The organism is Candidatus Pelagibacter sp. PS_41 (genome assembly GCF_059417725.1).
Genome location: NZ_CM182062.1, coordinates 860,020 through 917,690, shown reverse-complemented (window position 1 = coordinate 917,690; position 57,671 = coordinate 860,020). Strand labels below are relative to the sequence as shown.

Below are 57,671 nucleotides of genomic sequence, written 5' to 3'. Positions count from 1 at the left end.
CATTTTTTCATCCATATAATCCATTACTACTCTTTTAAATCTTTTATCGCTAAACAGAAAACCACAAGGTTCTATTATCTCTAAATCTGCACCCAGACACGCACATGTTCTTATAATAGCGGCTGTATTTTGGGGAATATCAGGTTCATATAAGGCTATTTTAGGTCTCAAATTCATTGGTTCTGTGTCATTGTTTCAGTAGAAAAAAAACTTTTTTCTTATATGAAATCATATATTAGATAACAATATACAAAAAATTACAGATGTCTGACAAAAAACCTGAAAGAAGAGAATTTTTATTTACAGCCTCGTATGCAGTAGGTGCGGTAGGTGTAGGAGCAGTTGTTTGGCCTTTAATTGATCAAATGAATCCTGATGCATCAGTTAAAGCATTAGCAAGCACTGAAGTAGATGTAAGTACAATGGAGCCCGGTAAAACAATCACAGTACTTTGGAGAGGAAAACCAGTTTTTATAAAAAGAAGAACTTCAGAAGAAATCGCTGAAGCAAGAGCTGTTAAGATGGAAGACTTGAAGGATCCTCAAAAAGATGAGGATAGAGCTAAAAATCCAGAGTGGCTAGTTATGGTGGGAGTTTGTACACATTTAGGATGCGTGCCTTTAAATGATAAAGGTGACTACAATGGATGGTTTTGTCCTTGTCATGGATCGCACTACGATACATCTGGTAGAATTAGAAAAGGACCAGCGCCAACGAACATGGAAATACCTAAATATGAATTTGTTAATAGCAATACAATAAAAATCGGATAAGAATTATTATGAGTGATCACGAATACACACCTAAATCAAAGTTTGGAAAATGGTTTAATGATAGACTGCCACTTTTATCTCTTGCCAGTCATTTAACAGATTATCCAACTCCTAAAAATTTAAATTACTGGTGGACATTTGGTGGAATTTTAACTTTTTGTTTAATAACGCAAATCGTAACAGGTTTGACTTTAGCTATGCACTATATTGCTCATGCTGACATGGCTTTTGAAAGTGTTGAACATATCATGAGGGACGTTAACTATGGTTGGTTAATAAGGTATATCCATGCCAATGGTGCTTCAATGTTTTTTCTAGCAGTTTATATTCATATATTTAGATCTTTATTTTATGGATCATATAAATCCCCAAGAGAAATTATTTGGATTTTGGGAATTATAATTTATCTCTTAATGATGGCAGCAGCTTTCATGGGCTATGTTCTTCCATGGGGACAAATGAGTTTCTGGGGTGCAACTGTAATTACAAATCTTTTTAGCGCAATACCTTTAGTGGGCGAGGGTATAGTGAACTGGCTATGGGGTGGTTATTCAGTTGATAATCCAACCTTAACAAGATTTTTTACGTTACATTATTTAATTCCATTTTTAATTTTAGGCTTAGTAGTTCTTCATATCTGGGCACTACACGTACCTGGAAATAATAATCCGGTAGGTATTGATATTAAAAAACCATCAAAGGATACAGTTCCATTCCATCCTTATATTGTCATTAAAGATGGTTTTGCTTTACTAATGTTTATGATCGTTTTTGCTTTTTTTGTGTTCTATACACCAAATATTTTAGGTCATGCTGACAATTATATTGAAGCAAATCCATTAGTAACGCCAGCTCACATTGTACCTGAATGGTACCTATTACCTTTTTATGCAATTTTAAGATCTGTACCTGATAAATTATTAGGTGTGATTGCAATGCTATCAGCAATTTTAATTTTAGCTGCTCTACCTTGGCTTGATACATCTAAAATAAGATCAGCTGTATTTAGACCTTTGTATAAACAGTTTTATTGGATCTTAGTAGCTGACGTACTAATACTTGGTTACGTAGGGGCAATGCCAGCTGAGGGGCTGTACTTATTAATTGCTAGAGTAGCAACTGGTTATTACTTTATTCACTTTTTAGTAGTTCTTCCAATATTAGGTTTTAAAGAAAAAACTATGCCTTTACCACTCAGTATTACAGAGCCAGTTTTAGGAGGATCTCCAATGGCCTCAGCAGTTAAAAAAAAAGAAAGTTTAAATTAATTTAGTGAACAATATTTTTAAAATCATTTATCTAATAATATTCATTATAACCGGAACAATTCAGGTTAATTCGGCAGAAAAAATAGATTATTTAAAAACAGATTGGAGCTTTAAAGGTCTTTTTGGTAAGTTTGATAGAGCTTCATTGCAAAGAGGTTATCAAGTCTACAAAGAAGTATGCGCTTCGTGCCATTCGATGAAATATGTAAGTTTTAGAAACTTATCAGAACCAGGCGGACCAGAATTTACCGAGGAACAGGTGAAAGCAATAGCCGCAAGTTATGAGGTGAATGATGGACCTAACAGTGAAGGCGAAATGTTTCTAAGACCAGCAAAATTATCAGATAAGTTTGTTATGCCCTACGAAAATGTTAAAGCTGCACAAGCTGCAAACGGTGGTGCCTATCCACCAGATATGTCTGTATTGGCCAAAGCTAGAAGTGGAGGAGTTGACTACATTTACTCATTGCTCCTTGGTTATGAAGATGCGCCAAGTGATGTAAAACTTGATGATGGCGTTTACTATAATAAATTTATGTATGGTAATAAAATTAAAATGGCTGAGCCAATTACTGATGATTTAATAGAATATGGAGATGGGACTCCTGCAACAAAAGAACAGATGGCTAAAGATGTTACGACATTTTTAATGTGGGCAGCTGAACCGCACTTAGAAAGCAGACACAAGATGGGATTTAAAGCCATCTTATATTTAATAATTTTGACAGTTTTAGTTTATTTCAGTATGAAGAAAATTTGGTCACGTATTGAATCTGAAGTTTAATATATCACCATCTTTGACAATATAATCTTTTCCTTCAAGTCTCATTTTTCCATTTGTTTTAGAATTTACCCAACCTTGATTAGCTATGAAATCTTCATAAGCAATTGTTTCAGCTCTAATAAAACCTTTTTCAAAATCAGAATGTATTTCACCAGCTGCTTTTGGTGCTGTACAATTTTTCTGAATAGTCCAAGCTCTGGTTTCCTCAGGCCCGGATGTGAAATAGGTATCTAACTCTAGGATATTATAACCCTTTTGAATTAACATATTTAGACCAGTTTTTTTTAAACCGATCATCTCCATATAGTTTTCTTTTTCTTCATTTTCTAACTGATTTATTTGATTTTCAATATCAGCTGAAACTATTAAGGTATTTTTTTCTCCAAATTTACTAATAAAAGCCTCAGTATATTTGTTTCCATTTTGAACACTTGGTTCATCAACATTACATACAAAAATTTTAGGCTTTAAAGATAATAAACCACTTTGATTTAATAGTTTTTTTTCAAATTGGTCACGTAGAATTTGAATATCTTTAGAATTATTTATGCAATCTAATGCAATTTCTAATATTTTTATTTGCTCTTCATCTACATTTTTTTTATTACTCTTTTCTAATCTTTTTTGAATAGACTCAAGATCAGCAAGCATCATTTCAGTTTCAATAATCTCCAAATCTCTTACAGGATCAACCGTGGGATTTACATTTTGGATATCATCAGAATCAAAACATCTGATCATATGAATTACAGCATCAACCTCTCTAATGTGTGATAAAAATTTGTTTCCCAGGCCTTCACCTTTAGATGCACCCTCTACTAATCCTGCAATATCCACAAATTCTATAGTGGTATTAATCTTTTTTTTTGATTTTGAAATTTCAACTAATTTATCTAGTCTCTCATCAGGAACTGGAACAATTCCTACATTTGGCTCAATTGTACAAAAAGGAAAGTTGGCTGCTTGTGCTTTGCTAGAATTCGTTAGTGCATTGAATAAAGTAGATTTTCCAACATTGGGCAATCCAACAATTCCACACTTAAAGCTCATTATTTATTATTTACTGTGCTTGAAAATAAATCTAATTTCTTATCAAGTAGTATAGATATTGAGTCAATGATGTTTTCTGTAATTTTTTCTAATTGTAACATTTCATCTTCATCAAAATCTTTCAAAACATGATCTGAAACATCTGCCTTAGTTTTTGGTCTTCCAATTCCAATTCTCACTCTCGAATAATCTTTTCCAATGAATTTATCTATAGATTCAATTCCATTATGTCCTGCACTTGAACCAGCAAACTTCGCTTTTACTTTGCCAAATTCAATGTCCAGATCATCATGAAATACAATTACATCCTCAGCATCGATTTTAAAATATTCAATTAATTCTCTGATACAAATTCCAGAGTTATTCATAAAGGTAAGAGGTTTTATTGCGTAAACTTTTTTATCCTCAATATTACCCGTCGTTAGCAAACCTTTGAATTTTGGTTTTTGTTTAGAAAGCCCAAATTTTTGATTAAGGGCATCAATTAACTTAAAACCAATATTATGCCTATTGTTTTCACTATCAGGTGTTGGATTTCCTAAACCTACAAATAAAAGCATATTTTTTTTAAATCGTATCTAGGAAACTTCACTATGATTAGTTAATTATTTTTTCTCTTCAGAGGCTTTTTTGTCATCGCCATCTTTTTTATCACCATCAGCTGCTGCTGGAGCTGCTTCTTTACCTTCTTCTGCTGCACCTTCTTCTGCCGCAGCCTCTTCAGCTGGTTTCTCAGGCTCTTTCATTACTGTAGGAGCCGCTAAAGTTGCAATCACAAAATCTCTACCTGTAATTGTTGGTGTTACACCCTCTTCTAGTTTAACTGCAGAGATTTTAAAGCTTTCTCCAATATCTACACCCTCCAAATCCAATGTAATTACAGATGGAATTTTTTCACTTGGACACTTTAATTCAATTTTTCTTCTAACTATGTTTAATACTCCACCTCTTTTTAAACCTGGAGATGTTTCATGGTTAATAAATTCAACAGGCACCTCAATTCTAATTTTTACACCAGGTACAATTCTTAAAAAATCAATATGAGTTGGCTCATCAGATAATACATTATAACTAATTTCTCTTGGTAAAACATTTTGAGGTTTACCGTCTAAATTAAGAGTTATTATGTTTGATAAAAAACTTCCTTTATCAAGTAAAGATTTTACTGTCTTTTTTAATACAGTAATTTTTTGGTTTTGCTCAGGACCACCATAGACTATACCTGGAATGTTACCAGCTAACCTAAGAGATCTAACATCCCCTTTAGATTTTGAGTCTCTAGTATTTGCATCAAGTGAATTCATAAAAAAGAGGTTTCTAGCCCAAGTTTGTTAATAACTCAAGATAATTATTTAAATAAATCTGAAACAGAGGTCGAATTGGAAATTCTTTTAATTGCTTCTCCCATAAGGGTTGAAATAGGCAAAACTTCTATATTTTTAACATTTTTAATTTTATTCCCATTATCAATTGTGTCAGTTATTACTAATTTTTTAATAACTGATTTTTTAATTTTTTCTACAGCTTCTCCACTAAGAACGCCGTGAGTAATATAAACAAAAACTTCTTTTGCACCTCGATCTTTAAGAGCTTTAGCTGCATTTACAATAGTTCCACCCGAGTCAATTATATCGTCAACTATGATACACGTTTTATCTTTAACATTTCCAATGACATTCATAACCTTTGACTGTCCTGGTTTAGGTCTTCTTTTATCTACAATAGCAAGATCAGCATCCAACATTTTACCAAGAGCTCTTGCTCTTTCGGTTCCTCCAACATCTGGAGCAACACAAATAATATTTTTACTTTTAATATTTTTTTTGGCATGTCTTGCAAAAATGGGTGTAGCAAATAAATTGTCTACAGGAATATCAAAGAAGCCCTGTATTTGGCCAGCATGAAGGTCTACTGTCACTACTCTATCGGCACCAGCTTTAGTAATTAAATTTGAAACTAGTTTTGCTGAAATAGAAGTTCTAGGGACAACTTTACGATCTTGTCGAGCATATCCAAAATATGGAATAACAGCAGTAATATTTTTTGCTGAAGATCTTTTTAATGCATCAATACAAAGTAATAATTCCATTAAATTATCATTCGCTGGTGATGAAATAGACTGAAGGATAAAGATGCTATTACCTCTAATATTTTCATTTATTTCAACATAAATTTCACCGTCAGAAAATTTTTTGATACTTGAGTTAACAAGTTTTGTTTTTAAATATTTTGAAATATTCTTACTGAGAGGTTTATTGCTATTTCCAGTTAATAATTTCATGAGATAAACTTAATTAATCATAATTACTGAAATATTTCTACCATAATCATTCTCATTAAGCCTGATAGATCGTCTTGCACTAAAAAAATTGTTTTTTAAGACAAATGTATCTTTTTTGATAACATCAATATTCTTAATATCTAGAGCTTTTAGTTGATGATGAATATATTTACCTAAACTAAAGTAGTTTTTATCTTTTGTTTTTTTAAAAAAAAGGACATTCTTTTTATCTTTTTTTATAAATTTCTTGATAAAATCTTCTTTAACCTCGTAATTATTTACAGATATGCAGGGCCCTATAACAGCAGTTATGTTGTTAGAAGAGCAACCTTTTTTAATCATAAAATTAATAACATTTTGAATGATACCCTTGTAAGCACCTTTCCAGCCAGCATGTATTGCGGCTATCATTTTTGTTTTTTTATCATGTATAAGAATAGGCGCACAATCTGCAGTTAGAACTGCAATTGGAAGATTTGTTCTATTTGTAATTAAAGCGTCACCTTCAAGTTTTTTTTTTGGAACTTGTGTATTTTTACTTATAAAATGAAATTTATTACTATGCACCTGTTTTAGTAAAACAATTTTTTTGGCAGTAGTATTAATTTTTTTTTTAACAATATTAAGATTTTTTAAGATATTTCGTTTATTGTCATTCGATCCAGGACCACAATTTAAACTTTTAAAAATACCAGTAGATTTGCCCCCAGCTCTATTGAAAAAAGCATGATTTAAATTTTGTAACTTACTAAGCTTTTTTGATTTAATCATTACCAAACCCTAGTTTGAATCTATTTTTATGATTTGTTATAAACAATACTTTAAATAATTTTCCCATTTGTTTTTCATCAATTAATCTTTGAATTCTAAAATAAATATCAGCCTTTTCACTAAATTGCATATTCTTAGAAATAATTTCAGCTCGCTCCATTATTCCAAGCTTTGTTAGAAAATGTTTTTGTGTAGTCATTAAAGAATTAAAAGTGCCAAATCTTTTCAGCATTTTAATGATCAAATCAAAGTTTGGGTTATAAGTAATATCTGAATTTCCAAATTCATCGAGAACACCACAGTACTTATGTTTTGATACTGCTTGAAGTGTATTTTTTATTTTTTTATCAACATAAGCATAGTCAATTATTAATACCCCACCATTATTTTTTTTAATTTTATTGGTTATATTTTTTAAATAATCATCAGCTTGAGGTGAATATTCAATAAAAGTTTGTTTATCTGAAATCTTAAATTTAATTTTTTTTTCAAACTTCTCTATATCAAGTGGTATATCCAAATATTCTTTGTGTGTATTATCTATAAATTTTACATATCTTTCGTGCCATTTTTTCTCTTTTTTAATAAATTGCTTAATTGGCAATGCATCAAAAAATTCATTTGCTAGAAAAATACAAGGCAGATTATTCAATTGATCTAAATTATTTAGCCATCTAATTTTATTATTATTGATAATATTTTTTTGAATTTTTCTAAGTAATTTACTTCTTTCCAATATATTAATTTTACAAGCACTAAAAAATTTTGGAAATTTTGAAAATGTTTTATTTAATACCCTCATCATTTCACCGTTACCAGCACCTAGCTCTATTAAATTAAATTTTTTTGGACAACCTAGATTTTCCCAAAACGAAATTACCCAAATTGCCAGCATTTCAGAAAATAATACAGATATATTGGGTGCAGTAATAAAGTCACCACTTTTTCCAAATGGAACTTTTTTAACATAATATCCAAATTTTTTATTATAGAGAGACTCCTCTATATATTCATCTAGAGTAATCTTATCACCATTTTTAATTTTCATTTTTTTTTAAATAAAATAGAAGCACTCCAATTACAAAAAACAGAAGGCTTATGATTTGACCTAAAGTTGAGTTTAAAAATAGAAATCCAATTTGTGGGTCTGGCACTCTGAAAAACTCTAAAGAATATCTAAACAAAGAATAAAAAATTAAGAATAAAGCAGAAAGTTTTCCAGGTGTTACAATATATTTTCGTTTAAAAAGATAATTTAGTATAAAGAAAAGAATAATACCTTCAAAAAAAGCTTCATAAATTTGAGAAGGATGTCTTTTGATATTATCTATTAATACAAATTGAACACCCCAAGGCAAATCTGTAGCTCTTCCATAAAGTTCAGAATTTATAAAGTTTGCAATTCTACCAAAAAAAATACCAATAGGAGCTGATAGCGCAACTAAATCTAAAAAGATAAATGAATTAATTTTATGTTTTTTTCCAAATATTACACAGGATAGAATAACTCCAATTAAACCACCATGAAATGACATCCCACCATTCCATACCATTAGAATTTCTAATGGATTGTTTATATAATATGAGAAGTTGTAGAATAGGGCATAACCAATTCTTCCACCTAAAATTATACCAATGATTAAATAGGTAATAAAGTCATCAAATAGATCAAGTACAATGGGATCTTTAATTAATTTTTTTTTACAATAAATCCAACCAAGCACTATTCCAAAAATATAGGCCAAAGAATACCACCTAATTTCTAGTGAAAAAACTTCAAAGGCGACTGGGTCAAAATTATTAATAAACATTTTTTAAAAACTACTTATAAAGTATATTAATTTTATAAATGAATATATGACAAAATCTAAATTTGTAATTGATAAATTAGCTAAGCTATTTGAGCAAGGTCTTATTTCTTATAAAGATTTAAGTTCTGAAATTATAAATGTTTTAAAATCAAAGAGAGATGAAATAGTTTTTAAAATGAAGCTAGTTAGTAAAGAGGAAACTGATATTTTAATTAAAAGAGTAGAAAATCTTGAAAAAAAATTAGAAAAACTAGAAAAAAATAATTTAAAAAAGAAAGCTACAAAGGTAAAAAAACCTTAACTCTCAAGCCATTCAAGTGAGATTTTTCTAGTATAATATTTCCACCATGAGACTTAATGATATCTGATGTTATGGCTAACCCAAGACCTACGCTTGATTTAGAGTCAGCTCTTCCCTTGTCTATTTTGTAGAAGGGTTTAAATACATTTTGATATTCATTTTTAGGAATACCAATCCCATCATCATCTAAAGTAATTGTAATATTATTATTTTTTTTATTTAATTGTATTTCAATTTTTTTGGCATATTTAATTGAATTATCAATAAGATTATTAATAGATCTCTTAATTAAATTCTTTCGACCACTCATGTAGATTCTTGGTATGATTTTATTTGATATGTCTTTATTATTATATTTTTTAATTATATCTTCTATTAATTCTGAAATATCAAAAGTCTCATCTTTTTCTACAAAAGTTGAACTTGTAAATTGTAAATATTCGTTTAACATTTTTTCCATCTCATCAATATCTGCAGACATTTTTTTTGATAGATCTTTATCTTCAATAAAGGAGAGTTGTAATTTTAATCTTGTTAATGGTGTTCTCAAGTCATGACTTATTCCAGATAACATTTCAGATCTTTGATTAAGGTGTCTCATGATTCTTTTTCGCATTTTATCAAACTCTAGACCTGCCTGTCTGATTTCCATTGCACCAGAAGGTCTATACTCATCAACTTTTTCACCTCTTCCAAATTTCTCAGCAGCTTTTGCAAGATTTACAATAGGGCGAGTTTGATTTTTTAGAAATATTATAGCTATACTTATCATCAGCAATGCTGGAAGGGTTATCCATAATCCAAACAATCTGGCGGATGTGCTGGTTACCCTGTCCTTTGGAATAAAAAATTCAAAATAACCATCATTATGTTTAATATTTATATGAATGAGCTCTTTATATGTCGTTGTATCAAACCAATAATTATTAGTTCCAATATTTGATTTTAATTCTCTTCTTAATGTTCGATCTATAGGACTAAACCACCTTTGTTTTTGAGGTAATTCAAATGAATCATCTGTTTTAAACTCAACGTTAAGATCTAGGTAAATTGAAAAAAGACCTGACAAATCATTATTATTATATTTACCATTGTCATAGGCTACGATGAAAGTTTTCATTTCACCTACAAGTGCTCGTGTCATTCCTTTATTTGTTTTAATCCACAGACTATCAAAGAAAACAATGGTGATAACCAATTGCAAAACTATTATTGGTACTGCAACAATTAGTAATGCACGGTAAAATAGTCTACGAGGTAATAAATTTTTAATAAAGCTACTCAATCCATAAGACATAGCCAGCACCTCTTAAAGTTTGCAAATATTTTGGATTTTTTGGATCAAGTTCAATTTTCTTTCTTAGTCTTGTAATTATAACATCAATTGATCTCTCTTTGTCTAAATCAATTAATTTACCAATACTTTCTCTTGAAAAAGTTTTTCCAGGGTTATTAATCATTTTTTCTAAAATAATTTTTTCAGTATTGTTAATTTTAAATTCACTATCATTTTTAATGATTAGCAATTTATTTAAATCTATTTTTATATTATCAAAAGTTATAATTCTCTTTAAATCATTTTTCTTTGTTTTATTTAGTATATTCTTTATTCTTAATACTAGTTCTTTAGGCTCAAAAGGTTTTGGCAAATAATCATCTGCACCTATTTCTAATCCACTAACTCTATCCTCGGTTTCTCCTTTGGCAGTTAAAAGAATGATTGGTGTATCAATATTTGATTTATTTTCCATTATAAAATCTAAACCACTTTTTCCAGGCATCATCACATCAAGAATGATCAAATCAAATTTTACTATTAATATTTTTTCTTTAGCATTTTCAGCACTATTAGCAGTCGTAACTAAAAAATTATTTTCATTTAAAAATTTTTTTATTAATGATCTTATTCCATCATCATCATCAACTACTAAGATATGGGCTATAAAATCATTCATTAATTATTTTTTTTAGTACATTATCAAAATTAATAACTTGCTCTGAACTTGAGTTTAGAAGAGCATTATAAATTCGCTTTTTTTGAGTGGAGAATATGTCATTAAAAATTTTTTCTCCTTTATCATTTAAAAAAATATGTTTTACCCTTGTATCCTGCTGATCTTTTTCAAAAAAAACAACTTCTAGTTTGATCAAATCTTTTAAAACACGATTTAAACTTTGTTTAGTAATGTTAAGTTTTTTTAGTAGTTCTGAAATTGTAATACCTCGATACATAGAAAGAATGTGTAAAACCTTATGATGTGCTATCCCAATTGAGTACTTATCCAAGGTTTTTTTGGAGTCTGCAAAGATTTCTCTATAGCTTGTAAACAACTTCTCTATTAACTCTTTAAGTTGATCATCTTTTAAATATAAAAGTTCTTTCATTATTGGTAAGTTATATTGACATATTATAGATACAAAGATAATTTTGAAAAATAATTAAAAAAAATTTCACACATGATACCCTACGACAAAAGATCTGGTAAAATTTGGTATAATAATGAGCTTGTTGATTGGGCTGATGCTAAAATTCATATACTAAATCATGGTCTTCATTATGCCAGCTGCGTTTTTGAAGGTGAAAGAGTATATGATAGTAAGATTTTTAAATTAGAGGAACACACTTCAAGACTTTTTTATTCAGCAAAACGAATGGGAATTACAATTCCATACTCTGAAAAAGATATAAACCAAGCATCTAATGAAATCATTTCAGTACAAAAAATTGAAAATGGGTATGTAAGACCAATGATTTGGAGAGGTAGTGAGATGATGGCAATTTCTGCTCAACAAACAAAAATACATGTTGCAATAGCTACTTGGGAATGGGGCTCTTATTTTGATCCTAAATTAAAAATAAATGGAATTAGGTTAAATATTTCAAACTGGAGAAGACCAGCTCCAAATACAATACCTTGGGATACTAAAGCCTCAGGATTGTATATGATTTGTACTTTATCCAAGCATGAGGCGGAGCAACAAGGATACACTGATTCTCTAATGTTAGATCATGCAGGCAATGTAGCAGAAGCTACTGGAGCAAATATATTTTTTAAAGATAAGAACAATGAATTGCATACTCCAATCCCAGATTCCTTTTTAGATGGAATTACAAGAAGAACAGTTATTGATATTGCAAAATCAAAAGGGATTAAGATCCATGAGAGAAAGATTAAACCTGAAGAGCTCAAAGATTTTGTTGGTTGTTTTTTAACTGGAACAGCAGCAGAGGTTACGCCTGTATCTTGTATAGCTGATAATGAATTTAAAGTCTGTGAAACTATAATTGATTTAAATGAAAGCTATCAAGCTTTAGTAAGAAGCAATTAAATTAATTTTTACTGTCTTCAGACATTGCATGATCAATACCTTTTCTTAAATACTCATAACCAGTATATAAAGTCAAAAAAGCAGAAAGCCAAAGCAAGATTATTCCAATAGTTTGTGCATTATAGTCTTGGAAGTTCAAAATTTTATTTCCAGTTTCACCAGTTAATAAAAGTGCTATAGCAACCATCTGTAAAAAAGTTTTTAATTTTGCTAAATTAGATACAGGTAGTCTGATTTTCCCTTTTGCTAAAAATTCTCTTAAACCCGAAATCAGAATTTCTCTTGTTAATATGATAATTGCAGCAATAACTTCGTAATGTTTAATTGTCCCACTCATCACAAGCAATATTAATGCTGTGGCAACAATAATTTTATCAGCAATAGGGTCTAACAATTCACCTAATTTAGATTCTTCACCCAACATTCTTGCAAGCATCCCATCTAAAAAATCTGTAAATGAAGCAATTAAAAATAAAGCGAAAGCAGTTAAGTCACCATAAAAACCTGGTAAGTAAAATGCTAGAACAAAAAAAGGAACAATTATTATTCTGCCGATAGTTAAAATGTTTGGAATTTTTTTAAGCATAATTATTCGTGAAAAAAGTTATATATCTTTTTTGCCACTTTTTCCTCAACACCTTCTACTGATTTTATTTCATCAAAACTAGCTGATTCAACTGCTCGAGCTGAACCAAAATGGTTTAATAATGCTCTTTTTCTAATAGATCCAATACCATCAATTTGGTCTAAAAGTGATTTTGTAATGCCTTTTGCTCTTTTAGCCCGATGAGAAGTAATAGCAAATCTATGAGCCTCATCACGAAGCCTTTGTAAAAAGAATAGGGTAGGATCATTTTTATCAAATTTAAATGTTTTTCCATTATAGAAAAAAGTTTCATCACCACTATTTCTTAATTTACCTTTAGCAATAGCAATCATTGGAAGGTCATGTAAACCAAACTCGTCTAGCACTTCTTTGGCAGTTGAGTATTGACCTTTACCACCGTCAATTAATATCAAATCTGGTAGAGTTAAATAGTTCCCCTTTTCTAACATTGCTCTTTTAAATCTCCTTGAAAGAACCTCTTTCAACATAGCAAAGTCATCTTGTTCAGAACCTTTTGTTTTAATGTCGAACTTTCTATACCTTTTTTTCACAAACCCTTCATTTCCAAAAGTAATCATTGCCCCAACACTATTTGCACCTGAAATATGACTGTTATCATAAACCTCAACAAGGTTTAGATTGTTTTTAAGTTCAAATTTTTTAACAACACCATCAAACAAATCTTTATTGTTATTTGTTTCATAAATTTTTCTACTAAGTGACTCTTTGGCATTTTTTTCAGCCATGGCAATTACTTTAGCTTTAGATCCTTTTTTTGCTATATTAATTGAAATAGTACTTCCTTCTTTTTTACTTAAAGTTTCTTCAATTAGTTTTTTATCGTTGATATCACTATTAATGATTATTAATTTTGGAACACTTTTATTTTCATAGAATTGCATTAAGAAAGACGACATTATTTCAGAAATTTCTTGATCCGAATCATGTTTTGGAAAATAGGCTTGGTTACCCCAATTTTGTTTTGATCTATAAAAAAATACTTGAATACAAGTTTTACCAGATTCTTTGTACGCTGCGATTACATCTGCATCTACCAGATTTGCTTCATTAATCCTTTGAGATGATTGAATTATATTTAAAGATTTTATTCTATCTCTAAAAATAGAAGCTCGTTCAAAATCAAGTTTCTCACTAGCTTCCTCCATTTGTTTAGATAGGTTTTTCTGTATGTCTCTTGATTTACCAGACACAAATTGAATTGCTTGATCTACTGATTTTTTATAGTCATCTCTACTTATGTAATCAACACAAGGACCAGAACATCTTTTTATTTGATAAAGTATACAAGGTCTTTTCCTATTCTTGAAAGTTCCATCATCACAAACTCTTATTTGGAAAATTTTTTGCAACATTTTTATGGTCCAATTAGCAGTTCCCGCAGAAGCAAAAGGCCCAAAGTAAAAACCTTCTTTGTCTTTTTTTCCCCTATGTTTTGTAACTTGAGCCCACTTATCTTTATTGCTGATAAAAATAAAAGGAAAAGATTTGTCATCTTTAAGTAAAATATTGAATTTAGGCTTATATTTTTTGATTAAATTAGCCTCTAAAAGTAGAGCTTCACTTTCATTTGCTGTAGTAGTGATTTCTAATTTAAATGTTTGTGACAACATTCTCTCTGTTCTAATGATATGATTTTTTTCTGATACATAGCTCTTTAATCTATTGGGTAAATTTTTTGCTTTTCCTACATATAAAATGTCATCTTTATGATTTAACATTCTATAAACTCCAGGGCTTTTAGGAATTAATGGGAGCTCTTTTCTGATTACGTCTTTACCTAATTCAGAGCTTTTCATGACTTCTTTTTTTGGTAATTTGGATACCAACAGAGGCACATTCTTTTATAATTTCTAGTTTTTCAATTTGAAGCATGATTTTTCCAATTCTTTTATCTTTAAATAATACATCAAATACATCTTCAGCCAATGTTTCTAAAAAATTGTAATGTTTATTTTTAACAAGTTTTTTAATCAATTTTACAACCTGACCATAATTTACAATTGACTTAATATCCTTGTCATTTGTTGGTTTTCTGTCCTCATAGTCAATTTCAAGGCAAAATTTTACTTTTTGTGATTTTTCTTTTTCGAAATCATAATATCCAAGCTTTAAATCTAAAGTTAGCTCTTTAATTAAAATTTTTTTTTCGTAATTAAATAAGTTTTTTGTTTTATCTAGTTTAATAATTCTAAAGTTATTTTTTTTCATTCTTTTCCAATTACATCTGGTGTTTGCCAATTTAAACTTTGCCCACTATCAATTGCAATTACTTGACCTGTAATTGAACTGTTTTTGATAAAAAAGTCAACAGCTGAACAAATATCTTTTACATTTACCTGTCTTTTTAAAGGGGTTGCCAAATATTGTTTCTTAAAATGATTATCGGTTTGTCTTTTGTTTTTTATAGTAGGACCTGGTGCTATTCCATTAACCCTTACATTTGGAGCTAACTCCATAGCACTTGTTTTTGTCAGAGTATAAAGCCCTGTTTTGCTTAAAGTATAAGAAAAGAAAAAAGGAGTTAGTTTAAAAACTCTTTGGTCAATTATATTTATAATATTGTTATTTTTCCCTCTAGTATTTTTTGCAAATTCTTTTGTAAGATATGCTGGTGCTTTTAAATTTACATTAATATGATTTCCCCAACTTTTAGAGGTAAAATTTTTTAAATTATCATTTTCAAATAATGAAGCATTGTTTACCAAACAATCAAAGTATTTTAATTTATCTTTAGAAAATTTTATGATTTTTTTAAGATCTTGTTCTTTTGCAAGATTTCCTTTTACTAAATAAACTTTTGTTTTATTTTTTATTAATTCTTTTTTTAATTTTTCAGCTTCTGTCCTAGAAGTATTGTAATGAATAATCATTTCAACCCCTGGACCTGAGAGTTTCTTTGCAATAGCAGCACCCATTCTTGTTGCAGCTCCTGTGATAATTATTTTGTTTGCTTCCATTTTTTTTTACCTTTTTGAGCTCTTGTACCAGGTAGACCCATTGTAGATCTACCTTTTGGATACACTCTATTTTCTTGATTATAGTGTTTTACTTTTGGATTTAATACAATTTCTAATTCTGACGCTTCAAGATTTCTTATTTCATCTCTAATTTTTGCAGCTTCTTCAAATTCAAGGTTGGTTGCAGCATCTTTCATTCTTTTATTTAATTGTTTTAAATGTTTCTTTAAGTTACCACCAATATTGTCACCTGTTCCAACTTTTAGGTAGTCCTTTTCATAAACACTTTCCAAAACATCATTTATTTCTTTTTTAATTGAGGCTGCATCAATATTATGTTTTTTGTTATAGGCGACCTGTATTGTTCTTCTTCTATCAGTTTCTTGAATTGCTTTTTTTATACTTTTAGTTTCCTTGTCGGCATAAAGAATGACTCTGCCATCTAAATTTCTTGCTGCTCTTCCTATAGTTTGGATTAGTGAAGTTTCAGATCTTAGAAATCCCTCCTTATCAGCGTCTAGAATTGCAACTAATGCACACTCAGGTATATCAAGCCCCTCTCTTAAAAGATTTATACCAACCAAGACGTCGAAAACTCCTAGTCTTAGATCTCTCATAATTTCTATTCTCTCAAGTGTATCGATATCAGAATGTAGATATCTGACCCTAATACCATTTTCGTGAAAATATTCAGTTAAATCTTCAGCCATTTTTTTAGTTAAAGTTGTAATCAATACTCTAAAATTTTTATCGATCGTTTTCTTACACTCATGCATTACGTCATCGACTTGGTTTTTAGCTGGTTTGATTGCAACTGGTGGATCTATTAAGCCAGTAGGCCTTATTATTTGTTCAACAAACTTACCTTTAGTCTGCTCTAATTCCCAAGGACCAGGTGTTGCTGATACAAAAACTGTTTGAGTTCTCATTGCATCCCACTCTTCAAATTTAAGTGGCCTATTATCCATACAAGAGGGTAGTCTAAAACCATATTCTGCAAGATTACTTTTTCTAGATCTATCTCCCTTATACATTCCATTTAATTGTGGAACAGTTACATGGCACTCATCAACAAAAATTAATGTATTATCTGGAAAATATTCAAACAGAGTAGGGGGTGGTTCTCCAGGTTTTCTACCCGATAAAAATCTTGAGTAGTTTTCAATTCCAGCACAAGAACCAGTTGCTTCGATCATTTCCAAATCAAATTTAGTTCTTTCTTCTAATCGTTGTGCCTCTAGAAGTTTATTTTGTTCTTTAAATTTTTTTAAAGTTGACTCTAATTCTCTTTTTATTTTTATGACTGCTTGTTCTATGGTTGGTTTTGGAGTGATATAGTGACTATTGGCATAAACTTTTATAACATCTAATTCTTTCAATAAATTTCCTGTTAAAGGATCAAATTCTTCAATTTTTTCCAATTTGTCACCAAACAAACTAAGTCTCCAAGCTCTATCCTCAAGGTGAGATGGAAATATTTCAATATATTCTCCTCTTGCCCTAAAAGTTCCTCTATAAAAATTTTGGTCATTTCTTTTGTATTGTAAATGCACCAGGGTCTTTATTAATTCTTCTCTGTTATAATCGTAATCCCTTTTTAAACTTAAAGTCATCTTGCTATAAGCTTCAACAGAGCCCAATCCATAAATACAAGAAACGCTGGAAACAATAATCACATCATCTCTTTCAAGAAGTGATCTTGTTGCTGAGTGACGCATTCGATCTATTTGTTCATTAATGGATGCTTCTTTTTCAATATAGGTATCAGATCTTGGAACATAGGCTTCAGGAGTATAGTAATCATAATAAGACACAAAATACTCAACAGCATTTTCTGGAAAAAATGATTTCATCTCTCCATAAAGTTGAGCTGCCAATGTTTTGTTTGGAGCCAGTATAAGAGCTGGTCTATTAGTTTGTTGAATAACCTGTGCCATTGTAAAAGTTTTTCCAGAACCTGTTACACCAAGTAAGACTTGGTTTAACTCATCTTTATTTGCTCCTTTAACCAATTGTTTTATTGCTTCCGGCTGGTCACCGGCAGGTTTAAATTCTGTTGTAAGTTTAAATTTTTGTCCACCTTCCAGTTTCTGGTGAATTTCTGGATTTTTACTTTGGATTTCAGTAATTAAATCTTGATATGTATTTGGCATTATCTATAAAACTATTAGAATAAAAATATATTTCAATGAGCATTATATCAAACAGTCTAAAAAAAATTAAACCCTCACCAACTATTGCTGTAACTCAAAAGGCAAGAGAGTTAAAAGCTGCTGGAAAAGATGTTATAGGCCTTGGAGCTGGAGAACCTGATTTTGATACACCTGATAATATTAAACAAGCAGCCATAAAAGCTATTAACGAGGGTGATACTAAATATACAGCAGTTGATGGAACACCAGCTTTAAAAGATGCTATTGTTAAAAAATTTAAAAGAGAAAACAATCTAGATTACACAACTGATCAAATCACAGTTGGTGCTGGTGGAAAACATGTAATTTATAATGCTATGATGGCAACCCTAAATGAAGGGGACGAGGTTATAGTTCCTGCGCCATATTGGGTTTCTTATCCTGATATGGTTTTATTAGCTGGTGGAACTCCAATTATTTTGGAGTGCAATGAAAAACAAGGATTTAAAATTAATCCAGCTGAATTAGAAAAACATATCACTCCAAAAACAAAGTGGATCATATTAAATTCACCATCAAACCCAACGGGTGCTTGTTATACTGAAAGTGATATTAAAGAAATTGCAGATGTTTTAGCAAAACATCCTCACGTCCATATTTTAAGTGATGATATTTATGAGCATGTAACGTACGAAGGGTTTAAATTTTTTACTATTGCACAAATTGATAGCTTGAAAGAAAGAGTTCTAACGATGAATGGTGTAAGTAAAGCTTACTCAATGACTGGCTGGAGAATAGGATATGCAGCTGGACCAAAAGATATCATTAAAGCAATTGCTAAAATACAATCACAATCAACAACAAATCCATCTTCAATTAGTCAAGCTGCAGCTGTTGAAGCATTAAATGGAACTCAAGATTTTATTAAAGAGAGAGCAACTTCATTTCAAGAAAGAAGAAATTTTGTTGTTAAAGCATTGAATGAAATTGATGGGATTGAATGTTTAAATCCAGATGGAGCATTTTATGTTTTTCCAAGTTGCAAAGAGTTAATGGGGAAAAAAGATACAAGCGGTAAAGAACTTAAAACGGATACAGATTTTGTTCAGTCTTTATTAGAAAATAGTGGAGTTGCAGTTGTTCAAGGTTCTGCATTTGGTTTAGAAGGTTTTTTTAGAATATCTTATGCAACTTCAATGGAAAATCTTAAAAAGGCTTTAGAAAAAATATCTACTTTTTGTAAAAGCTTAAATTAGAACTTAAATAATATTTAGTGAGATAAAAATTTTTCAGCTTCTAATGCTGCCATACAACCCATACCAGCAGCAGTTACAGCTTGTCTAAAAGTTTTGTCTTTAACATCTCCTGCAGCATAAACCCCAGGGACATTAGTTTCTGTAGAATCTGGCTTGGTAATCAAATATCCTTCTTTATCCATCTCTAATTGTTCCTTAAAAAGAGCCGTTGCTGGATCATGACCAATTGCAATAAACAAGCCATCTATTTTCATTTCTTCAATTTTATTAGTTTTTAAATTTTTAATCTTAATAGCTTTAACATTCTTAGGTTCACTATCCCCAATAACTTCTTCAACGGCACTATCCCAAATTATTTCAATTTTTTTATTTTCCATTAATTTTTTTTGAAGTAATTTTTCTGCTCTTAAAGTATCTCGTCTGTGAATTAATTTTACCTTTGATGCAAACTTTGTAAGAAACATTGCTTCTTCCACAGCTGCATTTCCACCGCCAACAACTGCTACAACTTTTTCTTTAAAGAAAAAACCATCACATGTTGCACAAGCTGAAACTCCAAATCCTCTATAGGCTTGTTCAGACTCTAAATTTAACCATCTTGCTTGAGCACCTGTAGAAATTATGATGCTATCTGCTGTATATTTTTGTCCACTATCACCAATAGCCTCAAATGGTTTTGATTTTAAATTTACAGATGAAATATGATCTTCAATTAGATCAGTTCCAACTGCTTTTGCCTGATCTCTCATTTGATCCATTAACCATGGACCTTGAATTACATCAGAAAATCCAGGGTAATTTTCTACATCTGTTGTTGTTGTTAATTGTCCACCAGGCTGAGATCCGTAAACTAGAATAGGATTTAGCATTGCTCTTGCAGCGTAAACAGCCGCTGTATAACCTGCGGGACCTGAACCTATTATTAACACTTTTGTGTGTTTAGTTGGATTTTCACTCATGCAGAAGTTATATAAGGATAAATGATAAAATTAAAAGGGTTATTATTGACAGAGGGTATGCATGGCATGATTAGTCAAGTTGAAGGCTTAGCCAAAGCTCTTGATCTAGATTTTATACACGAGAAGATTGAACTTAATAGTTTTTGGAAATTATTTCCACCGAAGCTAACACCAGTTTCAAGCAATGTTTATAAAAAAATAATATCATCTGACTTTGATGTAATTATTTCATGTGGTAGAAAAAGTGTAATCCCATCCATTCACTTAAAAAAGAATTCTAATAAAAAAGTTATTAATATTCATATTCAAAATCCAAAAGTAAATTTTAAAAACTTTGATTTCATTGTAGCGCCTGAGCATGACGGAATTACTGGAGAAAATGTAATTAATACAAAAGGAGCAATACACTATTTAACAAAAGAAGAAATTCTAACAAATCAAAACTATCTTGATTCATTTATTAAAAAAGATCAAAGAGAAATTATAACCCTAATTATTGGTGGCCCAACTAAATATTATGACTATTCGACTGAAAATGTTGAAAAAATTTTTACTAATTTAAAAACCTTAGTAGAAAATAATAATTTTCAGTTAGTAGTTATTCCATCGATGAGGACACCAAAAAATATTATTAATTATGCCAAAGAATTTTTTGGAGAAAATCATACTGTTATTGATGATGTGGACAAAAAAGCTTATTTATCAGCATTAGCAATTTCCAAATATATTGTTGTAACATGCGATTCTAGTTCAATGATTTCAGAAGCAGCACTAACAGGAAAGCCAATTTATATTGCAAATATTGAGCCTAAGAAAAATGACAATCGTTTTCAAAAATTTAGAAATTTATTTAAAGAGTTGAATATAACTAGAAATTTAGGAGAAGATTTAGAAAATTGGAACTATCAAAAGCTTGATGAAACGAATAGAGTAGCAAAAATAATAAATCATAAAATTAAACAATAATGTCATTTTTAAATTCAATTCAAAATAACGCAAAAAAACATGACACACCCTTTACACACTGGGAATATACCAATGTATTAACCGATGGAGCAATTCAAGAAATTATAACTGCAGATATACCTGATGTTAGGGAACATGATTTAAATTATGATGGCACACGAGCAATAGATGGAGGTGCTGCTGAATTTAGAGAAGGTAACGCATCTGGTGGCCAAGCTATTAAATTTAGATGTTTTGTTACAAAAGAAAATGAAAAACAATTTCCAAATTTAGTTAAATTTATTAACGAGCTTCAATCAAAAGAAACTCATGAAGCTATTTCGAAAATGATCAATAAAGATTTGTCTAATTCATACGTTAGAGTTGAGGTTATTTGTGATAGGGAAGGGTTCTGGTTAAAACCTCACTGTGATATCAAAGAAAAACTATTGTCAGGCTTAATTTTTGTTAATAATGCCAACGAATCTGAAGACCTTGGTACTGATTTTTATAATGAAAAATTAGAGAAAGTTAAAACAGTTCCGTATAAAAATAATTATGGCTATCTCTTTTCAAGTGGACCTAATACTTGGCATGGCATGGAGAAGAAAAAAATAGTTAAAGAAAGAAGATGCCTTCAGGTTAACTATGTAACTTTCCCAACTGATTGGAAAGTAGCTTAGTCTAATTTTTGCATAGAATTAGCAAAAGTATTAGACATTAAAATAAAACAAAACTCACCTTCATTGGTTGAAACTTATTTAGCAGGCAAAGAATATAGTGTTGGTATTTTTGATAAACTTTCAAAACTAGCAAAAGATTCTTTTAAAGCACTAGGTGGAAAATCTTTAGGGAGAATAGATATTAAGATGGATCACTTTGGCATTCCTCATTTTATAGAAGCAAATTTAATGCCAGGTCTACGAACAGGTTATTTCTATAGATCGTGTGTTTTAAACCTTGATATGAGTTACGAAGATATGATTTTTAGTATTGCAAATACTGGACTGTCTTCATGTTAAATATCTTGAAGTGCTGTAACTGTAATCTCTTTTGTCTTTAAAGATCTAATTCCCATTAAGCAAGCTTGAGCAGTAGACATGTTTGTACAATAAGGAACTTTATTAACCAGGGTCGCTCTTCTTAAAGCCATTGCATCATGAAGACGGTGTTCACTATTTCCGCCCCCTGTATTAATCACTAATGCAATTTTTCCAGAATTTAACACATCAACAATGTGTGGTGATCCCCCACTAACTTTATTGATGGTTTTACATTTCATTCCATGCTTACGAATGTACTCTGCGGTGCCACCAGTTCCACATAAAGTAAAATTTAACTTTAAGAGTTGTTTTGCTAAATCAACTCCTTCATCCTTATGACCATCTTTTAAAGAAATAAACGCTAAGCCTCTTGTGGGTAGTGAATTTGATGCAGCGATTTGGCTTTTTGCATAAGCCATTCCAAAATCTTTATCAAACCCCATCACTTCTCCCGTAGATTTCATTTCAGGGCCTAATAAAACATCACTGTTTGGAAATTTATTGAAAGGGAAAACTGCTTCTTTGACAGCAAATAAATTTTTATTTTTACTCTTTAAATTAAACTTAGATAACTTTTCTCCAGCCATCACCCTTGAGGCAATTTTTGCAAGTGGCAATCCTTTAGCTTTAGAGACAAAGGGAACAGTTCGACTAGCTCTCGGATTAACTTCAATTACATAAATTTCATCATTTTTAATAGCAAATTGAATATTCATGAAACCTTTTACTTTTAATGCTATGGCTAATTTTTTAGTTTGAATTTCTATTTCAGCGATTAGCTTAGGTTTAATTGATACAGGGGGAAGGCAACAAGCAGAGTCCCCTGAGTGAATTCCGGCTTCTTCAATGTGCTGCATAATTCCTGCCACATAAACTTCTTTTCCATCTGATATGGCATCTACATCCACTTCCATTGCGTGACTTATAAACTTATCTATCAGTATTGGATTTTCTTCTGCAGCCTTAAAAGCTTCTTCTACAAAATTTTTAAGCTGACTTTTTTCGTAGACAATCTCCATTGCTCTACCACCTAATACATAGGATGGCCTTACCATTAAAGGCAGTCCAATTTTTTCAGCAATTTGAATAGCTTGTTTGTAATTTTGAGCGATACCACTTTCTGCTTGTTTTAATCTTAACTTATCAAGTAATTTACTAAATCTATCTCTATCTTCAGCAAGATCTATGGATGTATATTGTGTACCTAAAATTGGAAGCTTGTTATCATGTAAAAATTTAGCAAGTCTTATAGGAGTTTGTCCACCAAACTGAGCAATGATTCCTACAAGGTTTCCCTTTTGTTGTTCTTTTTTAATAATATTAAAAACATACTCCTCTTTTAGAGGTTCAAAATATAGTCTGTCACTAGTATCGTAATCCGTTGAAACTGTTTCTGGATTACAGTTAATCATTATAGTTTCAAAGCCACTTTCTTTAAGTGCATAACTTGCCTGACAACAACAATAGTCAAATTCAATACCTTGACCTATACGATTTGGTCCGCCACCTAAAATTATTATTTTTTTTCTAGAAGAGGGGTCTGCCTCACACTCTGAATTTAAAGCATAGTTTCTTTGGTATGTAGAATACATATAAGGAGTGAACGATTTAAATTCAGCAGCACAGGTATCTACTTTTTTGTAAACTGGTAATACTTTTAAAGCAGTTCTTTTTTTTCTAACAAGGTCTTCAGGAATTTTAGTGATTTCAGATAATTTTTTATCTGAAAAACCTATGGACTTAATTCTATTAAATTCATTGTAATCTTTAGGTAGACCTTTTCTTTGAATTTGGTTTTCCTCATCAACAATTTCTTTTATCTGTTCTAAAAACCAAGGATCTATTTTACAAAGTTGATGAATTCTTTTGATATTTATTTTTTTTCTAAATGCTTCTGCAGCTAACAGTATTCTGTTTGGAATATTTTTTCTTAATTCTTTTTCAATTTGTTTTTTGTTTAATGGAAAAATACGATCAAGACCTGAAAAGCCAATTTCAAGAGAAACTAAAGCTTTTTGTAAAGACTCTTTAAAGTTTCTACCAATTGCCATCGCTTCACCAACAGATTTCATTGATGTCCCAAGAATTGCCTCAGATGTTGAGAATTTTTCAAATGTAAATCGTGGAATTTTTGTTACAACATAGTCAATACTTGGCTCAAATGAGGCAGGGGTTATTTTGGTAATTTCATTTTTCAATTCATCAAGCGTGTAACCGATAGCCAGTTTGGCAGCAACTTTTGCTATTGGAAATCCAGTTGCCTTAGAAGCAAGGGCTGAAGATCTTGAAACTCTTGGATTCATTTCTATGATAACCATCCTGCCATCTTTAGGATTGATTGCAAATTGTACGTTCGATCCACCTGTTTCTACTCCAATTTTTCTAAGACAAGCAATAGAAGCATTTCTCATCACTTGATATTCTTTATCAGTAAGGGTTAGTGCAGGCGCAACTGTAATTGAGTCTCCTGTGTGAATTCCCATTGGATCAATGTTTTCAATAGAACAAATAATAATACAGTTGTCTTTTTTATCTCTGACAACTTCCATTTCAAACTCTTTCCAACCTTCAAGGCACTCTTCTATTAAAATTTGACTAACAGGGGACTCATGCAAACCATCTTTAACTATTATAAAATATTCTTTTTCTGTTTTTGCAATTCCTCCACCCAGTCCTCCTAGAGTAAAAGCTGGTCTAATTATTGCAGGTAGCCCAATTTGTTTTAAAACCTTTGCAGCGTCGTTAACATGATTTACAACTTTAGATTTTGGAAGGTCTAGACCTATATCCAACATATTTTTTCTAAACTTTTTTCTATCCTCAGCATTGGATATTGCTTTAGAATTTGCACCAATAAGTTCGATTTTATATTTCTTTAAAAGACCTTTTTTCTCAGCGGCCATTGCTAAGTTCAGAGCTGTTTGACCACCCATGGTTGGTAAAATTGCATCTGGTTTTTCTTTTTTAAGAATTTTTTCAAGCACCCCTAAAGTTATCGGCTCAATATAAGTTTTATCAGCCACACCTGGGTCTGTCATGATAGTTGCTGGGTTAGAATTAATTAAGATAACTTTATAACCCTCATCTTTAAGTGCTTTACAAGCTTGCGTACCGGAGTAATCAAACTCACAAGCTTGACCTATGATTATTGGTCCAGCACCAACAACTAATATAGTTTTAAGATCTTTTCTTTTTGGCATTTTTTTTCATGTTATTAAAAAATTCTTTGAATAAATAAACACTATCTTGTGGCCCTGGATTTGATTCAGGATGATACTGAACAGAGAAAACTGGTTTATTTTTTAATCTAATTCCCTCAATACAATTATCAAATAAAGATTTATGAGTGACTTCAATATTTTTAGGAAGCGTTGCTCTTACAATTTCAAAACCATGGTTTTGACTTGTAATTTCCACATTATCTTTAAGAAGATTTTTTACAGGATGGTTAGCTCCTCTATGACCTAATTTCATTTTTTTAGTTTTTGCACCAAGCGTTAGTGCAAGAATTTGATGACCTAGACAAATACCAAAAATAGGTAAATTTTTATTGATTAATTCTTTTATAATTTCGATAGCATACTTTCCAGTTGCCGCAGGATCTCCTGGACCATTAGATAAAAAGATACCATTTGGTTTTAGCTTTAAAATATCTTTTGCAGTAGTTTTGCAAGAAACAACAGTTACTTTACAGTTTAGATCTGAAAAATATCTTAAGATATTTTTTTTTATTCCATAATCAATAGCAACAACATGTAATGAATTTTTCTTATTTTTTAAATAACCAGTTTCTTTTTTCCAAGTCTTAAACCCTGACCAAATATAACTTTTTTTAGTAGTAACCTGTTCTGCTAGATCTAAATTATTTAATCCACTCCATTTGTTAGTAATGTTAGTTAATTTACTTATATTAAAATTACTATTTTTAGAAAAAGATATTGTTCCTTTTGGAGCACCTTTATCTCTAATAAAATTAGTTAAACTTCTAGTATCAAGTCCAGTGATCCCTACAATTTTATTTTTTTTTAACCACATGTCCAAGTTAACGAAAGATCTGTAATTAGAAGGACTTGTTATTTCAGAGTTAAAAATTACACCTTTAGTCCAAACCTGGTCAGACTCTAAATCCTCTTTATTAGTTCCAACATTACCAATGTGAGGGAACGTAAAATTAATGATTTGTCCGGCATAAGATGGATCTGAGATAATTTCTTGATATCCTGTTAAGGAAGTGTTGAAACAAACTTCGCCAGTCGCAGCTCCCTGATATCCAATACCAATACCTTTAAAGATTGTTTTATTTTCAAGAACTAAAATGCCTGTGGGAATCTGAGAGATTTTTTTTGAGCTAGATTTTTTCGCTTTTTTGATCAATTACAACTCATGAGTTAAAGGTTAATACAATAAAACCTTAATTACCGCAACAGAGATGTATTATAAAATTATAAAAAAACAATTTTTCTTTTGAAGAATTTTTACTTTGCAGTAGATTAAAAAATATTATGACATTGAAAGAAAAAATCGAAACTAACTATAAAAATTCTTTAAAAGCAAAAAATAAGTCAGAAATATCAACCTATAGGTTAATTTTATCTTCAATAAAAGATCTTGATATTGTTAATCGATCTGGACCTGACAAAAAAGAAACAGACGATGAGGACATCAAGAAACTTTTGAAGAAAATGATCAAACAAAGAACCGAATCAATAGAGATCTATAAAAAGAACGATAGAAAAGATTTATTAGAAGTGGAGCAAAATGAATTTGAACTATTGTCTAGTTTTTTGCCTAAGCAATTAAATGATGAAGAAACTAAAAAAATATGTGTTGATACAATAGGCAAATTAGGAGCAGCATCGATTAAAGATATGGGCAAAGTGATGGGTGAGCTTAAAAAGTCTTATCCTGACAACTTAGACTTTGCTAAAGCTGGACCATTGCTTAAAGAACTATTAAATAAATAATGAAATATCCCAAAGAATACTTAGACGAAATTAAAACTCGTTTAAAAGTTTCAACAGTTGTCTCAAAATCAGTTAGCTTAAAAAAAAGAGGCAAAGAATTTGTTGGCCTATCGCCATTTAAGACAGAAAAAACACCATCTTTTACGGTCAATGATGAAAAAGAATTCTATCATTGTTTTGCAACATCAGAACACGGAAATATTTTTGATTTTGTAATGAAAACTCAAAATTTAAAATTTGGTGAAGCTGTAAAATCTCTAGCTAATCTTGCTGGGATGAGACCATACACATTTTCAAAACAAGATGAAGAAAGAGAGAAAAATTGGCAAGAGTATTCTTCAATTTATAACCAATATGTCGAATTTTATCATGATGAAATTTTAAAAAATGAAAGTTTAACTATTGCAAGAGACTATTTAAAAAAAAGAAACCTTAGTAAAGATGAGGTAAAAAATTTTAAAATCGGATTTGTTGAAAGAAATTCTAATTTTTATGAAAAATTAAAAGATCAATTTAGTGAAAAAGTTTTAGTTGAAAGTGGTCTTTTTTATTTGGATGAAAAAAAAAATACATATGTAGAAAGATTTAGAGATAGAATAATATTTCCAATAAATAATATTTCTGGTCAGCCTATTGGATTGGGTGGAAGAACTATTAATGAAAATAGTTACGGTGCAAAATATATAAATTCCCCAGAGACTCCCTTTTTTAAAAAAGGTTCTAACTTATATAATTTAGATTTAGCTCGAAAATTATCTAATAAAATTGATCATGTGTATCTTGTTGAAGGTTACATGGATGTTGTTGGCTTAAGTAAAAATGGAATAGAAAATGTTGTTGCAAACCTTGGAACCTCATTAACTGACAGACAAATTTTAATTTTAAATCAATTTTTTGATGACATAATTATTTGTTTTGATGGAGATGAAAGTGGATATAAAGCAGCACTTAGAGCGGCTGAAAATTCAATAAAAGAATTACAGCCTGAAAAACAAATCTCATTTCTTTTTTTACCAGATGGTGAAGACCCAGATAGTTATGCAAACAAAAATGGTAAAGCTAATTTTATAGATTTTACCAAACAAGCAAAAATTTCTATTCATCAATTCATATTTAATCACTACAAACAACAAACTGACAATAATCCTTCATCAATGGCAATTTTTGAAAAAAAATTAAGATCTATTGCACGAACCATTAAAGATGATTTTATTAAAAAATATGTGCTTGAGTTTTTTTTAGAAAAAATCTCATCTTTAACACCGCATAGCAATATAGGTAAAAAACAATTTTATACAAAAAAGATTAAATCTTTACAATCTACACAAAAATACTTCAATGAAAGTAAATCATTAAGCGGGGTAGAGCTTAAAGAGTTTTCATTACTTTATCTGATATTAAATAACTTAGATATTTTTCAAGAAAATATTCACTTAATTGAAAATATTAGATTGTTCAGTGATGAAAATAAATTGATCTATGAAACTCTTTTATCAAAGTTAAAAAGTGGAGAGAAACTTATGCTTGAGCAAATTCCTATTGATCCACAATTAATAGAAAAAATTTTCAAGTTTGCTTCCATCAAGCATATTTTAAATAGTAATCAAAATAATCAAGAAAAGATGTTTGAATTATTAGATGAGGTTTCAAGAGATCTCAAAAATTACGATTTAGAGTTTAGAATTGAAGAGCTAGAATCGAAATTTTCAAAGGATTTAAGCGAAAGTACTTTCAATGAATTAAGAGAGCTTAAAAAGCAAAAAAATATCAATTAAATCCAACAAAAAATACATGGATTTTTCTAAAATTGCGCTTATATAAGACTTCTCAAATATATACGATTGTGGAAAGAATAATTACAAAATCATTTGCTAGACTTATGGGTAGAGGAACCCATAGAGGATTTATAACTTTTGATGAGTTAAACAAATCTTTAGGTAAAAGAAATCTTTCTAATGAGAATTTAGAACAGGCTTTCATGCACATTCTTGATGAGAGCGTTTCTCTAGTAGAAAAAAAATCAGATTTTAAAGTTTTAAGAAAAAAAGAAAACTCTTCTAAAGAAGAAGGCAAAACTATTGAAAAGAGTGATGATCCTATAAGAATGTATTTAAGGGAGATGGGTGGAGTAGAACTTTTATCTCGTGAAGGTGAAATTGCAATTGCTAAAAGAATAGAAGCTGGAAAAGATGTAATGCTTATTGCATTAGCACAAAGCCCAATTACAGCACAGCAATTTGTTGAGTGGGATGAAAAACTTCAAAAAGATGAAATTCTAGTAAGAGAAATTATTGATATTGATACAAATTATATGGAGGATGAAAATACAGGTCCTAGTGCTAAACAAAGAAATTCAGGTGAAACAGATAAAAATGAAGATAGCAATGATGATGATGAATTCAATCCTACACTTGCTGCAATGGAAACTGAAATTAAACCAAAGGTTTTAAAAACAGTAAATACTCTAACAAAAGAGTACGCAAAGTTAATTAAATATCAAAAAGAGAAATTGGATTGTATTTTAAATTCAGGCAGTTTTTCAACTGCCAAAGAAAAAGGCTATGACAAAATTGTAAGTGATATTTTAGAAAATATTAAATCTCTTCAGTTATCTCCATCTGTATTAGAAGAATTAGTTCAAAAACATTATGTAGAAAATAAAAAGATTGTTTCTTTAGAGGGAAATCTTTTAAGACTTGCAATGGATCAAAAAATTCCAAGAAATGAGTTTATTAAGTTTTATATAGGCAATGAAATTAATCCAAATCTTAAAAAATTTCTTGATACTAACCCTATGTGGAAACAGTTTTTTTCAAAAAACAAAGATGAATTTAAGAATATTAGAGAAAGATTAATTGAGATTAGTCATAAGCTTGGAATCTCAGTTACAGATTATAAAAAATTAGTAAGCAGAGTACAAAAAGGTGAAAAAGAATCTAGAATAGCAAAAAAAGAAATGGTTGAAGCTAACTTGAGATTAGTAATTTCTATTGCTAAAAAATATACTAACAGAGGACTTCAATTCTTAGATCTTATTCAAGAAGGAAACATCGGTCTTATGAAGGCAGTAGATAAATTTGAATATAGAAGGGGATATAAGTTTTCAACATATGCCACATGGTGGATAAGACAAGCGATTACAAGATCAATCGCTGACCAAGCGCGAACGATTAGAATTCCAGTTCATATGATTGAAACCATTAATAAAATTGTTAGAACACAAAGACTAATTTTAAGTGAATTTGGTAGAGAGGCGACACCTGAGGAATTAGCAAAAAAATTAAGAATGCCACTAGATAAAGTTAGAAAGGTTTTAAAAATATCAAAAGAACCAGTTTCACTTGAAAAGCCAGTGGGTGATGAAGAAGATAGTAGTTTAGGAGATTTTATTGAAGACACAAAAGCATTAGCCCCATTAGAGCAAGCCATTAAATCAAATTTAAGTGAGGCAACTACTAAGATTTTATCAACACTAACACCAAGAGAAGAAAGAGTTCTTAGAATGAGATTTGGAGTTGGCATGAATACAGATCATACTCTTGAAGAAGTAGGTCTTCAGTTTTCTGTAACTAGAGAGCGAATTAGACAGATAGAAGCAAAAGCTCTAAGAAAATTAAAACACCCAAGCAGATCCAAGCAGTTAAAAAGCTTTTTAGAAAGTTAAAATTCCAAGGGGACTGTAGCTCAATAGTAGAGTACTGCATTGACATTGCAGGGGTAGTTGGAGCGTAACCAACCAGTCCCACCATTCTCATTATTTTTTACCTATACTAGACATCGGTTGCATTATAATATAATTAAAGTTTAATTTTCAGGGCCTGTAGCTCAGTTGGTTAGAGCAGTACACTCATAATGTATTGGTCCCAGGTTCGAGTCCTGGCGGGCCCACCATAAATTAACTTTTATAAAAATTATTTAACGAACTCTTTTAGACTAGAAAAAAGAGCATTAATGTCTCCATTGTTGCTTTGGATGATAGATGAAAATTCTTCCTTTTGTGTTCTGGCAAGACTTAAGCCCTCTATAATCAAATCTCTGATTAAAGGGTTTTCAGGATTTTTGGTATAAATTCTCCAATCAATTTTAACCTCTGGTCTTTGATCAGTTCCAACCAGTTTACTAGAAACCATTGTATATGTTTCACTTAGCTTTTCTTTAGACATGACCTCTATTTCAGGATTTGAATACTCTGCCAATCTACTAGAAAAGCTCTTTAAAAAATATTGCCTAAAAAGCGTTTCATATTCACGTATTTCATTTTCACTTATATTTTTTCTATAAGAGCCCAATGTGTAAGAACCAATTCCATTTATATCAACAGTTTCAATTGCTATCTGTTTTAGCTTTTCTATCTTCTCTTCTTTTGAATATTTATTATTTAAAGCTTCTGAAGCTCTATTTACTGTTGATTGAACAAATACATCGGGCTCCATCGAGTAGGATTGATTAAAGCTAACAAAATTTATTATGATAAAAGAAAATATTAAAAACTTTTTTAATCTCATAAAGTTTTATTTTTTTTACTGAGTTTCTATTTCTTCCCAATCACTATCGTTTTGGGTTTCAGTTATTGCCTTTGAGTTTGCAATTTTTTGTTGTCTATCTTGTAAATATAAACTTCTAACGGATGCATAAAAATCTATTGAGTTTTTTTCTAGGTTATCAAAAGAATCTATATTTTTTGCTCTAAAATCAATTCCAGTTCCTGCTCTAGATGCCCAATAATCAAAATTAGAAAAATATTGAGTATCATTTGCAGCAGTAACATTATACCAAGGATCTCCACCAATTAGATTTGCAAATGAACCAACCGTGTCTCTTACAGTTGAAGGCCCCAAAACAGGAAGCACTACATAACATCCTTCACCAACACCCATAATACCAAGTGTTTGACCATAGTCCTCTTTTTCATATTCTGGAAAACCTACTTTTTCTGCTACATCAAATATTCCAACAACTCCAATAGTTGTATTAACTATAAACCTACCAGTATTAACAGTAGCTTTTTTAAAATCTCCTTGAAGTAGATTATTAGGAATTGTTACAAGTGTTGAAAGATTATCTAAAGCATTACTTGTTCCAGTTCTTACTGGAGATGGCAAAACCCTATAGGCTTTGGCAAGAGGCTCAAAAACAACACCATCTAAAACCTGATTAAATTTAAAAGTTGCTCTATTTACACTCTCAAAACAATCTTTTACTTCTCCCAAATTTTTGTTAGACATATTATTTTCACCATCAGTATCAGCACTTACATTGGTGACTAACATTAAACTAATTAGTGAAGTTAATAAAAATTTTTTCATTATTGTTTAATTATATAATGTATATAATCTCAAAGTAAATCTAGAATTAGTTATAAATATGACCCAAAAATGGCTCTAAAGATAGCATTAAACTACTCACCTAACTTTAATCCAAAGAAAAGATCATCTAAGCAAATCAAATTCATTATTTTTCATTATACGGGAATGAAAAGCGAATCTGATGTTTTAAGGAGACTTACAGATATACAATCTGAGGTTAGCTGTCATTATTTTATCAAAAATAATGGAGAGATTATAAATATGTTACCAGATTTATATATTGCATGGCATGCAGGAAAATCCTCATGGAAAAATTATAAATCTTTAAATCAAAACTCTATTGGAATTGAAATTACAAATCCAGGACATGAGCATGGTTATAAAAAATTCAAACAAAAACAAATATCTTCACTTTTAAAATTAACTAAATCATTAATAAAGAGATACAATATTCTTCCTAAAAATATTTTAGGACACTCAGATATAGCCCCACAAAGAAAGAAAGATCCGGGAGAAAAGTTTCCTTGGGAATATTTATCAAAAAAAAATATAGGGGCATGGCATACATTAAAGGACAAGCAAGAACTGATAAAAAATAGAAAACTTAAGATACACAAGGAAGAAGAAACTTTTTTCTATAAAAATTTATTCAAGATTGGGTATTCAAAAAAGAAACCGTTAAATATTAATAGAGTAAAATATTTAAGAGAATTAGCAAAAGCATTTCAAAGAAGGTTCAGACAAGAATTAGTTAATGGTAAAATCGATCGAGAATGCTTGCTTATTAGTAAAAATCTTGTTGGAGAATTTAAATAAATTTTTCTTGAAGTTTTTGAGTTTAGTAATAAATTATAAATGCTAGATGAACGACTTATCGCTTTAATTTTATTAAAGAGGAAAGTCCGGGCTCCGCAAAGACACAGTGCCAGGTAATACCTGGCGGGGGAAACCCTAGGGATAGTGCCACAGAAAATATACCGCCATAACATGGCAAGGGTGAAAAGGTGTGGTAAGAGCACACCGGTTCTATTGGTAACAATGAACGCTGGAAAACCCCACTGGGAGCAAGACTAAGTAGAGATGACATTGTTGCAAAACTAAAAGCCGTCTTTGGCTAGTCATCAGGGTTAGTTGCTTGAGCTTAAGAGTGATCTTAAGCCTAGAGAAATGATAAGTTTTAATGACAGAACCCGGCTTATAGTTCGTCTAGCAAACTTATCCACAACTAATGCTTAATAATAAAATAGGTGTTCACCTTTTGATTCATAATTGAATCATTTATGTTCTTATTTTTAATCCTACAATTGTATTAGTTTCAAACTTAAAAATTGAATTAAAACTCTAAAGAGATAGACAACAAATTGAGCATAAACTTCATCAAATAAGGCTAAAATGAACATATTGACAGTATGTTCAAAAACCCATAATATCCCATATATTCCCAAATATGGAATTTATGAAATATAAAAAAAATGTTTTTATCTACTTACGAGAACAAAATAGACAAAAAGGGAAGGGTGTCCGTGCCTGCTAGTTTTAGATCTCATCTTTCTAATTTAGGATATAACGGGGTTATTTGTTATCCATCATTTAACAATCAATCTATTGAAGCTTGCTCACAAGATAGAATTGAAAAACTTTCAGCAAGCATAGACTCTTTAAGCCCCTTTGAAGAAAATAGAGATTTTTTTTCCACATCAGTTTTATCTGATAGTGTTAATTTACAATTCGATAGTGAAGGTAGAATTTCTTTATCTACAAAATTATTAAAACACGCAAAAATTAAAAACAGCATGTTATTTGTTGGTCAAGGTCAAACATTCCAAATATGGGAACCGACTGCATTTGAAAAATTTAAGGTGATAGCTAGAAAAAAAGCAAACATAAATAGAGCAAGCCTTAAATGGGAAAAACATTTTAATAACAATGAGGGGAAATAAAAATGACAATTAACTTTAAAGCGCCAGAGATAAAAGAATTACAACCAAGATTATTAGTTTTAGGTGTTGGTGGGGCAGGAGGAAATGCAATCAATGAAATGATAGATAATGGTCTACAAGGTGTAGAGTTTATTGCTGTCAACACTGATGCTCAGGATTTAAAATTAAGTAAAGCAAAAGCAAGAATTCAAATAGGATTAAATTTAACTAAAGGTTTAGGTGCTGGAGCAAAACTTGATATTGGTCAAGCAGCTGCAGATGAATCTTTAAATGATATTGTAAACACTCTTCAAGGTGCAAATATGGTATTTATAACTGCAGGTATGGGTGGTGGAACTGGAACGGGTGCCGCACATGTTATCGCAAGAGCTGCAAAAGAATTAAATATTTTAACAGTTGGCGTTGTCACATTACCATTTCTATATGAAGGCCCTTCAAGAATGAGAAGAGCTCAACAAGGACTTGAAGAATTAAGAAAACATGTAGACACAATTATTGTTATTCCAAATCAAAATTTATTTAAGATTGCAAATGAACAAACTACATTTGAAGAATCTTTTAATCTTTCAAATAATGTCTTGATGCACGGTGTTCAAAGTATAACTGATCTTATGGTCAGACCTGGTTTAATCAACTTGGATTTTGCGGATGTTGAAACTGTTATGGCCTCAATGGGTAAAGCAATGATGGGTACAGGAGAGGCTGAAGGAGAAGGTAGAGCTATAAAAGCCGCAGAGATGGCAATAAGTAATCCATTGATTGATGATTATACTTTAAAAGGAGCCAAAGGATTATTAGTGAACATCACTGGTGGAAAAGATCTTAAACTTTTTGAAGTTGATGAAGCAGTAAATAAAGTAAGAGCTGAAGTTGATCCAGAAGCAGAATTAATTATTGGTGCAATTACCTCAGCAGAGCTAGATGGTAAAATGAGAGTATCTATTGTCGCAACATCACTAGATGGTCAACAACCTGAAGGTAAATCTGTAATTAATATGGTTCATAGGATACAAAACAGAAACCCAGGTTATTCAGACTTTGGTAGTGCTAGTTCAGCTCAATCATTTAATTTTTCTCCAACAATGTCTAATCCCATTTCACATGGCGCAAATGCATTGAAGTTAGAAAATGAAGTTATTGCAGAGCCAAGTTTAGATAAATCAACTTCAGATATGATTAATCAACAAAATTTACACTCACAAGAGGTTGAAAGCGTTGTTGAAAATAATCATACAGCTGATCATGAGCAATCTTTTACTGAAGAAGCGTTCAATACCACAGTTGAGACTGAAGAGAGCAATATGCCATTAGAAACTGAGCAAACTTCCAATGGACTTGAAAACTTTGGTGTGGATGAAGATGCAGCTCCAGATTTATTTAGTTCAGATAATGAACAAAATGAATCAGATAGTTTTTTATCGTCAGAGAATAATGAAAATAACTCTGAAGATGATGATCTTGAAATTCCAGCATTTTTAAGAAGACAAAAGAATTAATGGTCTTCAAAAAAATAAATGATAGCCACCATAGTACCAGATGTGAGAAGTCATTATCCGGTACTGCTAAGTGAATTAATTAGCATTATTACCCCTCAATATGGTGGCACATTTATTGACTGCACCTTTGGTCAAGGTGGATACTCTAAAAAAATATTAAATTTTGCTGAAACAAAAGTAATTGCACTAGATAGAGATTTAGAAAGTCAAAAAAAAGCAAATATAATTCAAAGTTCTTTTGAAGATAGGTTTTTATTTAAGAACATTAAATTTAGCCAGTTAAATAATTTAAAGCTTAAAAATGAAAATATAAGAGGAGTGATCTTTGACTTAGGTTATTCGCTTAATCAAATAAAGGATCCAAAAAAAGGGCTTTCTTTTGAGACTGTTGGTGCACTCAATATGAAGATGGGAATAAATGAGTTTTCAGCCAAAGAGGCAATAAATACTCTAGACAAAGTCGAACTTGCAAAAATATTTAAGTATTTTGGTGAAGAAAAAGACAGCAATCGAATAGCGCACAATATTGTGGAAGATAGGGCTAAAAGAGAAATTACAACAGAGGAGCTAGTAAGGATAATTGAGTCTTCAAAAAGAAAAAATAATAGTAAAACCCATAGCGCTACAAAAATTTTTCAAGCACTAAGAATATTTGTTAATAAAGAAATAAGTGAATTAATTTATGGGTTAATTAATGCAGCCAAAATAGTCAAAAAAGATGGAGTTATAGCGGTTGTAACATTTCATTCACTTGAAGATAAAATAGTAAAATACTTTTTTAAAAGCTTGTCTGAAAACAAAAGTGTTTCAAGATACATGCCTAAAGGTGAAGAAAAAGTTAATTTATTTAAGTCTCTTAATAAGAAACCTATTGTACCTAGTGAAAAAGAAATTAAAGAAAATCCACCATCTAGATCAGCAAAATTAAGATACGTCATAAAAAAAGAGGATTTTTATCATTTTGAAACAGATATTTTAGAAAAATTTGATCATTTAATTAAAATTGAAAATTTTTCACAAAAATTATGAAGAAAATAGCATTTTTAACAATTTTAATATTGGTTTTAGCTACTTCAATTGTGAAAAATTCTACAAAAGAAATTGAAGATAAAATTTTTGTATTAAAAGAAAATATTAGGCCTTTAAAAACAGAACTTGGTGAAGCATTATTAGAATATAATTTCCTGACTTCTCCAGAAAAGTTAACTCAATATCAAAATCAATATTTTGAAAAGGATTTAATCAAAATAGATATTACTCAAATTAAAGAATTAAGAGAAAATAATGATCAAATAGTCACAAATAACTTAATTAAAGATAAAAATGGATCACAAGAAAAGTAATATAATTTTAGAAGAATATGAAAATAAATTTTCATATAAAAAAAGTAAAACAAATCTCAACATAGAGTTTAATAGAATTGCATTTATCTTTTTTGTATTTCTAGTTATTTCAATAATATTTTCTATTCAGCTTCTTCACTTAGGCTCATTAAAACAAGTTAAAAAAGTTACACCAGTTTCTAATATAAAAAATTACAGAGCAGATATAATGGATAGAAATGGCAATTATTTAGCCAAAACTGTTAGCTCTATTGATATTGGTATTAATCCTGTTGAAATTATAGATAAACAAAAACTTTTAATAAATTTAAAATTGTTGTTTCCCAAAAAGAATTATTTAGAAATTAAAAAAAAAATTGATCAAAATAAATTTTTTTATTTTGAAAAAAAAATATCTCTAGAAAATTATGAAAAAATCATGTTACTTGGAGATAAATCAATAGTACCAGAAGAGAAGTTGGCTAGAGTCTATCCTCAAAAAAATCTTTTTAGTCATATTATTGGTCAGATAGATGATGATAACCAAGGTATATCAGGTATTGAGAAATCATTTGACGATAGATTGAAGAAAAAAAAAGAACCACTTAAATTAACTGTTGATACGGACGTGCAATTCTTAGTCAGAGAACAACTTATAAAATTTAATACAATTTTTAGAAGTAAAGGTGCGGCTGCGATTTTAATGAATGTAAATAATGGAGAAATTATTTCTATGGTCTCATATCCTGATTTTGACCTTAACAAGAGAGAAAAAATTGTAGATTTGGATTTTATCAATAGAGCAACCAAAGGCGTTTATGAGCTAGGCTCAGTTTTTAAAACATTTACAGTTGCTGCTGGATTAGACCAAGATTTAATAGATGTTGATACCGAGTTTTTAGATTTGCCAAAATCAATTCGTTGTGCTGGTCAACCTATTGGAGAGTATAGTGATAATATTCCTTCAGATTTAACAGTGGAAGAAATCTTAATTAGATCTGGCAATATAGGATCAGTTAGAATTGGACAAAAGTTAGAAATAGATAAACTTAAATCATTTTTAGATAAAGTTGGAGTTTTAAATAAAATTGATTTTGATATTGAAGAGGTGGGAGAACCATATCCGTTCAAGTGGGGAAAATGTAAATTAGCTACCGTTTCTTTTGGACATGGAATAACTACAACACCGCTACAGCTTGCAAAGGGATATTCAATTATTACAAATGGTGGTTTTGACATTAAACCTACTTTAATTAAAAGAGATGAGGACAACATTAAGAATAAAAACAGAGTCATTAAGGAAGGTATTTCAGAAAAATTAAATCTTATTCTGAGAAAAATTGTTACAAATAAAGAAGGTACCGCAGAATTAGCTAACATAGATGGATATGAAGTAGGTGGCAAAACTGGAACGGCCCAAAAAACTACTTTAGGTGGTTATTCCAATTTAAAAGTTAATACGTTTGCTTCTATATTTCCAACTTCAAAACCAAAGTACGCATTAATTGTTTTATTAGATGAACCTAAAACTAATAGTGAGTATATTTATTATTACAAAGACGGAAAACAAGCTACAAAAGGCACACCTTATAATACAGCTGGCTGGACCTCTGTTGAAGTTGCTGGAAATATCATAGAAAGAATTGGGCCTATTTTGGCCACAAAACATATAGAAAATTGAAATTCATATGCAGATTGGGCATTTCTTTAAAAATATAAAACCTGAATACAAAAATTATTATTTTTCAGGATTTAGCTTTAATAGTAAGCAATGTAAAAATAACTATATATTTTTCGTCATTAAAGGCACAATCAATAATGGTACTCTCTTCATAAATGATGCAATAAAAAATGGTGCAAAAATAATTGTTTCAGAATTAAAATTTGAAGGAATAAAAAAAGGAATATTATTTATAAACACACCAAATGCCAGAAGAGCATTATCCGAATTTTCTTATGCAACCAATAATAACAAACCTAATAATTTAATAGCAGTAACAGGTACAAATGGAAAATCATCTATTGTAGATTTTTATTTTCAAATTTTGAAATTAAATAAAATTAAAGTAGCATCAATAGGAACCTTGGGGGTTAAAACAAATAATTCAACCTCCAAGTCATTTAACACAACAATGGATCCTATAAGATTAAACAAAGTATTAAAAAATCTTAAAAAAAAAAATATTGATAATGTTATAATGGAAGCTTCTAGTCATGGATTAAAACAAAATAGGTTAGATGGTTTAAAATTTAAAACTGGAATATTTACAAATTTATCTCGTGATCATTTAGATTATCATAAAACTTTCAAAGATTATTTAAAATCTAAGCTGTACTTATTTAGAAATCTATTAGAAAAAAAAGCAAATATAATTACAGACGATTCAATTCAAGAGTATAAAAGAATTAAAAATATAGCACTAAAGAGTAAATTTAATCTTAACACTATTTCTAATAAAAAAAGTAACTTAAGTTTAAGTTTAATTTCAATTGAATATCAAGACGACAAGCAATTAATTTATATTAGGTATAAAAAAAATACTTATAAAATTTTAGTAAATTTAATAGGAAAAATTCAACTAAAAAATATTTTTATGGCAATGCTTGCTGCTGAAAAAAGTAATTTAGTATTTAAGAAAATAGTAAACTCTATTAGATATATTAAACCTGTTAGAGGGAGACTTGAAAAAATAGGTAACATAAAAAATAACTCTAAGGTGATCCTTGATTATGCACATACACCCGATGCACTAAAGGCATGTTTGTTGAATTTGAAGGAACAATTTGCAGATAAAAAGATTTCTATTGTTTTTGGTTGTGGTGGCAATAGAGACAAGGGCAAGAGAGTAGTGATGGGGATGATTGCTAATCAATATTGTGAAAAAATTTATTTAACAGACGACAATCCTAGAAATGAGAATCCAAGCAATATTAGAAAAGATATTAAAAAAAAGATGGAAAAGTCAAAGATTTATGAGATCGCAGATAGATCTAAAGCAATCAAGCAGGCAATTTTGAATTTAAAAATAGGAGATATTTTAGTTGTAGCTGGCAAGGGTCACGAAGAAACACAAGACTATGGAACTAAAAAAAAAGCTTTTTCTGATAAAAAAGAAATATTAAAAAATATTAAATTAAAAAATAAAATACTCTCAGATAATTTAAAAATTAATATTTTAAATGATTTATCTAATTATATTTCAGTAAACCCAAAAACAACTATAAAAAAAGCATCAATAAACTCTAAAGAGATAAAAAAAAATGATATTTTTTTTGCAATAAAAGGAAAAAAAAATAATGGTAATTTTTTTGTAAAAGAAGCATTTACTAGAGGAGCAAGTTTAGTAGTTGCTAGCGAAGGAAAAAAAGAAAAAAGAAAAATAATTGTAAAAAATACTTTAAACTTTTTAACAAAAGCTTCTTCATTACTTAGAGATAGTTTATCAACAAAAATAATTGCAATAACAGGAAGTTGTGGAAAAACTTCTTTAAAAGAATTAACAGGAAAAACGTTGGGTAAAATTTCTCAAGTCACATACTCTCCAAAATCTTTTAATAATAAATTTGGTGTTCCTTTGAGTTTATTTAACTTACAAGCCAATGATGATTTTGGCATATTTGAAATTGGAATGGATAAAAAAGGTGAAATAGAAGAATTGTCAAGAATAATAAAACCAGATGTAGGAGTTATTACAAATATATCTCATGCCCACATAAAAAATTTTAAAAATATTAATGAAATAGCACTTGCTAAATCTGAAATTATTAACAATATAAAAAGTAATGGTTATCTTGTTCTAAATCGAGATGACAATTTCTTTAGTTTTCATAAAAAACTAGCTCAAAAAAGAAAGTTAAAAACTTTATCATTTAGCTTGAAAGATAAAAGTTCAGATATCAGCTTAATATCAATCATTAAAGTTAAGTCGAAGTTCAAAATATTTATAAAAGTTAATAATGTAAAAACTTTTTTTTATGTCAATTCTATTTTTGAAAATGACTTAAAAAATATATTGGCATCAATTACAATTATTTCAATTTTTATGAATATAAATAGTCTAAATAAAAATATTTTTTATGATTATAAAAAACCACAAGGAAGAGGTGATATACAAAAAATTAAATTAACTAAAAAATCATTTTATTTAATAGATGAGAGCTATAATTCAAATCCATTGTCCTTAAAGTCAGCATTAAATAATTTTGACAATATTAAAATAGTAAACTCTAAAAAACACTTAATTCTTGGAGATATGTTAGAACTTGGAAAATATTCAAAATCATTACATTTGGCAATTGGCAAGAGTATTAACAAGCTATCACTTAAAAACATCAATGTTTTTGGTAAAGATATTAAGATAACCCATAAGATGTTAAATAAAGATAAAAAAGGATTAATCTTAAAAAATGAAACTCAAATATTTGATTTGATTAAAAATTCATTAAATAATAATGATTATTTAATGATTAAGGGCTCAAACTCAACAGGACTTAATACTCTTGTTAAACAAATAAAAATCGGAAAAATTAATGCTTTATAGTCTTATTGTTGATTTAGTTGATCAATTTGGTTTTTTAAATGTTTTTAAATATTTAACATTTAGAACTGGTTTAGCCATGTTTACTTCAATGTTTGTTGTGTTGTTAATAGGCACTCCATTTATAAAGTTTTTTTCAGCAAGACAAATTTTAAACCCAATTAGGGATGATGGTCCAAGTGACCATATTATAAAAAAAATTGGTACTCCCACAATGGGAGGTGTTTTAATATTATTAGGTTTGTTTTCAGGGATATTACTTTGGGGAGACTTAACCAATTATCATATATGGTTTTTACTTTTCATAGTAAGTAGTTATGGCTCATTGGGGGCTTATGACGATTATAAAAAAATTAAATTTAAGAATTCATCTGGCATATCTTTTAGGTTCAAAATTATTTCACAAATAATAATAGCTTTAGTTGGAATTTGGGGATTGGCACATTTTTCACAAGATACTGAATTAACAAATTTATATTTTCCATTTTTTAAAAACCTGATTATTAACCTGGGTTGGTTCTTTATACCATTTTCTATATTTATAATTGTTGGCTCATCAAATGCAGTCAATTTAACAGATGGTCTTGATGGTTTAGCTACTGTACCCGTTATATTGGTTGCAGGATGTTTTGCATTTATAAGTTATGTAACTGGCAATATTGTATTTTCTGAATACTTAAACATTCCTTATTTGGAAGGTATGGGCGAGGTAGCTGTTTTTTGTGGATCAATTATTGGAGCTTGTCTGGGGTTTTTATGGTTTAATGCGCCACCTGCAAAAATATTTATGGGTGACACAGGATCTTTAGCATTAGGAGGCTCATTAGGAGCGATTGGAATAATTACTAAGCATGAGTTTGTTCTAGCGATTACAGGTGGCCTGTTTGTGATAGAAGCAGTATCAGTTATTGTTCAGGTTATATCATTTAAATTAACAGGAAAAAGAATTTTTAGAATGGCACCCATTCATCATCATTTTGAAAAAAAAGGTTGGCCAGAGTCAACAGTAGTTATTAGATTTTGGATAATTTCAATAATTCTTGCAATGATAGGTTTAGCGACTTTGAAACTTAGATAATGTTAGAGTCTCATAATATTTTCAATAACAAAAAAATTTTAATTTATGGTTTAGGCAAAAGTGGATTATCAGCATCAAAATTTTTAAAAAGAAATAACGAAGTTATTGAATATGATGACAAAAAAAATAAGAATTATGGAAAAATTAGAAAAATAGAATTTGATTACATAATACTTAGTCCAGGAATAGATATTAATAAATGTAAATTAAGTAATTTTTTAAAAAAAAATTATAATAAAATCCACACAGATTTAGATATTTTTTTCAACAATTATAAATACAATTATAAAATAACTATAACTGGTACCAATGGTAAATCTACGACTGCTAAAATTCTATATGAAGTTATAAAGGCTCAAAAGATAGACGTTCGATTAGTAGGTAATATTGGCAACCCTGTTTTATTAGAGAAAAACATAACTAATAAGACAATTTTCATAATTGAGGCTTCATCATACCAGTTAGCATACAGTAAATTGTTTAAATCAAATATATCGATGATTTTAAATATATCGCCAGATCACCTAGATAGACACAAGACTATTAATGGATATATAAATGCAAAATTTAAACTGATTAAAAGTCAATCAAAAGATGATTTGGCTATTTTAAATTATGATAATTTTTACATAAAACGTTATCTAAAATTAAAAAAGTTTTTAGTAAAAATAATCAAGATAAGTAAAAAGACGAATATTAATGCTATTTCAAGGATCAAAAATCAATATTTTTTAACAGAAGGTAATAAAGAAAACTTAAAGTTTGTTTTAGTAGTTGCAGATATATTAAAGCTTAAAAAAGATGTTTTATTTAGAACATTGGAAAAATTTAAGGGGCTTAATTTTAGACAACAAATAATCTATAATTCAAATAGATTGACAATCATCAATGACTCAAAAGCAACTTCTTTTTCTTCTTCTGTAAGTCTATTAAGTTCATTATCTAATGTATATTGGATAGTAGGAGGGCTAGCAAAGAAAGGAGATAAACTATTGTTAAATAAAAGAAATAATAAAAATATTAAAGCATACATTTTTGGAAAAGATAAAATTTTTTTTATAAATAAAATAAAAAAATTAATGAAAAATGAGTCTTTTTTTAATCTTAAAGATTTAATAAAAAAAATATTCATAGATATAAAATCAGATCATAAAATAAAACATAAAATAATACTTTTTAGTCCTGCAGCAGCCTCTTTTGATAGTTTTAAAAATTTTGAAGAAAGAGGAAAATATTTTAACAAAATTATTAATAAATATATAAATGTTAAACTTTAACGAGTTATATAAATTTTATTATGAGTGGTGGAAAAATATAGATAAAACTTTGTTCTTATTAATTATTTTTTTATTTGGTTTAGGATTATTTTTTTCTTTAGTATCAACCTCATTAATAGCCTCTGATAAACTAGATACTAATAATTATTTTTTTTTCTTTAAGCATTTAATATTTATATTATTAGGTATGGGTGTATTAATTTTTTTTTCTTCATTAAGTGAAAAAAATCTTTTTAAGATATCTTTATATCTATTTTTCATTTCCATTTTTTTTTTGATTTTAGTACCAATTATCGGAGTTGAAGTAAAAGGATCTAGAAGGTGGCTTAATCTTTTTTTTCTGCCAAGGTTTCAGCCAATTGAACTTGTAAAACCCTTCGTCATTATTTTTATCGCCACTATTTTATGTATAGAAAAAAATTTTAATATTTTTTTTAAATACATAATGAGTTTTATAGCAATCCTACCAATAATCTTTTTATTGATAATTCAACCTGATATTGGCCAGACTCTTTTGGTATTTTTGTCTTGGGCTACATTAATTTTTGTATCAGGTATCAGCTTACCAATAATAATTGGTGCCCTAAGTTTTCTATTATCAATATTTATTTACATGATTTTTTTTATTCCAAAATTTTTGTATATAAAAAGTCGTATTTTATCTTTTTTTAATCCAAATAGCGGCACACATAATTTTCAGTCCGATAAAGCAATAGATGCAATAAGTAGTGGAGGTTATTTTGGAAAAGGAATAGGAGAGGGCACATTAAAAAATAGAGTTCCAGAAGCACATACTGATTATATAGTATCAGTAATTTCAGAAGAATTTGGTGTGATTGCTATTATATTATTGTTAATCCTGTTTCTATTTTTTATCTATACTGTCTTTAAAAAAATATATTTAGAAAAAAGTGAAAAAATAAAATTAGTATTAACTGGGATTATAAGTTTATTAATTTTTCAAGCCTTAATACATTTTGGTGTGAATATCAGATTATTTCCAACTACGGGCATGACGTTACCATTCTTAAGCTATGGAGGCTCATCAATTATTGGTGTGTCTATTCTGTCTGGCATAATATTAAATTTAACTAAGAGAAAAGTTAATTAGATGAAAAAAAAAATTTTAATAAGCACAGGTGGTTCAGGTGGCCATGTTGTACCAGCAACTATATTATATCAACATTTAAAAGATCTTAATGAAGTTTCTGTGACTTCTGATAATAGAGGCTTAAAATTTTTAAATCAAAAAGATTATGACTTAACAATATTTAATATAAATCCATTTAAAACAAATTTTTTTTTACTCCCTTTAAATATTTTTAAAATCTTAGTTTTAACAATCAAATCTTTCATTTTTCTAAAAAAAAAAAGACCGAAGTATTAATATCGACAGGTGGTTATATGTCCTTACCATTATGTTTAGCATCAAGGTTATTAAACATAAAGTTGTATTTATTTGAACCAAATATTGTGATTGGAAGATCTAATAAGCTTTTTTTAAGATATTGTAAAAAAATATTTTGTTATTCTGATAAAATAAAAAATTTTCCTAAAAATCTAAAAAATAAAATTGAAATTATACCCCCTTTATTAAGAAAAAAATTTTATGAACTTAATAAAACTAAGATAATAAATGATCAAATTAAACTTCTGGTTATTGGTGGCAGTCAAGGAGCAAAAATTTTTGATACATTGATTAAAAATTCAATAGTCAAACTATCAAAAAAATATAAATTTAAAGTTTACCAACAATCAAACATAAATAATTTTACTAGTATAAAAAAGACCTACCAAGAAAATAAAATTGATTATGAACTGTTTGAATACAATGAAGATGTTTCAATGTTCATGGAAAAATCAAATTTATGTATTACAAGAGCAGGAGCTACAACGTTAGCAGAATTAGTTTTTTTAAATTTACCGCATGTTGCTATACCACTGCCTAGTTCAAAAGATAATCATCAATTTGAAAATGCAAATTTTTATAATGAAATAGGATGCAATTGGATCTTAAATCAAAATAATATTAATGAAGATAAAATGGTGAGTTTTTTAACAAATATCATTGAAAATAAAAAAGAATATAATGAAAGACTAATTAAAATGGAAAATTTTAGCTATCAAAATAGTTGGAATAATATAAATCTCAAAATTAACTCTATTATTAATGAAAATTGAATTAGCACAAACTGAAATTATACATTTTATAGGTATAGGTGGCATTGGCATGAGTGGCCTGGCTCTTATTATGAAAAGAATGGGTTTTAATATTCAGGGAAGCGATGTTCAAAATAATAAAAATATAGAAAGATTACAAAAAAGTAAGATCAGGATTAATATTAAACATAATAAAAAAAATATTTCAAAAGCAACGATTGTTGTTATCTCTTCAGCCATTAAAAAAAATAATCCAGAATTAATTGAAGCAAAAAAAAAGATGTTGCCAATTTATAAACGTGGACAAATGTTAGCAAATATAGTCTCTTTAACTAAAAATATTGTTGTGACAGGCTCTCATGGTAAAACAACTACAACATCTTTATTAGCAGCAATTTTTGCAAAAACGAAATTAGATCCAACAATCATTAATGGTGGAGTACTAAATGCAATTAAAAATTCAGCAAAGCTTGGAAAAAGTGATTGGTGTATATTAGAAGCGGATGAGTCTGATGGAAGTTTTATTTATGTGCCTCCAACCTATTCTATAATAACAAATATAGACCGAGAACATATGGATTATTACAGTTCCATGGATGATCTTAAAGATTTATTTATAAAATTTATAAATAAAGTTCCCACTTTTGGTAAATCATTCATATGTATTGATGATAAAAATAATAATGACTTATTAAAGAGACTAAAAATAAAAAATTATTTTACTTATGGAACAAACCCAAAATCTCAATTTTATATAAAAAATATAAAACAATTAAAAGATTTTTCAGAATATGATTTATCAATAAAGCTTCCTGGGAAGAAAAATTTGAATATAAAAAATATTAAGATCCCCCTTCTTGGTATTCATAATATACGTAATTCAACTGCTGCAGCAGCTGTTTCATTAACAATTGGAATTTCTCCAAAACTTATAAAAAATGGTTTAAGAGAATTTAAAGGTGTTCAAAGGAGATTTAATAAAATTTTTAGCTACAGAGAAACTCATTTTTATGACGATTATGCCCATCATCCAACCGAAATAAAAGAAGTTTTAAATGGAGTTAGAGCCGCATATAAAAAAGAAGAAGTTATTTGTGTATTTCAACCTCATAGAATATCAAGATTAAAAGATTTAAAAAAAGAATTTAGCCTATCTTTTAAAAAAGCAGACACAGTTATTTTGTGCCCAATTTATGCCGCAGGTGAAAAAATTAAGCTTGGATTTAATTACATGAATTTTGCAAAAGAAATTATTAAAAATTCTAATGTTAAATTATTTATGGTTAATGATCAGTATCAATTAGCAAAATTTATTAAAAATAATATTTATGGAAAAAAAATAGTTGTTGGAATGGGTGCAGGGACAATTTCTTCCTGGATGAGAGAACTTCCAAAATTGATATAATGCAATTAGAAGAATTAAAAAAATTCTCAAGTGAGATCAATAGTAAATTTTTATTTGATTTTGATCTAAAGAAAAGCAATTGGTTCAATATAGGTGGTAAAACTAAGGCGTATTTTAAACCTGATAATTTGTCAGATTTAATTCTATTTTTAAAAAAATTTGGCTTAAAAGAAAAAATTTATATTCTAGGTGCTGGCTCTAATACCCTGATATGTGATAAAACTTATGAAGGAGTTGTTATTAAATTAGGTAAAAATTTTGCCAATATTACGATGCTTCCCAATAGTACAATTATTGCTGGCAGTGCTTGTTCTGATAAAAAATTATCAGACTTTGCTATGGAAAATGAAGTGGGTGGTTTCGAATTTTTAGCTTGTATACCAGGTACCGTTGGAGGTGGTTTAAGAATGAATGCTGGCTGTTTTAAGAGAGAATTTAAAGACATACTTCTATCCGTGCAAGCCATTGATCGGAATGGTAGAGTTTTAACAATACCTGCTAAAAAAATTATGTTTGAATACAGAAATAATGACTTACCAGAAGATTTGATTTTTTTAAGTGCTTCTTTCAAAGGTTTCAATAAAGATAAAGAAAAGATTAAAACTGAAATTAAAGAGTTAAAAGATAAAAAAGATAACTCTCAACCAACTAAAATAAAGACAAGTGGTAGCACTTTTAAAAATCCTATTAATCAATCAGATAAAAAAGTTTGGCAATTAATTAAAGAGTCTGTGCCACAAGATTTGAATTTTGGAGATGCTAGTATTTCAGAAAAACATTTTAATTTTTTTGTAAATAAAGGTGACGCTAGTTTCAATGATATGATTAAATTAATCAACTTTGTTCAGGAACAAGTTAAAAAAAAAACAGGAATTATACTTGAAAAAGAAATAAAAATATTGGAATAGCTATGAAAAAAAAAATCTTAGTACTTTGTGGAGGAATATCCAAAGAGCGATTAATAAGTTTAGATACTGGAAAGCAAGTTTTTAATGAGTTAAAAAAAAATGGTTATAGAACTAAAATAAGTGAACCAAATAATAATTTACTTAAAAATATAAAATCATTTAAGCCAAATATAATTTTTAATGCTTTGCACGGACAATATGGAGAAGATGGCTATATTCAATCAATTTTAGAAACACAAAAAATTCCTTATACTCATTCAGGTATACTTGCATCATCAATCGCTATGGATAAAGAATTATCAAAAAAAATTTTTCTTAAAAACAAGATTTTAACACCAAAATATATCAAGTTCGATTTTTTAAGACCAATCAAAAATATAACTAAAGAAATTGATAAAAAATTAAAATTTCCAGTTGTAATAAAGCCAATAAATGAGGGATCAAGTGTACATGTTTATATATGCACAAAAAAAGATTTCATAAAAAATTTGAAAAAATTAAACATTTATAAACAAATTTTAATTGAAGAGTTTATTGAAGGAAGAGAAATACAGGTTGCCGTAATGGGCCAAAAAGTGCTTGGTACAATTGAGTTAAAACCTAAAAGAAAATTTTATGACTATGAAGCAAAATATAGTTCAAACGCTAAAACAAAACACATAATTCCTGTAGATTTATCTAAAAAAGATTTGAGTAAGGTTGAAAACATCGCAAATAAAGCCCATCAAATAGTTGGCTGTCGAGGAGTATCACGATCAGATTTTAAATATCATAAAGGTAAATTTTATTTACTAGAAATTAATACACAGCCAGGTATGACCAAACTTTCATTAGTACCAGAAATTGCTAGTCACAAAGGTATAACTTTTATCAAATTAATTGAGTGGATTTTAAAAGATGCTTCAATCAATAGGTAAAAAAAATAAAATAGTAATTTATTTTATATTGCTAATTACATTAAGTACAATAAGTGGTAAATTTGCACCCAACAATAATGAATACTTATCTACAAATAATAAAATAACAATTCAAGGTCTTTCAAATGATAATAATTTTGACATTTCAAATAGACTTAAAAGTTTAGTTAATAAAAATATTTTATTCATTAATCGTAAAGAAATTGTCGACATAATTGATGACTACAATATTATAGAAAAATATAGCGTTAAACGAATTTATCCTGGAAATATAGTGATAAATATTACACCCACCAGATATCTAGCCCGAACATCAAATGATAATAAATTATTAGTTGGAGCAAATGGTAAACTTATTAGAGACTCAAAAAATTCAGAAAATTTACCTTTCTTGTTTGGAGATTTTAAATCAAAAAGCTTTTTAAGTTTAAAAAAAGATATTGAACAATCAAAGTTTACCTTTGATAGATTTAAGACATTATATTTTTTTAAGTCAAATAGATGGGATATTTTAACCAATAACGATATTCTGATTAAGTTGCCTTTAGAAAATTCCTTAGTAGCTTTAAATCTTGCATATAAGATTATTGAAGACAATCAAGTTAATAAAAAAATTATAGATCTTAGGGTAAAGGATCGTTTAACAATAAATTAATGTCTAATACAAATTATCAAACTTTTTTTGATTGTGGTTCATCTAAAATAAGAGCAGCAACATTTAATATAGATAATGACAATGAAGCATACTTTACAGAAAGCGAATTTCTAAAAGACAATATAAGCCTAGAGTTAAAAATTAGAGAGATTATAGACTCACTTGAGAGAGACTCAAACAAATATATTAACAATGTAAATCTGATGATAGATAGCCCTAAGATGCTCTCAATAAGTATTTCTTTATCCAAAAAACTTGATGGATCAAAATTAAAAAAAGAAAATATAAAATTTTTAGTTCAAGAGGCAAAACAAGAAATTTTAAAATATTATACTGGCTACAATATAGCTCATATCATCATTAATAATTATAAGATTGATGGAGTTGATTACCCCTTTTTACCAGATAAAATTAATTGTAATTTTTTTTCTTTAGACATACTTTTTATTTGTTTACCTTTAGAATTAGTTTTAAATTTTAAAGATATATTTTCTAGATTAAATATTTTAGTTGATAGAATTATTTGTACAAGCTACGCAAAATCCATTCATTATAAAAGTAACTTAAATCTTAGTGGGCCCGTATCATTTATTGATGTTGGATTTGATAAAACATCTATAATTACGTATTTAAATGAAAATATAGCTATGTTAGATATTTTATCTGTTGGTGGTAATCATATTACAAAAGATCTTTCCAAGGTATTAAATATAAGTTTACAGAAGTCTGAACAAATCAAACTGAATTTTGACCAAAATCTCAACATTTTAAGTGAAGAAATTAAATCTACAGATATGCTTCAAAAAATAATTTTGGCTAGAACAGAAGAAATTCTTGAGCTGTGTAATAAATCAATTAAATCAAATTTATTTTTAATTGAAAAATTTAAGATGGTATTAACTGGTCAAGGATCTAAAATACTTGATAGTAAGCTCAAAGATAACATTTCTTTTGTAAATGATATTGATTTTTTAGAAGAAACTCTTGAGGATATTTGTTGGTCAGGCTTCAGATTAATTTCAAAACCAAATGAACAAGAGGTTGTAATAGTCCCAAAAAAATCAATAAAACATGGTTTTTTTGAAAAACTTTTTCACTTATTTAGATAATCTGGTTAAAAAATTATAGTAAATTACCGTAACATTTCTTGTTTTTCTTAATTTAATCTTACTATTTATAACACCTCAATGTCTGTTTTAAATCAAAAAACTATTAATCAAGATATCACATTCAATGGTGTTGGTCTTCATAGCGGCTTAGCTGCAACTATGATTGTAAAGCCTGCCGCACCAAATACTGGAATAATTTTTAAAAGAACAGACTTAAAAGAGAATAATGTTATTATACCAAATATATTTAATGTAAGTAGTGCAATATTTTGCACGACTATTTCAAATGAACATGGGGTAAGCGTATCAACTATAGAACATTTAATGGGAGCGTTATATGGTTTGGGCATTGATAATGCATTAATTGAAATTGATAATCAAGAAGTGCCAATTTTAGATGGTTCAGCAAAACTTTTTGTTGAAGCTATCTCTAAAATTGGGATTAAAAATACTGATACTCCAATTAAGATAATAAAGATTTTAAAAAAAATAGAATTTATAGATAAAAATAAAACAATAACTATTGAACCAAGTAAAATTAGTTTAGATATAGACTTTGAACTAAAGTATACAAACGAAATTATAGGAACCCAACGAAACTTGGTTAAGGTTTTTGAATCTGACTTGAGTGATATTTATAACTCCAGAACATTTTGTCTGTTTGAAGATATAGAAAAATTAAAAGAAATGGGTCTTGCAAAAGGAGGCAGCCTTGATAATGCAGTAGTTGTTAAGAATAATTCGGTATTAAATCAAAATGGACTTAGAAATCATAAAGAATTTGTTAATCATAAGATTTTAGATTGTATGGGCGATTTATACTTGGCTGGCTATAAAATAATTGGAAAAATAGTTTGTTCACAAGGTGGCCATAAGCTTACAAATCAATTACTAAGAAAAGTTTTTGAAAATGATGAAAATTTTTCATTAATAGAAATTAAAGAAAAAAGCCTCCCACATGCTTTTGTTAACAAAACTAGTCTTAGATCCATTGCATAAAGATTAGAGTTTTTTTGTTTTTATGTTAATAGATTAAAAATGAATAAACTTTTTTATATAACTTTAATAACTTTAATTATTTTTTTAACATCATGTAGTAAAGAAAAAAAAATTACCGTTATTAATGAGACTGATATAAATTTACAAATGATTTCACTATATGAGGAGGGCTATGAGGAATTATTAAATGGAGACACCCTGTATGCAGCAAATAAATTTAGAGAAGCTGAATTAATTTTTCCACAATCAGAGTGGGCACCAATGGCATCTCTAATGTCAGCTTATACCTATTATTCTGATGATTATTATTTAGAGGCAATCGATCAAATTAAAGATTATATGAGGAAATATCCAAATCATACTAATAATGACTACGCTCACTTTATTTTAGCTATGTGTTATTATGAAAATATTGTTGATGAAAAAAGAGATTTAGAGCCATTACTTAATTCAAAAAAAGAGTTTGAGTTAATCATAAGAGAATATCCCGATACTGATTTTGCTCTTGATGCCAAATTTAAAATAGAGCTCATTAAAGATAGACTTGCTGGAAAAGAAATGTTTATAGGTAGGCACTATTTAAAAAGTAAAAAATGGATACCTGCTTTAAATAGATTTAAAAATGTATTAGAAAATTATGAAACTACAGTTTATGTCGAAGAAGCATTATTTAGATTAGTTGAGACAAATTACAAGATTGGTTTAGTTGAAGAGTCTAAAAAATATGCAAATTTGTTAGGATATAATTATGGTTCCAGTGAGTGGTATAAAGCATCTTATAAAATATTTAATCAAGATTATAAATATGATGAAAAACAGTTAAAAAAAAACAAACAAAAGGATAAAAAAAAATACTATCTAGATTTAAAGCAAAATTTAAAACAATTTTTGAATAAATGAATGATGAATTAATTAAGAAAGATTATTCTACAAAAATAAAAAAAATACAAAAATTAAACAAAGCTTACTATCAAGAAAACAACTCTATTGTAACCGATCAAGAATATGATCTCTTAAAAAAACAGATAATTGATTTAGAAAAAAAATATTTATTTTTAAAAAGCAAACACTCACCTACAGTTTCAATAGGATTTAAACCATCAAAAAATTTTGAGAAGGTAAGACATAAGGTTCCAATGCTATCACTTGGAAATGCTTTTAATGAAGAGGATTTAAAAAACTTTGAAAAAAAAATATTCAATTTTTTAAGTTTAAATAAGACAAGTGTAGTGGATTATAGTGCTGAACCAAAAATTGATGGAATATCAGCATCATTAATTTATATTAATGGAAAATTTATAAAGGGACTTTCCAGAGGTGATGGAGCCGAAGGAGAGGATATTACTGAAAATTTAAAAACAATTAAGGATATCCCACAGAATGTAAGTGCAAAAAATTTTCCTAATGAAATTGATATAAGAGGTGAAGTGTTTATAGAAAATGATGACTTTAAAAAGATTAGTGAAAAATTTGCCAACCCTAGAAATGCCGCGTCGGGATCTCTTAGACAGAAAGATCACAATGTTACTGCTAAGATTCCATTAAAATTTATTGCCTATACCTTTGGTTATACATCGGAGATGAAAATTAATAATCAAACAGAATTTTTAGAAAATTTAAAAGTCTGGGGTTTTAAGACAAATCCATTTAATAAAAAAATATCAGGCATCAAAAATTTAATGTCTAATCATAAGAATTTAGAGGAAAAAAGAAAAGAAATAGCATTTGATATAGATGGTGTAGTTTATAAAGTTAATGATTTTAGTTTACAAAAAAGATTAGGATTTGCTGCTAATGCCCCAAGATGGGCTATTGCACATAAATTTTCAGCTAATAGCTCAATTTCTGAAATAATAAATATTGAGATCCAAGTAGGAAGGACAGGCGCCCTAACACCTGTTGCAAAGATTAAGCCAGTTAATATTGGTGGTGTTATAGTTTCTAATGCCACACTTCATAATGAAGATGAGATTATCAGGAAAGATATAAGAATTGGGGATACAGTGACCGTTGAAAGAGCAGGCGATGTAATACCCCATGTTGTTTCAGTTGATATAAAAAAAAGAAATAAAAACTCTAAAAAATTTAATTTTCCTCTCATTTGTCCATCGTGTGGCAACAAAACTGTCAAAGATTATAATGAGACAACAAAAAAAAAAGATGCTGTTAGAAGATGTACTAGTGAGGGATATGAATGTGAAAAAATTGCAATAGAAAAAATTAAACATTTTGTATCTAAAGAGGCATTTAATATCGATGGACTGGGTAAAAAGATTGTTGAAAATTTTTGGAATTTAAAGCTAATAAGGTTTCCGCAAGATGTTTTTAATTTTAATTATGATAAAATAGAAAAATTAGAAGGATGGGGAAAATTATCTGTAAAAAATTTAAAATTTTCAATTGAAGAAAAAATAACAATCTCTCTAGATAGGTTTATCTATGCTCTAGGAATAAGGCATATAGGACAAGAAAATGCTAAACTTATAGCAAAGCATTTAAAAACTACTGATAATTTTTTTAAATTATCAAAGGATAAAAACATAGAAATTTTATCAAATATTGATGGTATTGGTAATACTCAAATTCAGTCAATAAAAAAGTTTTTCTTAAATAAAACAAATTTAGATGTGCTATCTGAATTGAAAAAAAAACTTAAAATACAAAATATGATTTTAATAAAAGATAAAGGATTATTGAATAATAAAACTTTTATGCTCACAGGTAAGTTAAATGGAATTAGTAGAGCAGAAGCAAAATCTTTAATTGAGCAAAATTCAGGAAAAATAATTAGCAATGTGAACAAAAAATTAAATTATTTAATAGCAGGTGAAAAACCAACTATTAAAAAGATAAATACAGCAAGAGAATTAAATATAAAAATTATTGATCAAAAAGAATTATTAAAAATGTTAAATAAGTTGGGCTAACCATCTTCTTTCATTTTTATTTAATAAAGATGAATATTCAGAGTAAATTTTTAAATGATATCTAAATAAATAATCTTTTTCAGATTTGTTTAGCAGCTTGTAATTGATCAAATCTTTTTCTATAGGAGCAAGCGTAAAATTATTAAATAATAATTTATCTTTAAATTTTTTTACATATATCAAATTTTCTATTCTAATTCCAAAATGACCTTTTTTGTAAAACCCAGGTTCATTACTCAAAATCATTCCTTTGGTTAATTTAATGTTATTATATTTTGAAATTGATTGTGGACCCTCATGAACATTTAAAAAAAAACCAACACCATGTCCTGTTCCATGTGCATAGTCTAAGCCTACTTTTTTTAAAAATTTTCTAGCTCTAATATCTATTTTTTTTCCAGTATTAATTTTATTTAAATTAGTTTGAACAACTGCAATATGTCCCTTCAAAACATGAGTATAAGCATTCATTATGGATTTTTTTTGCTTAGAAAAACAAATGGTTCTAGTAACATCTGTTGTACCAAATTTATATTGACCACCTGAATCAACTAATAAAAGGTCTTGTTTTTTGATCTTTTTGGTATTTTTGGGTGTTGCTCTATAGTGAACTATGGCCCCATTAGATCCTGCACCAGCTATTGTATTAAAACTTGGGAATAAATAGGCTGGATTTAATTTTCTAAATTTTTCCAATCTATTTTGCGCATCAACTTCTGTGATTACTTTTTTATTAACATTCTTAATCCAATAAATAAATTTCGTTAATGCCAGCCCATCTTTTTTATGAGCTTCAATCATATGTTTTATCTCCTGCTCATTTTTAATAGATTTCAATTTATAAATTGGATCTTCAATTTTTAATAATTTGAATCTTTTTTTTATGATGTTTTCATATAAAATTGAACAAGATTTATTATCAATTATAAAATTTCCTTCTTCTAATTGGTAGAATAAATTAGATAAATTATTTTCATCAATAATATATTTTGCATTTATTTTTCTTTCTTTAATAATAGTTTTTGCGTTAGATTTTTTAGTTATTAGATATATTTTTTTATTTTTACTAATAATTAATCTTGCATTTGGTATTGGACTGCTAGGATTATCATAGCCTCTAATATTAAGTAACCACGCAACATTTTCTGGTGCACTCACAAACAAATAATCAGCATTATTTGATTTAATAAATTTTACTACTTTAGAAATTTTTGAATGATGTGATCTGCCTACAACATTTTTATCCAAAGAAAAAAAAGGTTTTGTTTTTATCTTTTTAAATTTAAATATTTGATCAATTAAATTATGGTTTATTGCAGTTAAATTATTATTTGAAAAATATTTCTTAAGTATATTTTTTGTAAATAGACTTGGATCATAACCTAAGTTTAGATTTTTAATAATTTCATTTGGAAGTTTTTTATGAATCTCAATTATTTTATAATTATCTGAAGATTCTTGTTGAGCTTGAATAGTATATCTACCATCAACAAATAAATAATTTTTTTTATTTAAAATAACAGCTAAGCCTGCTGAACCTGAAAATTTTGTAATCTTCTTTAATCTATCATTTTTGGCATATTCAGAAAAATAATCATCATTTTTAGGAACAATGTAACCATCAATTTTATATTTTTTGAATTTATTTCTTAAATTATTTATTTTTTCTATAATCATTTAATTCTTTTTTGATATCGTATCCAACCTGGGCTTCTTATTTCTTCATTAGTTTCAAAATCTTGATTAAATTCAAAATCATCATCTTTACTGTCATCGAAATATGAGTTTTTTTCTAAAAATTCTTCTGGCAATTCATCGATAAACCTTGAGGCCATACTATCAATCCAATTTCCTTGATAAAATCTATTCATTGCAAAAGACACAAGTGCTCTCTTTTTTGCTCTAGTTATTCCTACGTAAGCCAACCTTCTTTCCTCTTCAAGTCCATTTTGACCTTTTTCTTCAATTGATTTTTGGTGTGGAAAAAGTCCTTCCTCCCATCCAGGTAGAAAAACCACGTCAAACTCAAGCCCTTTTGAGCCATGCATAGTCATCATATTAATTTTTTCACCATCCCAATCTTGATCAACCGATGTTGCTAATGCAACGTGTTCTAAGAAACTCTCTAAATTATCAAACTCTTTCATTGCACTGAGAAGCTCTTTAATATTTTCAAGCCGATTTTCATTTTCTACATCTTTTTTATTTTTCAACATTGAAGAGTAGCCCGACTCATCCAAGACTAGCTGGAGCAATTTTACATGGTTAATTTTTTTTATATTGATATCATTTCTCCATTTATCCATTAAAAATAAAAAAGAATTTAAGCCTATTTTAGTTTTTGGTTTAATTAAATTTTGCTCAATTAATTGTTTCGAAGA

54 protein-coding genes, 2 tRNA genes, 1 other RNA gene and 1 pseudogene (2 of these 58 only partly in view) are annotated in these 57,671 nt (G+C 28.7%); 35 read left to right on the top strand and 23 right to left on the bottom strand.

Annotated elements, in window-relative coordinates:
• Positions 1–177, bottom strand: partial view of a tRNA (cytidine(34)-2'-O)-methyltransferase gene (locus tag AC5SL8_RS05060; RefSeq protein WP_494572906.1) — the 5' end (the start) only. Its footprint begins 285 nt before the window's first position; 177 of the gene's 462 nt are visible here — the first part of the coding sequence; it begins with the start codon at positions 175–177; the stop codon falls past the left edge of the window.
• An 86-nt stretch (positions 178–263) separates the two neighbouring features.
• On the opposite strand from AC5SL8_RS05060, the gene petA reads away from it, so the two are divergent.
• From petA to AC5SL8_RS05045, 3 genes are read left to right on the top strand one after another with little or no spacing between them, the layout of a single operon-like run.
• Entirely contained in the window at positions 264–773 is a 510-nt protein-coding gene (gene petA, locus AC5SL8_RS05055; RefSeq protein ID WP_494572905.1) for a ubiquinol-cytochrome c reductase iron-sulfur subunit, read from the top strand.
• 8 nt (positions 774–781) lie between these two features.
• Positions 782–2,041: a cytochrome b gene (locus AC5SL8_RS05050; RefSeq protein ID WP_494579419.1), complete on the top strand. Its 1,260-nt coding sequence runs from the start codon at positions 782–784 to the stop codon at positions 2,039–2,041.
• Positions 2,042–2,045: 4 nt separating this feature from the next.
• The gene (locus AC5SL8_RS05045) at positions 2,046–2,825 is read left to right on the top strand and encodes a cytochrome c1 (RefSeq protein ID WP_494572903.1); all 780 of its coding nucleotides are present in this window, start codon (positions 2,046–2,048) and stop codon (positions 2,823–2,825) included.
• On the opposite strand, the gene ychF is transcribed toward AC5SL8_RS05045, so the two are convergent.
• Genes ychF through lgt form a run of 7 tightly spaced genes read right to left on the bottom strand, consistent with a single transcriptional unit; the run spans position 2,802 to position 8,738 of the window.
• Positions 2,802–3,875, bottom strand: a complete 1,074-nt coding sequence (ychF, locus tag AC5SL8_RS05040) for a redox-regulated ATPase YchF (protein WP_494579417.1) — start codon at positions 3,873–3,875, stop codon at positions 2,802–2,804. The genes AC5SL8_RS05045 and ychF overlap by 24 nt on opposite strands.
• The gene (pth, locus tag AC5SL8_RS05035) at positions 3,875–4,435 is read right to left on the bottom strand and encodes an aminoacyl-tRNA hydrolase (protein ID WP_494572901.1); all 561 of its coding nucleotides are present in this window, start codon (positions 4,433–4,435) and stop codon (positions 3,875–3,877) included. Before pth ends, ychF begins: the two co-directional genes overlap by 1 nt.
• Positions 4,436–4,480: 45 nt before the next feature.
• Positions 4,481–5,179: a 50S ribosomal protein L25/general stress protein Ctc gene (locus AC5SL8_RS05030; RefSeq protein ID WP_494579415.1), complete on the bottom strand. Its 699-nt coding sequence runs from the start codon at positions 5,177–5,179 to the stop codon at positions 4,481–4,483.
• 44 nt (positions 5,180–5,223) lie between these two features.
• A complete protein-coding gene (locus AC5SL8_RS05025; protein ID WP_494572899.1) occupies positions 5,224–6,156 on the bottom strand; it encodes a ribose-phosphate pyrophosphokinase in 933 nt (310 codons plus the stop codon).
• A gap of 9 nt (positions 6,157–6,165) precedes the next feature.
• On the bottom strand, positions 6,166–6,927 hold the full coding sequence (gene pgeF, locus AC5SL8_RS05020; protein ID WP_494579413.1) for a peptidoglycan editing factor PgeF: 762 nt from the start codon (positions 6,925–6,927) through the stop codon (positions 6,166–6,168).
• The gene (locus tag AC5SL8_RS05015; protein WP_494572897.1) at positions 6,920–7,975 is read right to left on the bottom strand and encodes an SAM-dependent methyltransferase; all 1,056 of its coding nucleotides are present in this window, start codon (positions 7,973–7,975) and stop codon (positions 6,920–6,922) included. The genes pgeF and AC5SL8_RS05015 overlap by 8 nt, the downstream gene beginning before the upstream one ends.
• Entirely contained in the window at positions 7,965–8,738 is a 774-nt protein-coding gene (lgt, locus tag AC5SL8_RS05010; RefSeq protein ID WP_494579412.1) for a prolipoprotein diacylglyceryl transferase, read from the bottom strand. The genes AC5SL8_RS05015 and lgt overlap by 11 nt, the downstream gene beginning before the upstream one ends.
• 46 nt (positions 8,739–8,784) lie before the next feature.
• Between lgt and AC5SL8_RS05005 the strand changes: the two genes are divergently transcribed.
• Positions 8,785–9,039 (top strand): hypothetical protein, encoded by a 255-nt coding sequence (locus AC5SL8_RS05005; RefSeq protein ID WP_494572895.1) that lies wholly within the window; start codon positions 8,785–8,787, stop codon positions 9,037–9,039.
• On the opposite strand, the gene AC5SL8_RS05000 is transcribed toward AC5SL8_RS05005, so the two are convergent.
• Genes AC5SL8_RS05000 through AC5SL8_RS04990 form a run of 3 tightly spaced genes read right to left on the bottom strand, consistent with a single transcriptional unit; the run spans position 9,017 to position 11,424 of the window.
• Positions 9,017–10,336 (bottom strand): ATP-binding protein, encoded by a 1,320-nt coding sequence (locus tag AC5SL8_RS05000; RefSeq protein ID WP_494579410.1) that lies wholly within the window; start codon positions 10,334–10,336, stop codon positions 9,017–9,019. The two genes, AC5SL8_RS05005 and AC5SL8_RS05000, sit on opposite strands and share 23 nt — an antisense overlap.
• Complete coding sequence (locus tag AC5SL8_RS04995) at positions 10,317–10,994, bottom strand: response regulator (RefSeq protein WP_494572893.1); 678 nt, start codon at positions 10,992–10,994, stop codon at positions 10,317–10,319. The genes AC5SL8_RS05000 and AC5SL8_RS04995 overlap by 20 nt, the downstream gene beginning before the upstream one ends.
• On the bottom strand, positions 10,987–11,424 hold the full coding sequence (locus tag AC5SL8_RS04990) for a MarR family winged helix-turn-helix transcriptional regulator (protein ID WP_494572892.1): 438 nt from the start codon (positions 11,422–11,424) through the stop codon (positions 10,987–10,989). The genes AC5SL8_RS04995 and AC5SL8_RS04990 overlap by 8 nt, the downstream gene beginning before the upstream one ends.
• 72 nt (positions 11,425–11,496) lie before the next feature.
• Here AC5SL8_RS04990 and AC5SL8_RS04985 point away from each other — a divergent pair, with 72 nt between their 5' ends.
• Positions 11,497–12,369: a branched-chain amino acid aminotransferase gene (locus AC5SL8_RS04985; RefSeq protein WP_494579408.1), complete on the top strand. Its 873-nt coding sequence runs from the start codon at positions 11,497–11,499 to the stop codon at positions 12,367–12,369.
• A gap of 1 nt (position 12,370) precedes the next feature.
• Here AC5SL8_RS04985 and pgsA read toward each other — a convergent pair whose 3' ends face one another.
• From pgsA to uvrB, 5 genes are read right to left on the bottom strand one after another with little or no spacing between them, the layout of a single operon-like run.
• Positions 12,371–12,955, bottom strand: a complete 585-nt coding sequence (gene pgsA / locus AC5SL8_RS04980) for a CDP-diacylglycerol--glycerol-3-phosphate 3-phosphatidyltransferase (protein ID WP_494579406.1) — start codon at positions 12,953–12,955, stop codon at positions 12,371–12,373.
• Between the two features lie 2 nt (positions 12,956–12,957).
• Positions 12,958–14,793: an excinuclease ABC subunit UvrC gene (gene uvrC / locus AC5SL8_RS04975; protein WP_494579405.1), complete on the bottom strand. Its 1,836-nt coding sequence runs from the start codon at positions 14,791–14,793 to the stop codon at positions 12,958–12,960.
• On the bottom strand, positions 14,780–15,205 hold the full coding sequence (locus AC5SL8_RS04970) for a dihydroneopterin aldolase (protein ID WP_494579403.1): 426 nt from the start codon (positions 15,203–15,205) through the stop codon (positions 14,780–14,782). Before AC5SL8_RS04970 ends, uvrC begins: the two co-directional genes overlap by 14 nt.
• A complete protein-coding gene (locus tag AC5SL8_RS04965) occupies positions 15,202–15,954 on the bottom strand; it encodes an SDR family oxidoreductase (protein ID WP_494579401.1) in 753 nt (250 codons plus the stop codon). The genes AC5SL8_RS04970 and AC5SL8_RS04965 overlap by 4 nt, the downstream gene beginning before the upstream one ends.
• On the bottom strand, positions 15,936–18,107 hold the full coding sequence (gene uvrB / locus AC5SL8_RS04960) for an excinuclease ABC subunit UvrB (RefSeq protein WP_494579399.1): 2,172 nt from the start codon (positions 18,105–18,107) through the stop codon (positions 15,936–15,938). Before uvrB ends, AC5SL8_RS04965 begins: the two co-directional genes overlap by 19 nt.
• A gap of 35 nt (positions 18,108–18,142) precedes the next feature.
• On the opposite strand from uvrB, the gene AC5SL8_RS04955 reads away from it, so the two are divergent.
• Positions 18,143–19,342, top strand: a complete 1,200-nt coding sequence (locus AC5SL8_RS04955) for a pyridoxal phosphate-dependent aminotransferase (protein ID WP_494579397.1) — start codon at positions 18,143–18,145, stop codon at positions 19,340–19,342.
• Positions 19,343–19,356: 14 nt separating this feature from the next.
• Here the strand turns inward: AC5SL8_RS04955 and trxB are convergent, their stop codons facing one another.
• The gene (trxB, locus tag AC5SL8_RS04950) at positions 19,357–20,301 is read right to left on the bottom strand and encodes a thioredoxin-disulfide reductase (RefSeq protein ID WP_494579396.1); all 945 of its coding nucleotides are present in this window, start codon (positions 20,299–20,301) and stop codon (positions 19,357–19,359) included.
• Between the two features lie 21 nt (positions 20,302–20,322).
• Between trxB and AC5SL8_RS04945 the strand changes: the two genes are divergently transcribed.
• The 3 genes from AC5SL8_RS04945 to AC5SL8_RS04935 all read left to right on the top strand — a co-directional run bounded on the left by AC5SL8_RS04945 (position 20,323) and on the right by AC5SL8_RS04935 (position 22,268).
• Positions 20,323–21,267: a mitochondrial fission ELM1 family protein gene (locus tag AC5SL8_RS04945; RefSeq protein ID WP_494579395.1), complete on the top strand. Its 945-nt coding sequence runs from the start codon at positions 20,323–20,325 to the stop codon at positions 21,265–21,267.
• Positions 21,267–21,929: a hypothetical protein gene (locus tag AC5SL8_RS04940; RefSeq protein ID WP_494579393.1), complete on the top strand. Its 663-nt coding sequence runs from the start codon at positions 21,267–21,269 to the stop codon at positions 21,927–21,929. Before AC5SL8_RS04945 ends, AC5SL8_RS04940 begins: the two co-directional genes overlap by 1 nt.
• Positions 21,930–21,992: 63 nt before the next feature.
• Entirely contained in the window at positions 21,993–22,268 is a 276-nt protein-coding gene (locus AC5SL8_RS04935) for a hypothetical protein (RefSeq protein ID WP_494579391.1), read from the top strand.
• Here AC5SL8_RS04935 and carB read toward each other — a convergent pair.
• Positions 22,265–25,489 (bottom strand): carbamoyl-phosphate synthase large subunit, encoded by a 3,225-nt coding sequence (gene carB, locus AC5SL8_RS04930; RefSeq protein ID WP_494579389.1) that lies wholly within the window; start codon positions 25,487–25,489, stop codon positions 22,265–22,267. The genes AC5SL8_RS04935 and carB overlap by 4 nt on opposite strands.
• Positions 25,467–26,663 (bottom strand): glutamine-hydrolyzing carbamoyl-phosphate synthase small subunit, encoded by a 1,197-nt coding sequence (carA, locus tag AC5SL8_RS04925; protein WP_494579387.1) that lies wholly within the window; start codon positions 26,661–26,663, stop codon positions 25,467–25,469. Before carA ends, carB begins: the two co-directional genes overlap by 23 nt.
• 128 nt (positions 26,664–26,791) lie before the next feature.
• Here carA and AC5SL8_RS04920 point away from each other — a divergent pair, with 128 nt between their 5' ends.
• The 5 genes from AC5SL8_RS04920 (at position 26,792) to AC5SL8_RS04900 (ending at position 31,144) form a co-directional block, all read left to right on the top strand.
• A complete protein-coding gene (locus AC5SL8_RS04920) occupies positions 26,792–27,253 on the top strand; it encodes a GatB/YqeY domain-containing protein (RefSeq protein WP_494579385.1) in 462 nt (153 codons plus the stop codon).
• A complete protein-coding gene (dnaG, locus tag AC5SL8_RS04915) occupies positions 27,253–29,028 on the top strand; it encodes a DNA primase (RefSeq protein WP_494579383.1) in 1,776 nt (591 codons plus the stop codon). Before AC5SL8_RS04920 ends, dnaG begins: the two co-directional genes overlap by 1 nt.
• A gap of 68 nt (positions 29,029–29,096) precedes the next feature.
• Entirely contained in the window at positions 29,097–30,917 is a 1,821-nt protein-coding gene (gene rpoD, locus AC5SL8_RS04910; RefSeq protein ID WP_494579381.1) for an RNA polymerase sigma factor RpoD, read from the top strand.
• A gap of 9 nt (positions 30,918–30,926) precedes the next feature.
• Positions 30,927–31,001, top strand: a tRNA-Val gene (locus AC5SL8_RS04905).
• A gap of 66 nt (positions 31,002–31,067) precedes the next feature.
• Positions 31,068–31,144, top strand: a tRNA-Ile gene (locus AC5SL8_RS04900).
• Between the two features lie 20 nt (positions 31,145–31,164).
• Here the strand turns inward: AC5SL8_RS04900 and AC5SL8_RS04895 are convergent.
• Both AC5SL8_RS04895 and AC5SL8_RS04890 read right to left on the bottom strand, forming a co-directional pair.
• Positions 31,165–31,758 carry an MlaC/ttg2D family ABC transporter substrate-binding protein gene (locus tag AC5SL8_RS04895; protein WP_494579380.1) on the bottom strand — a complete coding sequence of 198 codons (594 nt, stop codon included), beginning with the start codon at positions 31,756–31,758 and terminating at the stop codon, positions 31,165–31,167.
• A 15-nt stretch (positions 31,759–31,773) separates the two neighbouring features.
• Positions 31,774–32,559, bottom strand: a complete 786-nt coding sequence (locus AC5SL8_RS04890) for an MlaA family lipoprotein (RefSeq protein WP_494579378.1) — start codon at positions 32,557–32,559, stop codon at positions 31,774–31,776.
• A gap of 69 nt (positions 32,560–32,628) precedes the next feature.
• Between AC5SL8_RS04890 and AC5SL8_RS04885 the strand changes: the two genes are divergently transcribed.
• The 21 genes and pseudogenes from AC5SL8_RS04885 to ligA all read left to right on the top strand — a co-directional run bounded on the left by AC5SL8_RS04885 (position 32,629) and on the right by ligA (position 55,290).
• Entirely contained in the window at positions 32,629–33,375 is a 747-nt protein-coding gene (locus tag AC5SL8_RS04885) for an N-acetylmuramoyl-L-alanine amidase (RefSeq protein ID WP_494579377.1), read from the top strand.
• 42 nt (positions 33,376–33,417) lie between these two features.
• Positions 33,418–33,773, top strand: an RNA gene (gene rnpB / locus AC5SL8_RS04880) — RNase P RNA component class A.
• Between the two features lie 258 nt (positions 33,774–34,031).
• Positions 34,032–34,499, top strand: coding sequence for a division/cell wall cluster transcriptional repressor MraZ (gene mraZ / locus AC5SL8_RS04875; RefSeq protein WP_494579375.1), 468 nt, complete (start codon positions 34,032–34,034; stop codon positions 34,497–34,499).
• Positions 34,500–34,501: 2 nt separating this feature from the next.
• Positions 34,502–35,995: a cell division protein FtsZ gene (ftsZ, locus tag AC5SL8_RS04870; protein WP_494579373.1), complete on the top strand. Its 1,494-nt coding sequence runs from the start codon at positions 34,502–34,504 to the stop codon at positions 35,993–35,995.
• An 18-nt stretch (positions 35,996–36,013) separates the two neighbouring features.
• Positions 36,014–37,024 (top strand): 16S rRNA (cytosine(1402)-N(4))-methyltransferase RsmH, encoded by a 1,011-nt coding sequence (gene rsmH, locus AC5SL8_RS04865; protein WP_494579371.1) that lies wholly within the window; start codon positions 36,014–36,016, stop codon positions 37,022–37,024.
• The gene (locus AC5SL8_RS04860; protein WP_494579370.1) at positions 37,021–37,338 is read left to right on the top strand and encodes a cell division protein FtsL; all 318 of its coding nucleotides are present in this window, start codon (positions 37,021–37,023) and stop codon (positions 37,336–37,338) included. The genes rsmH and AC5SL8_RS04860 overlap by 4 nt, the downstream gene beginning before the upstream one ends.
• Entirely contained in the window at positions 37,319–38,998 is a 1,680-nt protein-coding gene (locus AC5SL8_RS04855) for a peptidoglycan D,D-transpeptidase FtsI family protein (protein ID WP_494579368.1), read from the top strand. Before AC5SL8_RS04860 ends, AC5SL8_RS04855 begins: the two co-directional genes overlap by 20 nt.
• 7 nt (positions 38,999–39,005) lie before the next feature.
• On the top strand, positions 39,006–41,858 hold the full coding sequence (locus tag AC5SL8_RS04850; protein WP_494579366.1) for a UDP-N-acetylmuramoyl-L-alanyl-D-glutamate--2,6-diaminopimelate ligase: 2,853 nt from the start codon (positions 39,006–39,008) through the stop codon (positions 41,856–41,858).
• On the top strand, positions 41,848–42,933 hold the full coding sequence (gene mraY / locus AC5SL8_RS04845; RefSeq protein ID WP_494579365.1) for a phospho-N-acetylmuramoyl-pentapeptide-transferase: 1,086 nt from the start codon (positions 41,848–41,850) through the stop codon (positions 42,931–42,933). Before AC5SL8_RS04850 ends, mraY begins: the two co-directional genes overlap by 11 nt.
• Positions 42,933–44,210, top strand: a complete 1,278-nt coding sequence (gene murD, locus AC5SL8_RS04840; RefSeq protein WP_494579363.1) for a UDP-N-acetylmuramoyl-L-alanine--D-glutamate ligase — start codon at positions 42,933–42,935, stop codon at positions 44,208–44,210. Before mraY ends, murD begins: the two co-directional genes overlap by 1 nt.
• On the top strand, positions 44,197–45,321 hold the full coding sequence (locus tag AC5SL8_RS04835; protein WP_494579361.1) for an FtsW/RodA/SpoVE family cell cycle protein: 1,125 nt from the start codon (positions 44,197–44,199) through the stop codon (positions 45,319–45,321). The genes murD and AC5SL8_RS04835 overlap by 14 nt, the downstream gene beginning before the upstream one ends.
• A pseudogene (locus tag AC5SL8_RS04830) lies at positions 45,322–45,674 on the top strand (glycosyltransferase); the annotation flags it as partial. It lies immediately after the preceding gene.
• Positions 45,675–45,683: 9 nt separating this feature from the next.
• Entirely contained in the window at positions 45,684–46,391 is a 708-nt protein-coding gene (locus AC5SL8_RS04825; RefSeq protein ID WP_494580801.1) for a UDP-N-acetylglucosamine--N-acetylmuramyl-(pentapeptide) pyrophosphoryl-undecaprenol N-acetylglucosamine transferase, read from the top strand.
• Entirely contained in the window at positions 46,381–47,775 is a 1,395-nt protein-coding gene (gene murC / locus AC5SL8_RS04820) for a UDP-N-acetylmuramate--L-alanine ligase (protein WP_494579359.1), read from the top strand. The genes AC5SL8_RS04825 and murC overlap by 11 nt, the downstream gene beginning before the upstream one ends.
• Positions 47,775–48,683, top strand: a complete 909-nt coding sequence (gene murB, locus AC5SL8_RS04815; RefSeq protein WP_494579357.1) for a UDP-N-acetylmuramate dehydrogenase — start codon at positions 47,775–47,777, stop codon at positions 48,681–48,683. Before murC ends, murB begins: the two co-directional genes overlap by 1 nt.
• A 2-nt stretch (positions 48,684–48,685) precedes the next feature.
• Positions 48,686–49,600 carry a D-alanine--D-alanine ligase gene (locus AC5SL8_RS04810; protein ID WP_494579356.1) on the top strand — a complete coding sequence of 305 codons (915 nt, stop codon included), beginning with the start codon at positions 48,686–48,688 and terminating at the stop codon, positions 49,598–49,600.
• Positions 49,581–50,255, top strand: coding sequence for a cell division protein FtsQ/DivIB (locus tag AC5SL8_RS04805; RefSeq protein ID WP_494579354.1), 675 nt, complete (start codon positions 49,581–49,583; stop codon positions 50,253–50,255). The genes AC5SL8_RS04810 and AC5SL8_RS04805 overlap by 20 nt, the downstream gene beginning before the upstream one ends.
• On the top strand, positions 50,255–51,364 hold the full coding sequence (locus tag AC5SL8_RS04800; protein WP_494579353.1) for a cell division FtsA domain-containing protein: 1,110 nt from the start codon (positions 50,255–50,257) through the stop codon (positions 51,362–51,364). The genes AC5SL8_RS04805 and AC5SL8_RS04800 overlap by 1 nt, the downstream gene beginning before the upstream one ends.
• Before the next feature lie 78 nt (positions 51,365–51,442).
• Positions 51,443–52,363 carry a UDP-3-O-acyl-N-acetylglucosamine deacetylase gene (gene lpxC / locus AC5SL8_RS04795; protein WP_494579351.1) on the top strand — a complete coding sequence of 307 codons (921 nt, stop codon included), beginning with the start codon at positions 51,443–51,445 and terminating at the stop codon, positions 52,361–52,363.
• Between the two features lie 39 nt (positions 52,364–52,402).
• A complete protein-coding gene (locus tag AC5SL8_RS04790; protein WP_494579350.1) occupies positions 52,403–53,263 on the top strand; it encodes an outer membrane protein assembly factor BamD in 861 nt (286 codons plus the stop codon).
• Positions 53,260–55,290, top strand: coding sequence for an NAD-dependent DNA ligase LigA (ligA, locus tag AC5SL8_RS04785; RefSeq protein ID WP_494579348.1), 2,031 nt, complete (start codon positions 53,260–53,262; stop codon positions 55,288–55,290). Before AC5SL8_RS04790 ends, ligA begins: the two co-directional genes overlap by 4 nt.
• On the opposite strand, the gene AC5SL8_RS04780 is transcribed toward ligA, so the two are convergent.
• The gene (locus AC5SL8_RS04780) at positions 55,273–56,967 is read right to left on the bottom strand and encodes a M24 family metallopeptidase (RefSeq protein ID WP_494579346.1); all 1,695 of its coding nucleotides are present in this window, start codon (positions 56,965–56,967) and stop codon (positions 55,273–55,275) included. The genes ligA and AC5SL8_RS04780 overlap by 18 nt on opposite strands.
• Positions 56,964–57,671 carry the final stretch of an ATP-dependent helicase gene (locus AC5SL8_RS04775; protein WP_494579344.1) on the bottom strand. It continues 1,323 nt past the right edge of the window, so the window shows 708 of its 2,031 coding nt (coding positions 1,324–2,031); its start codon lies off the right edge, out of view; the stop codon is at positions 56,964–56,966. The genes AC5SL8_RS04780 and AC5SL8_RS04775 overlap by 4 nt, the downstream gene beginning before the upstream one ends.

Bases quoted from the DNA above. Each gene is read 5' to 3' on its own strand.
- petA (WP_494572905.1), top strand. From the start codon at position 264: ATGTCTGACAAAAAACCTGAAAGAAGAGAATTTTTATTTACAGCCTCG.
- AC5SL8_RS05050 (WP_494579419.1), top strand. From the start codon at position 782: ATGAGTGATCACGAATACACACCTAAATCAAAGTTTGGAAAATGGTTT.
- ychF (WP_494579417.1), bottom strand. From the start codon at position 3,875: ATGAGCTTTAAGTGTGGAATTGTTGGATTGCCCAATGTTGGAAAATCT.
- pth (WP_494572901.1), bottom strand. From the start codon at position 4,435: ATGCTTTTATTTGTAGGTTTAGGAAATCCAACACCTGATAGTGAAAAC.
- AC5SL8_RS05030 (WP_494579415.1), bottom strand. From the start codon at position 5,179: ATGAATTCACTTGATGCAAATACTAGAGACTCAAAATCTAAAGGGGAT.
- AC5SL8_RS05025 (WP_494572899.1), bottom strand. From the start codon at position 6,156: ATGAAATTATTAACTGGAAATAGCAATAAACCTCTCAGTAAGAATATT.
- pgeF (WP_494579413.1), bottom strand. From the start codon at position 6,927: ATGATTAAATCAAAAAAGCTTAGTAAGTTACAAAATTTAAATCATGCT.
- AC5SL8_RS05015 (WP_494572897.1), bottom strand. From the start codon at position 7,975: ATGAAAATTAAAAATGGTGATAAGATTACTCTAGATGAATATATAGAG.
- lgt (WP_494579412.1), bottom strand. From the start codon at position 8,738: ATGTTTATTAATAATTTTGACCCAGTCGCCTTTGAAGTTTTTTCACTA.
- AC5SL8_RS05005 (WP_494572895.1), top strand. From the start codon at position 8,785: ATGACAAAATCTAAATTTGTAATTGATAAATTAGCTAAGCTATTTGAG.
- AC5SL8_RS05000 (WP_494579410.1), bottom strand. From the start codon at position 10,336: ATGTCTTATGGATTGAGTAGCTTTATTAAAAATTTATTACCTCGTAGA.
- AC5SL8_RS04995 (WP_494572893.1), bottom strand. From the start codon at position 10,994: ATGAATGATTTTATAGCCCATATCTTAGTAGTTGATGATGATGATGGA.
- AC5SL8_RS04990 (WP_494572892.1), bottom strand. From the start codon at position 11,424: ATGAAAGAACTTTTATATTTAAAAGATGATCAACTTAAAGAGTTAATA.
- AC5SL8_RS04985 (WP_494579408.1), top strand. From the start codon at position 11,497: ATGATACCCTACGACAAAAGATCTGGTAAAATTTGGTATAATAATGAG.
- pgsA (WP_494579406.1), bottom strand. From the start codon at position 12,955: ATGCTTAAAAAAATTCCAAACATTTTAACTATCGGCAGAATAATAATT.
- uvrC (WP_494579405.1), bottom strand. From the start codon at position 14,793: ATGAAAAGCTCTGAATTAGGTAAAGACGTAATCAGAAAAGAGCTCCCA.
- AC5SL8_RS04970 (WP_494579403.1), bottom strand. From the start codon at position 15,205: ATGAAAAAAAATAACTTTAGAATTATTAAACTAGATAAAACAAAAAAC.
- AC5SL8_RS04965 (WP_494579401.1), bottom strand. From the start codon at position 15,954: ATGGAAGCAAACAAAATAATTATCACAGGAGCTGCAACAAGAATGGGT.
- uvrB (WP_494579399.1), bottom strand. From the start codon at position 18,107: ATGCCAAATACATATCAAGATTTAATTACTGAAATCCAAAGTAAAAAT.
- AC5SL8_RS04955 (WP_494579397.1), top strand. From the start codon at position 18,143: ATGAGCATTATATCAAACAGTCTAAAAAAAATTAAACCCTCACCAACT.
- trxB (WP_494579396.1), bottom strand. From the start codon at position 20,301: ATGAGTGAAAATCCAACTAAACACACAAAAGTGTTAATAATAGGTTCA.
- AC5SL8_RS04945 (WP_494579395.1), top strand. From the start codon at position 20,323: ATGATAAAATTAAAAGGGTTATTATTGACAGAGGGTATGCATGGCATG.
- AC5SL8_RS04940 (WP_494579393.1), top strand. From the start codon at position 21,267: ATGTCATTTTTAAATTCAATTCAAAATAACGCAAAAAAACATGACACA.
- carB (WP_494579389.1), bottom strand. From the start codon at position 25,489: ATGCCAAAAAGAAAAGATCTTAAAACTATATTAGTTGTTGGTGCTGGA.
- AC5SL8_RS04920 (WP_494579385.1), top strand. From the start codon at position 26,792: ATGACATTGAAAGAAAAAATCGAAACTAACTATAAAAATTCTTTAAAA.
- dnaG (WP_494579383.1), top strand. From the start codon at position 27,253: ATGAAATATCCCAAAGAATACTTAGACGAAATTAAAACTCGTTTAAAA.
- AC5SL8_RS04895 (WP_494579380.1), bottom strand. From the start codon at position 31,758: ATGAGATTAAAAAAGTTTTTAATATTTTCTTTTATCATAATAAATTTT.
- AC5SL8_RS04890 (WP_494579378.1), bottom strand. From the start codon at position 32,559: ATGAAAAAATTTTTATTAACTTCACTAATTAGTTTAATGTTAGTCACC.
- AC5SL8_RS04885 (WP_494579377.1), top strand. From the start codon at position 32,629: ATGGCTCTAAAGATAGCATTAAACTACTCACCTAACTTTAATCCAAAG.
- mraZ (WP_494579375.1), top strand. From the start codon at position 34,032: ATGTTTTTATCTACTTACGAGAACAAAATAGACAAAAAGGGAAGGGTG.
- ftsZ (WP_494579373.1), top strand. From the start codon at position 34,502: ATGACAATTAACTTTAAAGCGCCAGAGATAAAAGAATTACAACCAAGA.
- rsmH (WP_494579371.1), top strand. From the start codon at position 36,014: ATGATAGCCACCATAGTACCAGATGTGAGAAGTCATTATCCGGTACTG.
- AC5SL8_RS04860 (WP_494579370.1), top strand. From the start codon at position 37,021: ATGAAGAAAATAGCATTTTTAACAATTTTAATATTGGTTTTAGCTACT.
- AC5SL8_RS04855 (WP_494579368.1), top strand. From the start codon at position 37,319: ATGGATCACAAGAAAAGTAATATAATTTTAGAAGAATATGAAAATAAA.
- AC5SL8_RS04850 (WP_494579366.1), top strand. From the start codon at position 39,006: ATGCAGATTGGGCATTTCTTTAAAAATATAAAACCTGAATACAAAAAT.
- mraY (WP_494579365.1), top strand. From the start codon at position 41,848: ATGCTTTATAGTCTTATTGTTGATTTAGTTGATCAATTTGGTTTTTTA.
- murD (WP_494579363.1), top strand. From the start codon at position 42,933: ATGTTAGAGTCTCATAATATTTTCAATAACAAAAAAATTTTAATTTAT.
- AC5SL8_RS04835 (WP_494579361.1), top strand. From the start codon at position 44,197: ATGTTAAACTTTAACGAGTTATATAAATTTTATTATGAGTGGTGGAAA.
- murC (WP_494579359.1), top strand. From the start codon at position 46,381: ATGAAAATTGAATTAGCACAAACTGAAATTATACATTTTATAGGTATA.
- murB (WP_494579357.1), top strand. From the start codon at position 47,775: ATGCAATTAGAAGAATTAAAAAAATTCTCAAGTGAGATCAATAGTAAA.
- AC5SL8_RS04810 (WP_494579356.1), top strand. From the start codon at position 48,686: ATGAAAAAAAAAATCTTAGTACTTTGTGGAGGAATATCCAAAGAGCGA.
- AC5SL8_RS04805 (WP_494579354.1), top strand. From the start codon at position 49,581: ATGCTTCAATCAATAGGTAAAAAAAATAAAATAGTAATTTATTTTATA.
- AC5SL8_RS04800 (WP_494579353.1), top strand. From the start codon at position 50,255: ATGTCTAATACAAATTATCAAACTTTTTTTGATTGTGGTTCATCTAAA.
- lpxC (WP_494579351.1), top strand. From the start codon at position 51,443: ATGTCTGTTTTAAATCAAAAAACTATTAATCAAGATATCACATTCAAT.
- AC5SL8_RS04790 (WP_494579350.1), top strand. From the start codon at position 52,403: ATGAATAAACTTTTTTATATAACTTTAATAACTTTAATTATTTTTTTA.
- ligA (WP_494579348.1), top strand. From the start codon at position 53,260: ATGAATGATGAATTAATTAAGAAAGATTATTCTACAAAAATAAAAAAA.
- AC5SL8_RS04780 (WP_494579346.1), bottom strand. From the start codon at position 56,967: ATGATTATAGAAAAAATAAATAATTTAAGAAATAAATTCAAAAAATAT.